At 64.2% G+C, this 57,671-nt stretch carries 48 protein-coding genes (2 of these 48 running past the window's edge); 17 read left to right on the top strand and 31 right to left on the bottom strand.

Annotation, left to right across the window (positions count from 1 at the left end; all coding sequences use genetic code 11):
- The 16 genes from AC1DB0_RS15655 to AC1DB0_RS15580 all read right to left on the bottom strand — a co-directional run.
- Nucleotides 1-189, bottom strand: the 5' portion of a protein-coding gene (locus AC1DB0_RS15655) for a DUF2968 domain-containing protein (protein WP_054426489.1). 522 nt of this gene lie to the left of the window's left edge; the window shows 189 of its 711 coding nt (coding positions 1-189); the start codon lies at nucleotides 187-189; its stop codon lies off the left edge, out of view.
- A gap of 116 nt (nucleotides 190-305) precedes the next feature.
- Nucleotides 306-1,706, bottom strand: coding sequence for a sigma 54-interacting transcriptional regulator (locus tag AC1DB0_RS15650; RefSeq protein WP_054426490.1), 1,401 nt, complete (start codon nucleotides 1,704-1,706; stop codon nucleotides 306-308).
- Entirely contained in the window at nucleotides 1,706-3,802 is a 2,097-nt protein-coding gene (locus AC1DB0_RS15645) for a TadG family pilus assembly protein (RefSeq protein ID WP_476757252.1), read from the bottom strand. The genes AC1DB0_RS15650 and AC1DB0_RS15645 overlap by 1 nt, the downstream gene beginning before the upstream one ends.
- A 51-nt stretch (nucleotides 3,803-3,853) precedes the next feature.
- Entirely contained in the window at nucleotides 3,854-4,420 is a 567-nt protein-coding gene (locus tag AC1DB0_RS15640) for a DUF3613 domain-containing protein (protein WP_476757251.1), read from the bottom strand.
- A gap of 22 nt (nucleotides 4,421-4,442) precedes the next feature.
- Nucleotides 4,443-5,339, bottom strand: coding sequence for a tetratricopeptide repeat protein (locus tag AC1DB0_RS15635; RefSeq protein WP_476757250.1), 897 nt, complete (start codon nucleotides 5,337-5,339; stop codon nucleotides 4,443-4,445).
- An 11-nt stretch (nucleotides 5,340-5,350) separates the two neighbouring features.
- Nucleotides 5,351-6,349, bottom strand: coding sequence for a type II secretion system F family protein (locus AC1DB0_RS15630; protein WP_054426494.1), 999 nt, complete (start codon nucleotides 6,347-6,349; stop codon nucleotides 5,351-5,353).
- 12 nt (nucleotides 6,350-6,361) lie between these two features.
- A complete protein-coding gene (locus AC1DB0_RS15625; protein WP_175171359.1) occupies nucleotides 6,362-7,291 on the bottom strand; it encodes a type II secretion system F family protein in 930 nt (309 codons plus the stop codon).
- A complete protein-coding gene (locus AC1DB0_RS15620) occupies nucleotides 7,291-8,655 on the bottom strand; it encodes a TadA family conjugal transfer-associated ATPase (protein WP_054426496.1) in 1,365 nt (454 codons plus the stop codon). Before AC1DB0_RS15620 ends, AC1DB0_RS15625 begins: the two co-directional genes overlap by 1 nt.
- A gap of 33 nt (nucleotides 8,656-8,688) precedes the next feature.
- Nucleotides 8,689-10,029 (bottom strand): MinD/ParA family protein, encoded by a 1,341-nt coding sequence (locus AC1DB0_RS15615; RefSeq protein WP_054426497.1) that lies wholly within the window; start codon nucleotides 10,027-10,029, stop codon nucleotides 8,689-8,691.
- Complete coding sequence (locus AC1DB0_RS15610) at nucleotides 10,026-11,396, bottom strand: type II and III secretion system protein family protein (RefSeq protein WP_082387193.1); 1,371 nt, start codon at nucleotides 11,394-11,396, stop codon at nucleotides 10,026-10,028. The genes AC1DB0_RS15615 and AC1DB0_RS15610 overlap by 4 nt, the downstream gene beginning before the upstream one ends.
- A 65-nt stretch (nucleotides 11,397-11,461) precedes the next feature.
- Nucleotides 11,462-12,418 carry a Flp pilus assembly protein CpaB gene (gene cpaB / locus AC1DB0_RS15605; protein WP_054426498.1) on the bottom strand — a complete coding sequence of 319 codons (957 nt, stop codon included), beginning with the start codon at nucleotides 12,416-12,418 and terminating at the stop codon, nucleotides 11,462-11,464.
- A complete protein-coding gene (locus AC1DB0_RS15600; protein WP_054426499.1) occupies nucleotides 12,415-12,915 on the bottom strand; it encodes a TadE/TadG family type IV pilus assembly protein in 501 nt (166 codons plus the stop codon). The genes cpaB and AC1DB0_RS15600 overlap by 4 nt, the downstream gene beginning before the upstream one ends.
- A gap of 1 nt (nucleotide 12,916) precedes the next feature.
- Nucleotides 12,917-13,342, bottom strand: a complete 426-nt coding sequence (locus AC1DB0_RS15595; RefSeq protein ID WP_420840155.1) for a TadE family protein — start codon at nucleotides 13,340-13,342, stop codon at nucleotides 12,917-12,919.
- Nucleotides 13,324-13,845, bottom strand: coding sequence for an A24 family peptidase (locus AC1DB0_RS15590; RefSeq protein ID WP_245636424.1), 522 nt, complete (start codon nucleotides 13,843-13,845; stop codon nucleotides 13,324-13,326). The genes AC1DB0_RS15595 and AC1DB0_RS15590 overlap by 19 nt, the downstream gene beginning before the upstream one ends.
- A gap of 136 nt (nucleotides 13,846-13,981) precedes the next feature.
- A complete protein-coding gene (locus AC1DB0_RS15585; protein WP_054426500.1) occupies nucleotides 13,982-14,158 on the bottom strand; it encodes a Flp family type IVb pilin in 177 nt (58 codons plus the stop codon).
- 117 nt (nucleotides 14,159-14,275) lie between these two features.
- The gene (locus AC1DB0_RS15580) at nucleotides 14,276-15,106 is read right to left on the bottom strand and encodes an MHYT domain-containing protein (protein ID WP_175171362.1); all 831 of its coding nucleotides are present in this window, start codon (nucleotides 15,104-15,106) and stop codon (nucleotides 14,276-14,278) included.
- A 489-nt stretch (nucleotides 15,107-15,595) separates the two neighbouring features.
- Between AC1DB0_RS15580 and AC1DB0_RS15575 the strand changes: the two genes are divergently transcribed.
- From AC1DB0_RS15575 to AC1DB0_RS15565, 3 genes are all read left to right on the top strand, one after another.
- A complete protein-coding gene (locus AC1DB0_RS15575; protein WP_175171363.1) occupies nucleotides 15,596-17,305 on the top strand; it encodes a ShlB/FhaC/HecB family hemolysin secretion/activation protein in 1,710 nt (569 codons plus the stop codon).
- A gap of 393 nt (nucleotides 17,306-17,698) precedes the next feature.
- Nucleotides 17,699-19,444 carry a collagen-like triple helix repeat-containing protein gene (locus tag AC1DB0_RS15570; protein ID WP_476757249.1) on the top strand — a complete coding sequence of 582 codons (1,746 nt, stop codon included), beginning with the start codon at nucleotides 17,699-17,701 and terminating at the stop codon, nucleotides 19,442-19,444.
- A gap of 70 nt (nucleotides 19,445-19,514) precedes the next feature.
- Entirely contained in the window at nucleotides 19,515-20,018 is a 504-nt protein-coding gene (locus tag AC1DB0_RS15565) for a MarR family winged helix-turn-helix transcriptional regulator (protein ID WP_245636434.1), read from the top strand.
- 70 nt (nucleotides 20,019-20,088) lie between these two features.
- Here the strand turns inward: AC1DB0_RS15565 and AC1DB0_RS15560 are convergent, their stop codons facing one another.
- From AC1DB0_RS15560 to AC1DB0_RS15530, 7 genes are all read right to left on the bottom strand, one after another.
- A complete protein-coding gene (locus AC1DB0_RS15560; RefSeq protein WP_476757248.1) occupies nucleotides 20,089-21,771 on the bottom strand; it encodes an ABC transporter ATP-binding protein in 1,683 nt (560 codons plus the stop codon).
- A complete protein-coding gene (locus tag AC1DB0_RS15555; protein ID WP_054426506.1) occupies nucleotides 21,768-23,291 on the bottom strand; it encodes an ABC transporter permease in 1,524 nt (507 codons plus the stop codon). The genes AC1DB0_RS15560 and AC1DB0_RS15555 overlap by 4 nt, the downstream gene beginning before the upstream one ends.
- Nucleotides 23,292-23,296: 5 nt before the next feature.
- A complete protein-coding gene (locus tag AC1DB0_RS15550; protein ID WP_054426507.1) occupies nucleotides 23,297-24,274 on the bottom strand; it encodes an ABC transporter permease in 978 nt (325 codons plus the stop codon).
- Nucleotides 24,271-26,505: an ABC transporter substrate-binding protein gene (locus AC1DB0_RS15545; protein ID WP_054426508.1), complete on the bottom strand. Its 2,235-nt coding sequence runs from the start codon at nucleotides 26,503-26,505 to the stop codon at nucleotides 24,271-24,273. The genes AC1DB0_RS15550 and AC1DB0_RS15545 overlap by 4 nt, the downstream gene beginning before the upstream one ends.
- An 85-nt stretch (nucleotides 26,506-26,590) precedes the next feature.
- Nucleotides 26,591-27,241 carry a thermonuclease family protein gene (locus AC1DB0_RS15540; protein ID WP_476757247.1) on the bottom strand — a complete coding sequence of 217 codons (651 nt, stop codon included), beginning with the start codon at nucleotides 27,239-27,241 and terminating at the stop codon, nucleotides 26,591-26,593.
- 126 nt (nucleotides 27,242-27,367) lie between these two features.
- Nucleotides 27,368-28,396 (bottom strand): magnesium and cobalt transport protein CorA, encoded by a 1,029-nt coding sequence (locus AC1DB0_RS15535; RefSeq protein WP_054426510.1) that lies wholly within the window; start codon nucleotides 28,394-28,396, stop codon nucleotides 27,368-27,370.
- Nucleotides 28,397-28,461: 65 nt separating this feature from the next.
- Nucleotides 28,462-30,567, bottom strand: coding sequence for an ATP-dependent helicase (locus AC1DB0_RS15530; protein WP_476757246.1), 2,106 nt, complete (start codon nucleotides 30,565-30,567; stop codon nucleotides 28,462-28,464).
- 151 nt (nucleotides 30,568-30,718) lie between these two features.
- Between AC1DB0_RS15530 and AC1DB0_RS15525 the strand changes: the two genes are divergently transcribed.
- Nucleotides 30,719-31,615: a DUF72 domain-containing protein gene (locus tag AC1DB0_RS15525; protein WP_441371511.1), complete on the top strand. Its 897-nt coding sequence runs from the start codon at nucleotides 30,719-30,721 to the stop codon at nucleotides 31,613-31,615.
- 69 nt (nucleotides 31,616-31,684) lie between these two features.
- Here AC1DB0_RS15525 and pdxR read toward each other — a convergent pair whose 3' ends face one another.
- Nucleotides 31,685-33,178: a MocR-like pyridoxine biosynthesis transcription factor PdxR gene (pdxR, locus tag AC1DB0_RS15520; RefSeq protein ID WP_441371510.1), complete on the bottom strand. Its 1,494-nt coding sequence runs from the start codon at nucleotides 33,176-33,178 to the stop codon at nucleotides 31,685-31,687.
- 96 nt (nucleotides 33,179-33,274) lie between these two features.
- Between pdxR and AC1DB0_RS15515 the strand changes: the two genes are divergently transcribed.
- From AC1DB0_RS15515 to AC1DB0_RS15505, 3 genes are all read left to right on the top strand, one after another.
- Nucleotides 33,275-34,537 carry a 4-aminobutyrate--2-oxoglutarate transaminase gene (locus AC1DB0_RS15515; RefSeq protein WP_054426514.1) on the top strand — a complete coding sequence of 421 codons (1,263 nt, stop codon included), beginning with the start codon at nucleotides 33,275-33,277 and terminating at the stop codon, nucleotides 34,535-34,537.
- A gap of 124 nt (nucleotides 34,538-34,661) precedes the next feature.
- Complete coding sequence (locus tag AC1DB0_RS15510) at nucleotides 34,662-36,131, top strand: NAD-dependent succinate-semialdehyde dehydrogenase (protein ID WP_054426515.1); 1,470 nt, start codon at nucleotides 34,662-34,664, stop codon at nucleotides 36,129-36,131.
- 207 nt (nucleotides 36,132-36,338) lie between these two features.
- Nucleotides 36,339-37,202, top strand: a complete 864-nt coding sequence (locus tag AC1DB0_RS15505; protein WP_054426516.1) for an inositol monophosphatase family protein — start codon at nucleotides 36,339-36,341, stop codon at nucleotides 37,200-37,202.
- 105 nt (nucleotides 37,203-37,307) lie between these two features.
- Here the strand turns inward: AC1DB0_RS15505 and AC1DB0_RS15500 are convergent, their stop codons facing one another.
- From AC1DB0_RS15500 to AC1DB0_RS15470, 7 genes are all read right to left on the bottom strand, one after another.
- A complete protein-coding gene (locus AC1DB0_RS15500) occupies nucleotides 37,308-38,126 on the bottom strand; it encodes an NAD-dependent protein deacetylase (RefSeq protein ID WP_054426517.1) in 819 nt (272 codons plus the stop codon).
- A 61-nt stretch (nucleotides 38,127-38,187) separates the two neighbouring features.
- A complete protein-coding gene (gene epsC, locus AC1DB0_RS15495; RefSeq protein ID WP_054426518.1) occupies nucleotides 38,188-39,135 on the bottom strand; it encodes a serine O-acetyltransferase EpsC in 948 nt (315 codons plus the stop codon).
- 194 nt (nucleotides 39,136-39,329) lie between these two features.
- Entirely contained in the window at nucleotides 39,330-40,430 is a 1,101-nt protein-coding gene (galE, locus tag AC1DB0_RS15490) for a UDP-glucose 4-epimerase GalE (RefSeq protein ID WP_476757245.1), read from the bottom strand.
- Between the two features lie 11 nt (nucleotides 40,431-40,441).
- On the bottom strand, nucleotides 40,442-42,109 hold the full coding sequence (pgi, locus tag AC1DB0_RS15485) for a glucose-6-phosphate isomerase (protein ID WP_054426520.1): 1,668 nt from the start codon (nucleotides 42,107-42,109) through the stop codon (nucleotides 40,442-40,444).
- Between the two features lie 13 nt (nucleotides 42,110-42,122).
- Nucleotides 42,123-43,526 carry a phosphomannomutase/phosphoglucomutase gene (locus tag AC1DB0_RS15480; RefSeq protein ID WP_054426521.1) on the bottom strand — a complete coding sequence of 468 codons (1,404 nt, stop codon included), beginning with the start codon at nucleotides 43,524-43,526 and terminating at the stop codon, nucleotides 42,123-42,125.
- Between the two features lie 20 nt (nucleotides 43,527-43,546).
- A complete protein-coding gene (locus AC1DB0_RS15475; RefSeq protein ID WP_054426522.1) occupies nucleotides 43,547-45,808 on the bottom strand; it encodes a GNVR domain-containing protein in 2,262 nt (753 codons plus the stop codon).
- 84 nt (nucleotides 45,809-45,892) lie between these two features.
- The gene (locus AC1DB0_RS15470) at nucleotides 45,893-47,029 is read right to left on the bottom strand and encodes a polysaccharide biosynthesis/export family protein (RefSeq protein WP_054426523.1); all 1,137 of its coding nucleotides are present in this window, start codon (nucleotides 47,027-47,029) and stop codon (nucleotides 45,893-45,895) included.
- 245 nt (nucleotides 47,030-47,274) lie between these two features.
- Here AC1DB0_RS15470 and AC1DB0_RS15465 point away from each other — a divergent pair, with 245 nt between their 5' ends.
- The 10 genes from AC1DB0_RS15465 to AC1DB0_RS15420 all read left to right on the top strand — a co-directional run.
- Complete coding sequence (locus AC1DB0_RS15465; protein ID WP_054426524.1) at nucleotides 47,275-48,684, top strand: undecaprenyl-phosphate glucose phosphotransferase; 1,410 nt, start codon at nucleotides 47,275-47,277, stop codon at nucleotides 48,682-48,684.
- An 88-nt stretch (nucleotides 48,685-48,772) separates the two neighbouring features.
- Nucleotides 48,773-49,189, top strand: coding sequence for a GDP-mannose mannosyl hydrolase (locus tag AC1DB0_RS15460; RefSeq protein WP_054426743.1), 417 nt, complete (start codon nucleotides 48,773-48,775; stop codon nucleotides 49,187-49,189).
- A gap of 5 nt (nucleotides 49,190-49,194) precedes the next feature.
- Entirely contained in the window at nucleotides 49,195-50,625 is a 1,431-nt protein-coding gene (locus tag AC1DB0_RS15455; protein ID WP_054426525.1) for a mannose-1-phosphate guanylyltransferase/mannose-6-phosphate isomerase, read from the top strand.
- 37 nt (nucleotides 50,626-50,662) lie between these two features.
- A complete protein-coding gene (locus tag AC1DB0_RS15450; protein ID WP_054426744.1) occupies nucleotides 50,663-51,025 on the top strand; it encodes a VanZ family protein in 363 nt (120 codons plus the stop codon).
- Nucleotides 51,026-51,035: 10 nt separating this feature from the next.
- Nucleotides 51,036-52,145 (top strand): GDP-mannose 4,6-dehydratase, encoded by a 1,110-nt coding sequence (gene gmd, locus AC1DB0_RS15445; protein WP_054426526.1) that lies wholly within the window; start codon nucleotides 51,036-51,038, stop codon nucleotides 52,143-52,145.
- Between the two features lie 6 nt (nucleotides 52,146-52,151).
- Nucleotides 52,152-53,114 (top strand): GDP-L-fucose synthase family protein, encoded by a 963-nt coding sequence (locus tag AC1DB0_RS15440; RefSeq protein ID WP_054426527.1) that lies wholly within the window; start codon nucleotides 52,152-52,154, stop codon nucleotides 53,112-53,114.
- A gap of 35 nt (nucleotides 53,115-53,149) precedes the next feature.
- Nucleotides 53,150-54,466 carry an oligosaccharide flippase family protein gene (locus AC1DB0_RS15435; RefSeq protein ID WP_054426528.1) on the top strand — a complete coding sequence of 439 codons (1,317 nt, stop codon included), beginning with the start codon at nucleotides 53,150-53,152 and terminating at the stop codon, nucleotides 54,464-54,466.
- Between the two features lie 22 nt (nucleotides 54,467-54,488).
- Nucleotides 54,489-55,391 carry a glycosyltransferase family 2 protein gene (locus tag AC1DB0_RS15430; protein ID WP_054426529.1) on the top strand — a complete coding sequence of 301 codons (903 nt, stop codon included), beginning with the start codon at nucleotides 54,489-54,491 and terminating at the stop codon, nucleotides 55,389-55,391.
- Nucleotides 55,392-55,403: 12 nt separating this feature from the next.
- Complete coding sequence (locus AC1DB0_RS15425) at nucleotides 55,404-56,708, top strand: O-antigen ligase family protein (RefSeq protein ID WP_476758697.1); 1,305 nt, start codon at nucleotides 55,404-55,406, stop codon at nucleotides 56,706-56,708.
- A protein-coding gene (locus AC1DB0_RS15420) for a glycosyltransferase (RefSeq protein WP_476757244.1) crosses the window boundary here: on the top strand, nucleotides 56,701-57,671 show its 5' portion. It continues 157 nt past the right edge of the window; 971 of the gene's 1,128 nt are visible here — the first part of the coding sequence; its start codon is at nucleotides 56,701-56,703; the stop codon falls past the right edge of the window. The genes AC1DB0_RS15425 and AC1DB0_RS15420 overlap by 8 nt, the downstream gene beginning before the upstream one ends.

Raw genomic sequence — 57,671 nt, 5'->3', positions numbered from 1 at the left:
CGGCCGTGCAGCAGCGGGTGCAGGCGCGGCGGGCGGGGTCACCGGCGTTGTGGCCGGCTGCTTGTCTTCGACCTGCTTAACCGTGGGCCGCGGCGCTTCGGATTGCGCGCTGGCGCAAGCCGCCAGGCCGGACAGAGCCGTGCCCAACAGCGCCATGCGAGTGGCGGCACGGATAAATTGGACGTTCATGCCTTCCCCAAAAAAATCGTTGCGGAACTATAGCAATTTATTTCGCTCGCGGCTGTTCCACTTACATTGCCAGCAAGCAATTTGTCGCCCGATACGGGCCTTTCCCTATTGCGTGATCAGGATGCCTCGACGATTCCTTCCGCCGTTTCGCCTTGGCCGCCGCCCAGATGCAGTTTGCGCATCTTCTCCCAGAGCACTTTGCGGCTGATGCCCAAGGTGTTGGCGGTGTCCTGCCGGCGCCATCCGTTGACGTCCAGCGCGGCCAGGATACGGGCGCGTTCCGCGCGCTCCGCATCGGTGAAGACGGGTGGTTCGCATAGCGTGCTGGCGCCGCCCAACGCACCTGCTGCGCGCAGCGGTTCGGCAATCTGATCAAAAATGCGTTCGATGCGGGGCTGGTCCCAGGTTTTGAACTGCTTCTGCATGATGGCCACGCGTTCGGCCACGTTGGACAGTTCACGCACATTGCCCGCATAGCGGGTACGCGCCACGCGCTCCAGCAGCCAGTCCGGCGGCTCCCCTTCCCCGCCCAGGCGCTCAAGCAGCGAACGGAAAATAGCGATCTTCTCTTCGCCGCCGCGCTGTTCCAGGTTGGGAATACGCAGCTCGATCACTGCCAGCCGGTAATACAGATCGGCGCGGAATTCGTCCTGCCCCACCAGCACACGCAGATCTTTATTGGTGGCGGCGACCAGCCGGAAGTCCACCGGCACCTCGGCGGTGGAACCCAGCCGGGTCACGGTGCTTTGCTCCAGCACGCGCAGCAGCTTCACCTGTTGGTACAGCGGCAGATCGCCGATTTCATCCAGGAACAGCGTGCCGCCATTTGCCTGTTCGAAATAGCCCTTGTGTGCGCCCACCGCGCCCGTAAAAGCGCCTTTGGCATGACCGAAGAAATGCGCTTCGAACAAGCCTTCGGGAATCGCCCCGCAATTCACGGCCACGAACGGGCCGTCGGACCAGGCCGCGCGGTCGTGCAGCAGACGGGCAATGCGCTCCTTGCCCACCCCCGTTTCGCCATGGATCAGCGCATTGCTGCGGCAGTCGGCAAACATCTCGGCTTCGGCCAGCAACGCCCGCATCGGCTCAGACACCGCGATCAGCGGCTGCTCGCGCTTGGGCGCGGTGCGATTGAACTGGTCCAGCGTGCCAAGCAGCTCGAACAGCAGCTTGCGCAGGTCTGCCGTGGTGAAAGACAGCGGCAAGGTGTACGAGTATTCGGGCGGGTAGTAGCGCGAATCGCGCCCGCGGGTTTCGGCCGACACCCAGATAACAGGCATTGCCTGCACCGATAGCCAGTCATAGCCGCTGAACCGGTTGTCGCCCATCACCGATACCGACACCAGCGCAACCGCCGGACGCGTCGGGTCGCGCGGTGGCGGAAACGCGGTGCCCGCATCCGCCCGCACCAGCGACACGTCCATGCCCGCCAGGCAGCGCTCGGCGCGGCTGGCAATATCGGAAGTGCCTTCCCAGACGTACACATCGAACTCGTCGCGCGCGAATTTTTGAGTCATCAGTACACCAAGCGCGGCTGGCCGCAATCCACGGACAGCAGCGAAACGTCAGTCTGGCCCACGCTCAGACCCAGCAGGTCTAGCAGTTGCTGCAACAAGGTAGACAGCGGCGCCAGCACGGGTTGCAACAGGTTCACCACAATCGACAGCACACCGCTTACCTGCGAGCTGCCGCTAAGCGCCAACGAGGCGACGGAATTGATACGGCATTGGCGGATGGCGCTGGGCGTCAAGCCTAACGCGCACACCACGTCGTTCACGGGCGCCAGCAACAACGAGCTCAGGACATTGCCGACCAGTTGCAACGTGCCGCCCAGCACGCCCGTCAGGCCGCCTGTGGTCAGACGCGCGCTGAGCTGGTTCAGCGCAGTCGTGGACCACTGCAAGTTATTGACGACCTGCGTGATGGAGTTGCCCGCGCTGCTGCCGCCACCGCCCACCAAGTCTGTGGCCAACGCCGTGCGCTCGGCCGCCGTCAGCGGCGTGCCGGTGTTGAAAAGATCGCCCAAGATGCCGCCGATCAAGGCGTCTGACAGGTTCGATGCCAGCGCGCCCAGGTTGACGGACGTGGCGGTCACCGTCTGCGTGGACGGCGTGCCGGGCGGTTCGGTCAGCGTCACGAACACGGGCGCCGTTGAATTGAATACCGGCAACGTCACCTTGGCCGTCAACGGCAAGATGCCCAGCACATTCAGCACCTGATAGCGCTGGATGGCGGAAAACGAACTGACCTGGCAACTGTTGGTCAGCGACACGAAGTTGGCGGCGGTTTGATCGGTGCTGGACGTCATGCCCGGGAACCGCCCCAGGCAAATATTCGCCACGGACGACGTCACCGCGATCGTGGCCTGCGACTGCGTCAATGGCGCCTGGCACAGATTCGTCAGCGTGCCCGTGGATTGCGCCACGTCCACGATGATGGGCAGGTCCACCTTCGTGCCCAGGGTGTTCGCCAAGAGCGGCCCCACCAGCGGAATGTTGCTGGTATTCACCCGGATGTACACGCGTATGCCTGCGCTGGTGGCTTGCGTGCCGATGCCGCCAATCGCCAAGGTGGGCGGCTCCACCACGCGCACGCGGGCGTCTACGCCCAGCAGCGGGACGCTCAGGCCCAGATTGATCAGGTTCTGGCCATTGGCCACGACCAGCGCGGTTTCAAGCAGGTTGAGCGCGTTGAGATTCGCCGACAATGCGCCCGTGGCATCGCCCCCCACCACCGACAAGTTCAACACGCCGCCATTGCCGAACAGCTTGACCGGCAAGTTCAACGGCATCACGGCCAGCACGGTATTGATGGCGTTGCTGACCAGCCCCACGTTCGCGCCGGCCGTGCCGCTTTGGTTGACGACCGTCAGCGTGGCTTGCAGCAACTGGCCCAGCGTCAGGTTGTTGACCGCGGCCAGCTCGGCGGGCGTACCCACGCCAGTTGCAACCGACAGCGGCAAGCCCAGCGCCTTGAGCAAGCCCGAAGGCGTGATGTTGACGCTGGCAAGCCCCGCGGCATCCAGCACGTCCAGCTGCGTGGGCGTTGCGCCCACGCTCGACAGCAATTGCGACAACAGGCCGCCGCGTTGCAAGCGCAGCAAGCGCGAACCCACCATGAACGCCGCAACGGGCTGGGTGTTGGTTGCCACCGCGTTCACCGACACCGTCGTCCCCAGGCCCAAGACGCCAAACAGGCTTCTCAGGTCCTTGCGGATGGTCAGGCGCACCGCATTGAGCGTCTGCGTGCCAGTGGGATCGAATACATGCATGCCCGTGGCGTCGGCGCGGGTGGAATCCCAGAGCTTGCATTCCACGGTGATGTCGCCCGCCGCGAAGGTGTCAAAAATATTGGGCACGTTCGCCAATGCCGACGTGCGCCCCGCCGTGACGGCGCGCGTGCAGTCAGCGGCCGAGCCCATGCCCAGCACCTGCACCGCAGACAGCGCGGCCAGATCCGCCGCCTTCTGCATTTCGCGCTTCATGTAATAGCCATAGCCCAGCTGCGCCACGCCCAGCAACAGGATGCCCACCAGCACCGCGAACACCACGGCGATGGCCATGCTGCCGCGCTGACGCAGCGGCGGAACACGACGAAGAGGAAGGGCTGGCATGACGTTAGCAACCTTGGAGGGGAATCGCGCGCGGGCGCCGCGGGCCCACGCTTAATTGGTGTTCTTCGTCTCGACCCGCTTCTGCAAATATTCCGGTATGGGATGCGAGAAGCTATCCAGATAGCGGTTCCAGGCTGCGGTGGATACGGGCCCCAGGACGGGTAATGCGCCGCCCGCCCGCCGGCCGTCCGCCTGCGCCGCGAGCAAGGCGCGCGTGACGTCGCCGAAGTTTTCTTCAACGGCGGGGGCCGATGATGCCGTTTGGGTGGCCGCAGCCGCCGGTGCGGCCTGGGCGGCCTGGGCGGACTGCGCCGCAGGCTGCGGCATCGGCGTCTGCACCTGCTGCACCACCGGCCGCTGAGGCAACTGCGCCTGGGGCAATGTAGAAACGGGAGCGGCGGCGGCAGGCGACCCTGCGGCCGGCGATCCGGCGGCAGGCGTCCCGGCAGCCGGCGATCCGGCGGCAGGCGTCCCGGCAGCCGGCGCGCCACTCGTCATGTTGCCGGTCAGTGGCGCGTTCGATTGCGCCAGGGATGCCAACGGCATCAACGTGGCCACCGCCACCGCCAATGTCAGGGGACCAGAAATGCGGAAATCGGGCATGCGAAAACGAGACATGGTTGGCTTCCTGAATTCGGAGTTAACGCACGATGGGGCCATTGCTCAGCCCTTCCATCAACGGACTCATCATCGGCATGACGATGCCGCCCCCGCTGGACACCCGCGTCGCGGGCGAATCCGCCGATGCCGCAGACACCGACGGCGCCGCAGACACCGACGGCGCCGAGGGCGACAGCGTGCGCTGGCTGCGGATATCCGAGGCCAAGCGCAGCACCTGGCTGCGCGCCTCATCACCCAGTTGAGCCTGATCCATCAAGCGCTGCGCGCGCACGGGTTCGCCTTCCACCAGCAACAGCACCGCCAGATTGGCCAACACCTTGCCGTTGTCGGGCGCCAGTTCGGCCGCCTGCCCCAACGGCACACGAGCCCCTGACGGATCACCGGCACGCAAGCGCGCGTAGCCCAGGTCGCCCAGAATGCGCGGGTCCATCGGCGACAGCTTTGCCGCGCGCGCGAAGTCGTCAGCCGCCTGATCGAACTGCCCGCGCGAACCCGCAATCAGGCCCAAGCCATGCCAGCCGTCGGCAGCCTGGTCAGTGCTGAGCAGCGCGCGATACGCCTGCTCGCTCATGGCCACCTGCCCGGTCTGCCGCAAAGCTTCCGCACGCAACACGGCCACGCGCGGATCGTTTCCGAATTTCTGCTGAAAAGCGTCGATGTAAGCCAGGGATGCAAAGTAGCGATCCTGGCGCTGCGCTTCCGAAATCAGCGACAGCATCATTTCGGGCTCTTTCGGACGGCGCTTGTTCTCGGCATCCTCCTCTTTCTGGCGTGCCAACGCCTGCTCCTGCTGTTGCTGCTGAATCAATTGCCAAGCGCTCTCCGCGCTATTGCTCTTGCATCCGGCCAGCCCGGCAACGGCCGCGATGGCTGCCGCCATCAAGGTCCAACGCAGGGCGCCCTCTTTTTTTCCCATGCCACCAGCCATCACAAGCCCCCCAAGCGCGACATACCGCGCAATACCGCAATGAACCCTGCGCCGCCCGTCACGATCAACAGCGCGGGCAACAGCGTCAAGATCATGACCCCCGTCATCTTCACGGTGGTCTTGCCCACTTTTTCCTTCAGCTCCAAGCGACGTTTGTCGCGCAGCCGCTCGCCGAACCGGTTCAACGGTTCCTGCACCGCGCCGCCATGCTGATCCACCTGCGCGATCAGGCGGCAGATGGCGGACAGGTCGTCGTTATCAAAGCCCGTCGCCAGGCGAGCCAGCGATTGTTCGCGCGTGCGGCCTCGCACATACAGTTCAGACGCCAGACGCAGCTCGGACGACAGCACCGGCAGCACCTGCGCGAATTCCTTGATCAGTACCTGCATGCTTTGGTCAATTGACAAGCCGACGCCTTGCAGCAGACGCAGCAAATCAATCAGCAGCGGCAGCTCGTCAGCAGCCATGCGCCGCCGCCGCGCCATGCGCCGCCGGACAATCCATTTGGGCAGCATGTAGCCAATCGCAAACCCGAAGAAGGCGGCGATAAGCACGCCCATCGATGAGTTGATCAGGTGCTTCTTCAGGTCCAGCACCACTGCCAGCACGGGGAACAAGATGGCCAAGCCGAAACGCGCCGCGACAAAGCGCGAGCGCGCGGTGCCGATGTCGGCGTAGCCGGCCATGTCGACCATCTTGCGGTCTTCGGCGGCCAGCAGCGCGTCGGCCAGACGGCCTTCGCTAAGACGTTTGCCGAACGCGTCCGCCGCACGCGTGGCCGAGGCGAATTTGCCCTTGCTTGCGTCGGCAGGCGCCACTGCCGCCGATGCCCCCGCATTCTTGCGCGTGGCCAGCGCCTGCTCAACCACCTGCCGGCTGCGGCCCTGGCCGCGCAGGCGCCGCGTCATGCTGACGCCCAGCACCAGCATCGCGCCAGCAACCAGCATCAGCGCCACCGCCAGCACCGTCGAGGCATTCAAGGATTGCAGGATATCCATCGTCGCCTCCTCTTAAATGGACTTGGCCATGCGGTACAGCCAATAGCAGCCGCCCAGTTGCAGACCCACCGCGGTCAGCAGCATCTTGAAGCCCACCGGGTCTTCCCACAGGCCCATGAACAACTTGTTGTTGGCCACGATGATGAAACCGGCAATGCCCACGGGCAGCAAGGCCAGAATCCATGCCGACAAGCGCACTTCGGCCGAGCTGGCGGTGAGCTCGTCGCGGGCCTGGGACACGTCGCGCATGAAGGCCGCCATACGCTCCAGCACCTGGTCGCTGCGCCCGCCGAACCGCATGGCCAGCGACACCACCGCAGCAATCATGTAGAGCTCTTTCAAGCCGTACATGCGCGACACCTGCACCAGCGCGGCATCCAATTCCTTGGCCGAGCGGCTCAGACTGGCCGCGGTTTCCACCACTTCCAGCAAGGGTTGGTCGGTGGTTGCGGCAGCCGTCTGGAACGCCGACCCCATGCTGTTGCCGATCGTGATCAGGCGCACGATGTTGTCCAGAAATGCGGGCAACTGCGAGATCATGCGCCGCTGGCGGCGGTCGGCGCGCAGCCACAACATGAAGTACATCAGCACGGCCAGCATGATGCTGGTCACCACGCCAGACAGCGGCCCCAGGAACAGCCAGGCGAGGACACCGCCCGCAATCACAGGCAACGTGATCCGCAGATAGAAACCCGGGGTTTGCCGTACGCCTGCCAGCAGCAGCATGCGGTCCCAGCCCGAAAAGCCGCTGCGCAACGCGCTGCCGCGCGCCGCTTCCGAAAACGTGCCTTCGGCCGGCGTCTCGCGTCCGCGCTTGAGCTGGTTGTCGAGAAAATCAGAGCTGGCCTTGCGACGCGCGCCGCTATTGGCGTGACGCCACAACAGCACCGCCCCGACGGCAAGCAGCAGCGCCATGCCTCCCAGGATCAGAGCGTCTTGCATCAGCGCCTCCGGCTCCAGAATCCGCCGCCGCCACCGCCATCGTTATCCCCTTGCGGGTTGTCGTTGGCGCGCGCTTCGTTGCGCATTTTGGCCAGCTTGGGCGTGTGCGGATGAATGCCCAGCCAGTTCCAGCGGTCTTTCTCTTCGCCTTCAGGCGTGGTGAAGGTTTCGTGGCGGTAAAGTTCCTGCGTGGAGATGACGTTGTCGCCCATGCCCGTGACTTCGGTCACCGACAGCACGCGCCGCTTGCCGTTGGACAAGCGGCCAATCTGCACAATGAAGTCCAGCGCGCTGGCAATCTGCCGGCGCAAGCTGTCTTCGCTGCCCTGAAAGCCCGCAAAGCCCGCCAGCATTTCGATCCGGTACAGACATTCGCGCGGCGAGTTCGCGTGGATGGTGGCCATGGAGCCTTCGTGGCCGGTGTTCATGGCTTGCAGCATGTCCATGACTTCCGCGCCGCGCACTTCGCCCACCACCACGCGGTCAGGCCGCATCCGCAAGCTGTTTCGGATCAGTTCGCGGATGCTGACTGCGCCACTGCCGTCGAACCCGCCCTGGCGTGATTCCAGCCGCACCACGTGCGGATGGTTGAGCGACAGTTCGGCGGTATCTTCCACCGTCACCACGCGTTCCGTTTCGGGGATGAAAAAGGCCAGCGCGTTCAGCAGCGACGTCTTGCCCGAGCTGGTGCCGCCTGACACCAGCACGTTGCAACGGTTCTTCACGGCTTCATGCAGCAAGCGGTAGATCTCTTCGTCGAACGTGCCCAGCGTCAGCAGATCAGCGGGCTTGAGCGGGTCTTGGCGAAACTTCCGGATCGACACCATCGGGCCATCAACGGCCAGCGGTTCAATCACCACATTCAAGCGGCCGCCATCGGGCAAGCGCGCATCCACCATGGGGCTGGATTCATCCAGCCGACGACCGATGGGCGCCAGGATGCGGCGCACGATGCGCAACACGTGCTGGTTATCGGTAAAGCGCAGCGTCTCGCGGGCCAGCACGCCGCGCCGCGACACAAACACGTTGTCGTAGCCGTTGATCAGGATGTCTTCCACCGCCGGATCGGCCAGCAGATCTTCCAGCGGCCCCAGGCCCGCCAGTTCCTTGGTCAGCGCTTCGGCAATCTGCCGCATCTCGCCTTCGTTGATGGGCACGCGGCGCAATCGGACAAAGCTGGCGACTTCGATATCAACGAATTCCTGTATCGCCGAACGCGCCCAGCGTCCGAACTCCGCCCCCAGTTCCTCGATACGGGACAGCAGGTGCTCGTACGCCGCGGTTTTCACTTCCTGGAAGCGGTTTGACGACGAGAACCCTTTGTCGCCATCGCCGCCGAACTCTATGGTCGCTGTCATGATCATGTCGGATTCCGCCGCCGTCCCTGAATCTTGCCGTTAACCAACGATCATGCGGCGGTGCACGCCGGGCAGCCAGGTGGCCAGCCAGCTTGCCCGCCCGCCGGGGGTGTTCTCTTCCGCGCTGAGCTTTTCCGCCAGCGTCTGCACAGCGCGCACGTACACATCGCGCTCGGCCTCCTCGTGCAGCAAATGGCCCTGGTTCGTGCACACCATCAGCGCCAGCGTGCGGTCGGGCAAGGTGCCAATCAGATCCAGCTGGAACCGGTCGGCAATCTGTTGCGCCGTCATGCCATAGCGTTCGTCGTAACGGTTGACGATCAAGCCCAGGCTGCGGCGGTCGACATGCAGTTGCTCAAGCTCTTGCAGCAAGCCGGCCAGCGACACCAGCGCACCCACACTCTGGTCGGTCACGATCCAGTTCTGTTGAGACGACCGCGCAAGACCCGCCACGAATTCCGGATTCGTGAAGCCGCCTGCATCGGCCACGACCACGCCAAAATGCTGGCGCATGCGTTCAAACACCAAGAGCGAATCGGATTGCGAGACATCTCGCATCTGGTTCAGGTCGCGCGGCAAGGCCAGCACGCTGAGGCCGTTGGGGGTGTGCGCCATGGCCGATCCCAACAAGGTGGAATCCAGGCGGCGCAAGTTGCGGGCGGCTTCGGCGAAATCGAAGTCGCTGCCGATATTCAGATACAGCTGGCAATCGCCAACGGGCCAGCCCAGGTCCATCAGCGCCACGCGGCTGGACAGAGGCAGCATCGCGCCCGCCTGCTCCGGCGGTTTGGCGGGCTTGGCGCCCGCCGCCGTGGCGCGCGCCGCATGCATGTGTTTGAGGCGGTCTTGAACCATGCCTGCCAGATGCACGGCCAGCGTGCTGGTGCCGACACCGGGCCGCGCGCCCAGCAACAGGACGCTGCGGCGCGAGCCGTCCATGCGCCCGCCGCCCGCCGGCACATCCAGCAAGCGCAACACCACTTCCTTGACTTCCTCGGGCGCCACGGAAGGGTCGACGAAATCGCTGACGCCTGCACGCAATGCCGCGATCGCGCCTTCGGGCTGACTCAAGAGGCCCACCGCCACACGCGGAACAGTCGGCGCAATGCGCGCCAGCAACCGCGCCAACTCCGCGGACTTGAACAGCTTGCCCGGTTCGTCTTCGCTCAGGGTGAAATCCAGAAACACCACCTGGGGGGCAATTTCGGTCAAGCGCCGCGCCAACTCTTCCACGCCAGGAGTCTCCTGGGTCAACATGCCCATATCACCCAGGGCATGTCCAAGCTGCGCGGCAACACCATCGCCTTTAGAGCAAAACAGGAACCGCTTCCCATTTTGCAGGCCCACCCACTCGCTGGCATGTGTCTTCATATTGCTCACCGTGAGAATCCCGGCATTTGTTCGCCGCCGACGGGGCCCATCAAGTAATAGCCCCAGGCATTGAATGTGGAATCGGCACGCTCCTGGCGGCCCCCGGGTAGTGGCAGCGTCACCCCGCGCGCAATCGGGCGCACGAGACGCGGCGTCACCACAATGACCAGCTCGGTATCCTCCTGGGAGTAATCGACGCTGCGGAAAAACGCGCCGATGATGGGCAGGTCGCCCAGCATCGGAACCTTGTTGACCAACGCTTTGGTCTGGCGCGACACCAGGCCGCTGATGACGAAGCTTTCCCCGTCGCCCAGTTCAACCGTCGTATCTGCCCGGCGCGTACGCAGCGCGGGGATCATCGTAGGGGCTTCGGAGCCGTTGGGAATGGAGATGCCGTTGTTGTAGTCCAGCTCGCTGGCTTCCGGCGCGACCTTGAGCGCAATGCGTTCCCGCGACAGCACCGTCGGCGTCACCGTCAGGCCGATACCGAAGGGCTTGAAGGTGATGGTGGTGGTGCCCAGGCCGCCGGCTTCCGGAATCGGCAGCTCGCCCCCGGCCAGGAAGCTCGCGCTTTGGCCCGTCAACGCCACCAGCGTCGGTTCCGCCAACACGCGCGCCATGCCGTTGGTTTGCAACAGGCGCAGACGCGCCGCGAAGTCGTTTGAGTCGTAGAACAGTGAAAAGCCCGAGGCGATGGCGTCGCCCCGTACGAACCCCAAGGCCCCCGCCAAGGTGCCGCTGGTGCTGGCCCAAGGCCCGTTGCGGGCGGCGAAGTTGATGCCCGCCTGCTTCAACACGGACCGCGACACTTCCACGACCTTGACCTCAACCTGCACGACACCGCCCGTGCCCGCGGTGGACACGTCGACGACATTCTTGTCGCCTACCGCTGCGGCAGCCGCCTTGGCGGACGCGAGCTGGCCCAGCGGCGTTTCGGCATGCCCCGACACCACCGCCCGGTCGCCCGCGATATCCACGTTGGCGCCGCTTTCCAGGCCACGGCTGGCCAAGGCCGCCTGCACGCTGCCCGCCACGCGCACGTTCCAAATCTGAGGCGCGGCGTTGTTGCCGGTCCAGATTTGCAGCTGAGTGCTGCCGGCCTTCTTGCCGTAGAGCAATATCGACCCCGCCCGCTTGCCTGACGCCGGCAAGACCTTCACGTCCGCCACTTCCGGGTCGCCGATGGCGATGCGGCTGGGCGCCCCGCCATCCAGCATGAGCGACTGCTGGCCGCGCACGGCCACCGCGATGTCACGGACAGGCGCATTCGCACCTGCCGCAGGCGTGGCGGTTTGCGCCAGACTGGCGACACCGTAGGTCATCGCCGCTGCGGCCGACAGGACGCATATCAAGGTGGTGCGCTGATATTTCTTCATTGTGCTGGATCTACTTGTTTTGAAAGGTCCAGCCGCGGGCGGCACCTGGCCACGCGCAGCCTCGGTCAATAACGCACGCGCTCGGATTTATCTCCCCGCACGATTTCGACGGTTCTGCCGCCACCCCCGCCGCTGGAACCCGCCACGCGGTTGGGCGTCGTGCGGGCGGCGGGCGTCGTGCCATCAAGCTGCACCAGGCTGTCGCCGGCGAACGCGCGGTTCGGGCCGGTCAGCAAGGCCTCGCGTTGCGCGGGCGTCAGGTCGGCGCGCGTGGACAACACCGCGCCACGTTTGGCGAACAGCGTCACGTCGGGAACGGCGTCATCGCCAACGGGGCGCAGCGCCAATTGCAGGCGGCCCGCGCGGCTGGCCAATATCAAGTCATTGATCTGATCCACCGGCACGGCCAGCACGGCGGTCTTGGCAGGCTGGCCCGGACCTTGTTGCAGCACGGATTTTTCTTCCGGCCCGTCCACGGATTGCCGGCCATAGGCCAGCACGCGGACTTGCGACTGAAGCAGACGCGCCTGGCCGCCCGGTACTTCGGGGCTTTTCTCGACCATGAAGAACACGTCGACCAGATCGCCCGGCGCAATACGGTTGCCGCCGCCAATGACCTCATCAACCGCCACCGCCACCGCGCGTTCGCCCGGCTTGAGCTGCTTGGCTAGCCCTTGCGCCAACAGGCTGGGAACGATGGGATCGCCCACGGCGATATCCACCCGCGTGACGGCGCCTTCCAGCGGCGTCACGGAATCAAAGCTGTTGGACAAGGCGACTTGCCACTGCGCCACCATCAGCATTTTTGAGGAATCGATGCGGGTGCCGGCCGGTATCGCTTCCCTGGCCACCACGACCGGATGAAAGGTGACTGGCGGCGCGGCCGGTTCCTGCGCAGCCGCCACCGGCGCGGGCGGCGCCGGCGGCGCGCTGGAATGCGACGCCAAGCGCCACGCCAGGAAGGCCAGCAGGATGCCCGCCACCAACAAAACGCCCGCGATGATCTTGCTAAGACTGCTCATGGTGTCCCTTGCGATATCTGCACGATGGCTTTCGATGACAACCGGGTGGGCACCCAGTTCTTGTTCGTGCCGGGCAGCATGACGATGAACGTCTGCAGCGTCGCCAGCAACGGCCAGGACTGGGTGTTGTAAGTCATCGCGACCGTGGCGCAGTTGGCCGTCTGCCCGCCCGAACCGGCCCATGCGCAGGGCGCGCGCGTTGTCGCGCACGCCACTGCAGAACCGGTAGAGAACACGCTCATGGCGGCGACGCAGGCATCGCCCTGCACGTTGTTGCTGCCACTGATCTGCGCATACACGGCGGCGCGAGCGCCTTCCGTCGCAGCCGATGCCAGCTGCTGCTGCATCCAGAACAGCACGCCATAGCCGACCACGGCGCAGACGAACATCAGCAGCATGGTCAGGGTCAGCGAAAGTTCGAGGGCGGCGATGCCACGCTGCCGCATCAAGCGGGCTGACAGCGCAAGAGACCGGCGGGGCGATGTCGGCAGCGGCATATCAGCCCCCTACGCCCAAGGTATTGCCCAGGTGCACGGTAGCGCGCGCGCTCAGCACACTGGAGGCGGGCACCAACACCGCCTGCAACAACGGAACATTGGGAATCAGCGGATTCGCGCCGTAGGCGTAAGACACCGTCACTTCAATTTGATCGGGGGCCAGCGTCTGGCCACTGCACGTGCCGCCCGCGCTGCTGCTCAAGGTGCCGCCGTTGCCGCACACCGCCACCTTGATTGGCGCGGACGACATCGATGAGACCCACTGCGCGATGTCCAGCGCGGTGTCGCGTCCGGCATTGGCACGTGCGGTGAGCGAGGTGGTTCCGGCCTGCCATTGGAGCACCTTGCGGGCCCCATCCTGGGCGGCGAGCGTCAGTGAATTCTGCGCAAGAAACGCGAGCCCGAACGTCAGGATCCCGTAGAGCACCAGGAAGAACACCAGGAATACCAAACCGAATTCAAGGGCGTAAGCGCCACGCTGAACGCGGCGAGCCCCAGGTACATGCCGTAGGGAATCTTGCGCGTCCGGTCGGACAGCGCCCAGTATTGCGACACCAACACGTAAACCAGCGCGTGCAGCCCCGCGAGCAGGCTCGCTCCCACCAGCACCAGAATCAGAGGAGCCAGCCCCAGCAGCAGTCCCAGTATGGCGATCGCCTTGACGTCGCCCGCGCCCATCACGCGTCGGCCCCAAAGCGGCAAGAAGAGAAATGCGCTCAGAAAGCCTGCCAGTGTCATGGGCCACCCCGTCCAGCGAGGGGGATACAGCCATCCAGGCAACAGGGCGGCGGCAACCAGCCAAAGCAGCTGCGCCGCAAACCCAGCCACGATCAACGTGTTGGGTACTCGGCGATAGCGCAGATCGTTGTAGATCAGCGCCAGATTCCAGCTTGCGAACAGCAGCCACCACAGCACTTCCCCTGGATACAAGGCAGGACCTTCTGATCAATCAGATTCAACGGCAAGCATGTCCATCCAGATGAACATGCCACTCAGTCAAGCGGTGCTACGGCAAATCAGGCACGTACCGCAACGGCGTCAGCCATCGCGGTACGCGTCCTGGGGGTTACGTTCTTGCCGCGTCGAGCTTGGCGCCGAGATCCGTGAACATGGTGCTGAGCGCGTCGCTAAATGTGCCCACGGCAGCAATCAGGGCAACAGCAACCAACCCAGCGATCAGCCCGTATTCCAGGGCGGTGATGCCATCTTCGTCGTTCCAGAACTGCGCAAGTTTCGCTTTCATGTCGAGCTCCTAGTCTCGATTGATAATTGAGCTGCGCCGCAACGCGGTACCAGCCCCCTAAGCCCGGGACTGCTTGCTGACGGGTGTATTCCCCACCCGCGGCAAACCGGGGTCCTGCTAACCCGGCCCCAGTGTCGAACCCGGCAACTTGCCCGGCTCGGCCACCGGCGCCGATTCAATGAAAGAGTCAATCCGTTGCGCCATGCGCGCACGGAAACGGCGGGACGCCCGCTGTAATTGCCAACGCATGATCAGCAGCGTGACGGCGGACAGCACGAAAGCGATGTAAGGCAGCATGAGCCCGCCAATTTGCAGGCTGGAATAGTCACGCGGGGTGCTGCAGATAACGGTGCCGGCGGCCGCGCCGGTGTAATGCATGCCGCACACGGCCACCGCCATCAAAATGGCGGCTCCGGCGCGCTGAAACTCATTCTGCGTATTGAAAGCAAGCCACAGCGCGGCTGACGCCGCAACAACTGCGATAAGCACTGATAAAACAACGATCGGAAAATTCCAAAGCAGCACTGCCGGCATGCGCATGGCGCCCATGCCCAGATAATGCATGGCGGCAACGCCCAGGCCTGCGGCCGTGCCACCGATGACGCAACGGGAAAATGTGAAGCGATCGCGCCCGACAAACCAGAATGCCCAGCCAGAGAAGCCGGCTGCGACGAAAAAGCTGAGTACCGTCAGGCCCACTTGATAGCCCACTTCAAACGGCAGGTTCTGCGCCTGCATGCCGATGAAATGCATGCTCCAGATACCGACGCCGCCCATCGCGACGGCGCCGATGATGATGTAACCAATACGGATTTCGCCGTCCTGCGTTTCGGTGCGGATACCGGCGGCGGCAAGCAAAGCAACGTACGAGCCCAGCACCGCCGTCAGGAACGACAACGCGACCAGGCCGCTGTTGAAAGAAAGGGGAACGATGTCACCCGGGTTCATGAATGGCCCCGGCGAAATAATCTGCCATTGCAGTGCGCGGCCGCTGCGCCGTCGCAAGAAGTATTACGGTCTAGCTCGTCCATTTGGTGGACCCCCGGTAGTCCGAATAGCCGATAGTATTGATACGTTTATATAGTCTTATCTATTAACATTTAATACACATCAGGGTTTATACCAATCTTATTGAGACTGCGACAACAGACATGTAACGAATACAGCAAAAATAGTAGGAATCCTATTAAAAACCGCTAGTTAACCCTCACTTGTCTTATATGTTTCCATTGCCGCTAGTTTCGCAATGTTGTTATCCTGCCGTTTCCACTTGGTCACAATGAAATAAATTGTCATTATCCCTAGCCGCTGGCACCATACCGCCAGCGGCGCAGGTAAATTTTTTCTTCTAACGTTATGTCCCTTTATATATTCAATATCTAGAGAATATTGAATACACAAGGGATAGCGCCTGCGGAAACGAGAGAAACACAAGGCATGAGACGTACCGTACCGGCAAGTCCGCTTACCCTCGCCCTGATTTGCCTGCTTGGCTTTAGCGCTGCGGCGCAAGCGGATGGCCCACTTCGCGGCAATCCCGTTGATGCCCTGCCCCAGCTGGAACGGCCGCCGGGCGCGACGCAGCCGCCCCCGGTCGTACAAACGGCCACCCCCGAACAATTGGCGTTGCAGGCGCGTCTGGCGCAGCGCATCGTGCCGCTGAATTTCGACGTCAGCGGTGTGCACGCGATCCCGTTTGAAGAAGTCTCGGCAATACTCAGCCCGCTGTCAGGAAAAGAAATCAGCTTGGGCGAACTGGTGCAGCAGGTCGATAAGATTACCCAGCTGTATCGCGATAAGGGCTATCCCCTGTCCTTTGCCTTGGTGCAAAACCAGACGTTCGCCAATGGACTGGTCGTCGTGACAGTGGTTGAGGGGTATATCGGAACGGTTCGAATCGAAGGCGATATCGGCAATGCGCAAGACCGCTTGGAAACCCTTGCGGGTCCGCTGAAAGCAGACCGCCCTCTGAAACAAGCCACGCTCGAACGGCAGCTGAATCTGATGCGCACCGTGCCCGGCGTGAAATTCACCCCCGCGCTGGACTTGCCGCGCCGCGCCGATGGCGAAACTGAATTGGTGTTGACCGCGACCCGCCATCCCGTCAGCCTGACCGGCGGCATTGCGGACCTGGGCACGGGCATGCAGCCCATCGTCAATATGGCGGCCAACAGCCTGACGCCTTTGGGTGAACAGGTAAAACTGACAACGGCCATCCCTTTCAATAGCGACGACGTGAAATACGTCATGGGCGAAATTAGCGTGCCCATCGGCGCCGATGGCCTGGCGATCAAAGTCGACGGCTACCATTACGACGCCAAACCCAAGGATGACGCCGTCGAATACCTGGGTTTTGAACGCCGCGTGAAAAACGACCGTATCGGTATTGGCGTCAGTTACCCGTTCTTGCTGAACAACACGCGATCGCTGACGGGCACGCTGGGCATGTACGCCGCCAACTCCAAAGACCGTTACGACTCGCGCACCACCGACCTCTGGCTGCAACAAGACGCCCGCGTGCGCGCCGCCAATGCGGAACTGCGCTATGTGCAGGTAGGGGAAGCCGCTTCCACGGACGTGACAGTCAGCGTTTCCAAAGGGTTCGATGCGGCCGGCGCAAAGAAAGATATCTCGACCAACTACGGGTACTCGGCAACCCCGATCCTGGACCTGGACTTCACCCGCTATAACCTGAGCGCCAAGCAGATCTTTGCGCTGCCGGGACAGTTTGGCCTGACATTGTCGGGCGCTGGCCAGTACTCCAGCAATATCCTGCCATCGTCGGAGCAAGTGTCTTATGGCAGCTGGCGTTATGCCATGGGGTATCCGCAAGGCGACCAAAGTGGCGACAAAGGCATTGGCGTATCCGCTGAAATCAACCGCCGTTTTGCCACGGGTTGGGAATACGTCGCGGGGGTTCAGCCTTACGTGTTAGTGGACTATGCACGCACTTGGTACAACAACAAGGGCCTGCAAGCGTTGAACAATCGGCACTTGTCTTCCGTGGCGCTGGGCCTGCGTTTCACAGACGACAAATACTATCTATTCGATTTCAACGTGGCGAAGCCTGTGGGTTCGGCCACCGTGAACGATGGCCGCGACGTTCGATTCAACGCCAACTATTCACTCTTCTACGACGCATTTTGATCTGACGCCACGCCGAGCCGAATAAAAACGCCTGCTTAAGCAGGCGTTTTTTATTGATGCATCAATTAATAAAGGCCACGGCGCTTGCCGCGTTACGACAGTTCCGCACCCCGTTTTCCACATCGCGTTACGTAACGTTCCCCGTAACGTAACGGGCAATCCCCCGTCATTCGTAACATTCGCAGCGTTTTCGTGGTCGCAAAAATGGGAATTTCCCATGCCTAGTGCAAACCCTTTATTTTTCCGTATCACCTTGATATATAAGGGTTTTTTTAAAACAAAACTGTCAAATTCATTCCTAAAAACGCACTTCTGAAAAAAATTGGCACGGTTTATGCATGGAGAGACGTATCGGGCAGTTTCAGCGCCTGCTTATCCCACTAGGAGCTCGCCATGTATTCCAAAGTCGAAGCAAACCGTATTCAACGCGTTCTGACCTCCACCCTGTTGGCTGCAGCTCTGATGAGCGCATTGGCTGCCTGCGGCGGTGGCGGCAGCGGTAAGAAGTCAGCCAGCCTGCCCGGCATCGATATCCCGACCAATCCGGGCGGCACCAATCCGACCAACCCCGGTGGCACCGATCCCACCAATCCCACGAATCCTACCAACCCGACTAACCCGACTAACCCCACGAACCCCACCAATCCCACGAACCCGGTATCCGCCGGCTTGTTGGAAACCACGCTGGGCAATACCGGTACCGCGTTGGACAACACCCTGCCCTTGAATCTGGGCACGACGCTGAGTGGTGTGGGTAAAGCGCTGGACCCCACTGTGGAACCCATCGCCAACACCGTCGTCGGCCTGACCCAGCAAGTGGGCGCCACGACCGGCCTGGGTCAGCCCGTGGATGGCGTGACGAAACAAGTGGGCGGCCTGGTCAGCGACCTGGGCGGCTCGGTGAAAAGCTCGGGTCTGCCCGGCGGTTTGGACAGTGGCGTCGGCGGCTTGGTCGATGGCTTGGGCAAAACGGTATCTGGCGTGGGCGGTCTGCTGAATGCAGACCCGAACAATCCGGCGCCGCTGAAGAACGTCCTGGGTAACGCGACGAACGCCGTAGGCGCTCTGACCGCGGGCCTGTCGGGCGAAGGTGGTTTGCTGAACCCGATTATGCAGGTCGCGGGCGGCGTGACGGGCGGCCTCGTATCTGGCCCGTCGACCCCGTTGCTGGAGCCTGCCCTGGGCAATGCCGGCAAGACCGTAGACAACGTCTTGCCGCTGGGGCTGCAAACGACCCTGACGGGTGTGGGCGCCGCGCTTGACCCCACCGCCAGCCCGCTGGCCGGCAAAGTGGTCGGCCTGACGCAACAAGTGGGTGATACGACCAAATTGGGCGCGCCAGTCGCCGGCCTGCTCACGAGCTTGGGTGGCACCGTTGCCAACGCCGGCAGCACGCTGCCGGGCAACACTGCCGGCTTGAACGGGGTCTTGCAAGGCCTGGGCGGCGCAGTGGCCAGTGCCGGCGGCCTGCTCACCGCCACGCCGGGCAACACGAATCCGTTGGGCGCGACGCTGGCCAACGCCACAGGTGCTGTCGCCTCGCTGACGGGTGGACTGGGCTTGAACAACGTCACCGGTGGCGTCACCGGAGGCGGCACGGGCGGCTTGCTCAGCCCCATCACCGGCATTCTCGGTGGCGTGGGCGGTTTGGGCGGTGCGGGCGGCACCCCGGCGAACGGTGGCGTAGCCGGCCTGCTGGCGCCGGTGACGGGCCTGCTGAGCGGCGTGACCGGCGCCGTGGGCGGCGCGACGGGCGGCGCCACCGGGGGCACCGCTGGCGGCACGGCCAACGGCGGCTTGCTTGGCGGCCTGCTGGGCGGTGTGACAGGCGGTGCTGCGGGCGGCACGACAGGCGGCGCCTCGGGCGGTACGGCCAGTGGCGGCTTGCTGGGCGGGGTGGTCGGTGGCTTGGTCGGCGGTGTGTCCGTCGGGGCAACCACCGGGACGGGCGCCAGTGCTGGGGTGAGCGCAGGCGGCGCGGCGGGCGCCGGTGCGGGCGGTGCGGCGGGTGCGGGCGCTGCCAACAACGGCGGCTTGTTGGGCGGCGTGCTGGGCGGCGTCACCGGCACCACCACGAATGGAACCACCAACGGCGGACTGTTGGGTGGCTTGCTGGGCGGCCTCTCGGCCAAGAAGTAATCGACTACCAACGCTTGGGAGTAACACCATGCTTCAAGAAAACCTCATACACCATGAGCATGTGACCGTGATGCCAGAATCTCGCACGAGTGAACTGCGCCCGGGAATGCTTGACGACATCGCCTTGATGCTGGGCCGTCAATTCTCGGTTTACAACGCCGCATGCCAGTCCGCGCTGGCGGAAAAGCTGGGTATCCCCCTGGCCGACCTGAAAGCGCTGGAACTGGTGATGGAGTTCGATGCCCTGCCCACCGGGCAGCTTGCCCAACTGATGGGCATCAGCTCAGGCGGCGCCACGGCCTTGATCAACCGGCTGGAGGCGGCGGGTTATGTGCAACGCGGCCGCCACCCGCTGGATCGCCGGATGATCGTGATCCGGCCGGTTGAGGAACGTTGCCAGCACCTGTCGCAGGAACGCCAGTGGGTTGCCGATGCGGTCATGTTGATGGCGCGCCGCTACGACACCGCCGAGATGGAAACGGTTCATGCCTTCCTGGCGCAATGCGTGCGCACCTTGCGGCATGACACGCTGGTCTGGCTGGAGACGCGCAGCGCGCATCACGACGATCTCTGAGCCAGCCCCGCGCAAGTTTTACCCCAAAGCGTTTTACGCGCCCTGATCCCACCGGATCAGGGCGCGTTTTTCATGAGCCAAACTGCAAGCGCGGCACCGCATCAAGCAAGCGCCGCGTGACCGCATGGCGCGGCGCGTGCAGCACCGTGTCCGCCGGGCCCAGGTCGACGATCTGCCCGCCATCCATGACCGCGATGCGGTCGGCCAGGTATTCCACCACGCCAAAGTTGTGGGTGATGAACAGGTAGGCAATGCCCAGTTCGTCTTGCAGCTCGCGCAGCAGATCCAGAATCTGCGCCTGGACGGAAACGTCGAGCGCGGACGTGGGTTCATCGCAAATCAGCACGCGCGGTTCAACCGCCAGCGCCCGCGCAATGGCGATGCGCTGGCGCTGTCCACCCGAGAATTCATGCGGATAGCGTGTCAGCGTATTGGCGGGCAAGCCGACGCGTTCGATCAACTGCGCGGCATGCGCGGCGCGCGCTTTCTGGCTCATGCCGCGGCGCAGAGACTCCAGGCCTTCGTCAAGAATATCGCCCACGCGCATGCGGGGATCGAGCGAGGCATAGGGGTCCTGAAAGACGATCTGAATGTCTTGGCGCAGGTCGCGCAAGGTGCGGCGGTCAGCCGTCAGCACATCCTTGCCTTGCAGCATGGCCCGGCCCGAAATCCGCGCGCCGTCGATCAAGCGCAGCAAGGCCTTGCCAGTGGTCGTCTTGCCGCAACCGGATTCACCCAGCAGCGCCAGGGTTTCACCGGCACGCAGCGAAAACGTGACGCCATCCACGGCCTTGACCCACGACACAATCCGCCGCAGCGGACCTTTGCGTATGGGGTAATGCACTTTCAGATCTTGCACGTCCAGCACCACCTCGCCCGCCTCGCGCGGCTTCGTGCGACGGCGGTCGTCACGCGCAATGGCTTGACGCCCGTGTTCGGTGAGCGGCACGCCGCGCTTTTCGAAGGTGGGAATGGCTTCGAACAATTGGCGCGCGTAGGGGTGTTTGGGCGCGCGGAAAAATTCCTCGGCGCTGGCGCTTTCAACGATTTCGCCGCCGCGCATCAGCGCCACATGGTGCGCCACATTTTTCACCACGGCCAGGTCGTGCGTGATGAGCAGCACGGCCATGCCCATTTCCCGCTGGATGTCAGCCAGCAAATCCAGCACCTGCGCCTGCACGGTGACGTCCAGCGCGGTGGTGGGTTCGTCCGCGATCAGCAGCAAGGGCTCCGCCGCCAGCGCAATGGCGATCATGACGCGCTGCTTTTGTCCGCCCGAGAACTGGAACGGGTAATCATCCACGCGCCGCTCGGGCTCCGGAATGCCCACGCGCCGCAGCCAGTCGATGGCGCGTGCGCGTGCGGCGGCGCCGCGTAACGGCGTGTGCGCCGTCAGCGTTTCGATGATCTGGTCGCCCACCCGCATAACCGGGTTCAAGCTGGTGGACGGCTCTTGGAAGATGATGCCGATGCGACCGCCGCGCACGCCACGCATGGCGCTTTCGGGCAACCGGTTCAGGTCTTCGCCGTCCAGATCGATCTGCCCGCCGACAATGCGGCCGGCATCGGGCAGCAAGCGCAGCAGCGCCAGCGCGGTAATGCTTTTGCCGCAGCCGGATTCGCCGACCAGCGCAAAGGTCTCGCGCTGTGAAATAGCGAGTTCCAGGCGTTTGACGGCATGCGTCATGCCGCTTTCGCCGACAATGTCCACTTCCAGGCCGCGGACTTCAAGCAACGGAGTCGGGGCGTTCATGGTGCGTCTCCGGACTTCGAGGCGCGCGGTTCGGCGCCAAGCGCCGGCGCCGAACGACGGCCGATCAGGCCGCCCCACCCGCCCAACCGCGCCATCCGGCTGGGCTTGTAGCGGCGGGTGCGCGGATCAAAGGCGTCGCGCACGGCGTCCGCGAACAGGTTGGCCGCCAGCACCAGCGCCAGCATGAAAATGAAAGCCGTCATCAGGCTCCACCAGATCATCGGGTCGCGCGACATCTCAAGCCGGGCGCCATTGATCATCGAACCGAACGAATTCATGCTGGGGTCGACGCCAATGCCCAGGTACGACAGCACGGCTTCGTACAGCACCAGCCCCGAGAATTCCAGCACCACGGTAATCAGCACCAGGTGCGCCACGTTGGGCAACAGGTGGCGCGTCATGATGCGCCAGTGCGACACGCCAAATGCGCGCGCCGCCTGCACGTATTCCAGTTCACGCAGCTTGAGCGTTTCAGCGCGCAGCAAGCGGCACAACCCCGCCCACCCTGTGAACCCCAGGATCATGCACAGCAGAAACAGGCGCAAATCCGCGCGCGCCACCGAGGTGTCGAAAAGATCCGCGTGGTTGTCGATGTACACCTGCATCATCAGCGCGCAGGCGGCCACCAGCAGCACACCGGGAATCGACGTAATGGTCGTGTATAGATATTGAATGGCGTCGTCGACCTTACCCTTGAAGTAGCCCGCCGCGATGCCGAAGATGATGGCGGGCGGCAGCATGGCGATGGTGGTCAGGCTGCCGATGACCAGCGCCGTGCGGATGCTTTTGAGCGCCTGCCACAAGACGTCGTTGCCAATGCGGTCAGTGCCCAGCGCGTGATAGCCGCTGGACAAGCCCGCCAGCGCGCCTGCGAACAGGCACAGCCCGGTGAAGGTGATCACCATGGCGCGCCATGGGATGTCGGACTGGCCAAGCAGCAAGGCATCGGCCGCGGCCGCTGCCGATTTCTCGCGCCGCGCCAAGCCTGCGAACAGGATGGCCGCCCCCGCCACCGCCACGGCCAAGCCGCCCGCCAGCCCGAAGCCCAACCGCGTGAGCACATCGCTTGTGCGTTCCTGCTTGGGATCGGTCAGGTGCGTGGCGGCGCCGCGCAAGCGCGGGAAGTCGCGCACCGGCTGGTCATTGACCAGCATGGTTTCCTTCAGGAACAGATAGGCCGCCAGCGGCTGTGAATAGTTCTTTTCAGGTTGGGTCAGCACGGTGCCGGTCAACAGCCCGTCCAGCGCCGACTTGACGGCGGGCGCATAGACGGGCGGCGCGTCAGCGGCGGCGCCCGGCGCGGGCGGCAACAGCGGCCGGTAGTGCACCGAGTCCAGCAGCCCCACCACCGAAAAGGCAACGAGGATGACAGCGGAACACATCGCGGGCGTGTCGCGCGCCACGCGCGCCCAGGTGGCGCGCAGGTTGGGGCTGCGGCGCACATGCCACAGGTAGGCCAGCGCGCTCAGCACCATCAGCCACAGCGCGACATCGGTCCACAGGAAGACGATCTTGGGCATGGCGGCTACTCGAATCGGACGCGGGGGTCAGCCAGCGTGTAGGAAATATCGGCCAGGATCAAGCCCACGATATAGAGCGCCGCGCCCAGGAATACCATGGCGCGCACCACCGAAAAGTCCTGCGCGTTGATGGCGTCAATCGTGTAGCTGCCCAGCCCGGGTATGCCGAAGAAGGATTCCGCGATCAGGCTGCCCATGAACAGCAGCGGCAAGGCGGCAACCGTGCTGGTCAGGATGGGCAGCATGGCGTTACGCAGCACGTGGCGGAACAGCACCACGCGTTCGGCCAGGCCCTTGGCGCGCGCAGTGCGCACGTAGTCCTTGCCAATTTCCTCCAGGAACAGCGTGCGGTAAAAGCGCGCTTCAGGCCCCAGCCGCGACACAATCGCCACCAGCACCGGCAGCGCCAGGAACTTGACGACGTCCAACCCGCCCGAAAACCCCGAGAACGGCACCAGCCGCATCAGCTTGGCGAAGACCCACTGGCCCGCGATGATGTAGAACAGGCCGGAGATCGATAGCAGCAGCACGCACACGACCACGCCCCAGAAGTCCAGCCGCGTCGCCCGGAAAAACACCAGCGTCAGCGAAAACACAATGCTGACGAACAGGCCCAGGATGAAGGTGGGCACCGCCAGCGCCAGGCTGGGGCCCATGCGCGTCTTGATCTCGCGGCTGATGTCGCGCCCGTTGTCGGACGCCCCGAATTTCATGGCCAAGAGCGGCACCGAGCGCTGATAGAAGACGGTATCGGTCAGTTGCGACGCGCCCTCGGCTTTGGCATTGAAGAACAGCGGTTTGTCGTAGCCCCGTTCGGCCTTCCATTTTTCAACCGCGTCCTGGCTGGCGCGCTGGCCGCCAATGGCCAGCCGCGCCATGTCGTCCGGCGTGTTGACGGCGAAGAACAGGATGAAGGTGAAGAGGTTCACGCCGATCAGAATCAGCACGCCATACAGCAGCCGGCGGATCACATAGCCGATCATGATTGATGCTCCTTACGGACGGCGGGGCCAAACGCCGTCTGGCGTTCACGGCGCTTGAGCGCGATGTATGACGGCCAGATCGCCAGCGCCAACAGCAGTATCAGTACGCCGATCGGCCACCAGATCGGCGAGTTCCATTCGTCAATCTTCCGCTCGCGCAGCGCGGGGTCCAGCTTCATGTACTGAAGCGTGTTGCGCACCATCTGCGTGGGCTTGGCATTGCCCACCCACTGCTGATACGCGCCCGCCGACATCGGGTAGTAGCCGAACATCCAGGGCGCGTCGCGCTGCACCACGGCCACCATCTTGGCGATCAGCTGTTCTTTTTCGGGGCCGTCGTCCAGGAATTTCATCTGCTCGAACAGCTTGTCGAATTCCGGGCTGGCGTAGTTGGCGGCATTTTCGCCGCCCGTCTTGGCCTTGGCGTTGGGGCCATAGAGCAGGAACAGGAAATTCTCGGCATCGGGGTAATCGGCCACCCAACCCCACAGGAAAATCTGCGCCGCGCCGCGCCGCATCTTGTCCTGGAAGCGGTTGTAGTCGGTAGAGCGCAAATCCAGTTGCACGCCCAGCTTGTTCAGTTGCCGGCGCATCCAGTCGAACTGCGGGTTGGAGCCGCCGCCTTGCATGGCGTCGTAGTACAGCACCAGCGGCGCGCCGGTCTTGGCGTTGCGGCCGTCGGGGTAGCCCGCTTCGGCCAGCAGGCGCTTGGCCACGTCCAGGGATTTACGTACGGGCTTGCCATCGACCAGGTCGTAGACAACGGGGTTCACGCCTTCTGGCGGTTCGCGGTAGCCCAGCACGCCGGGCGGCACCGGCCCTTGCGCTACGGACGCCTGGCTGTTCTCAAACACGGCAACGTACTCTTCCCAGTCGAACACGATGCTGATGGCCTGACGCAGCTTGCGGTTCTTTTCTTCCTGCTCGGGCGTGTCGCCCTTGCCCACCACCGGGTCCTGCCAGTTGAAACCCATGTACCAGATCGAGGTTTCGACGGTGGTTGGCAGCCGGATGCCACGGTCGCGGTACAGGCGCGCCTTGTCCTCGCTGTCGCCCGCCGCCACCAGCATGGCCACGCCGTACTCGCCGCGTTCAATCTGCGGCACGTCGTAATAGCCCTGCATGAATTTGCCGCTGAGCGGGATGGCTTCCTTTTCCAGGCTGAACACCGCGCGGTCAATGAAGGGCGTGGGCTTGCCGCAGTCTTCCAACAGGCCAGCCGCCTTGTCGCCGGGTTCGCCTTCGCAGGGATAGGGTTCGCCGCGGAAGTTGGGGTTGCGGACCAGCACGTGGCGGCGGTTCGTCAACGACTCCGCCATCATGTACGGCCCCGTGCCCACCGGCCACGTGTTCAAGGACAAATCATGTTCGGCCATGCCCGGCTGGTTGTAGAAGCGGTCGGCTTCCCACGGCACGGGCGCGGTGAAGGTCATGGCCAGCCAGTATTTGAACTGCGGGTACTTGCCCTTGACGCGCACGCGCAGCGTGTGGGGGTCCAGCGCCTGTACGCCGGTGAAGCCATCGGGTTCGCGCAAGTCGAGCCAGGGCGGCGTGCTGCCGCCGGGCATGTCACGCCGCAGGGCCTGGTCGCGCTTGCGCAGGCGGTCGCCGTATTCCTGCATGCCTTCGACGTGGTCAGCCATGACGGAATAAATGGGCGAAGCCACGCGCGGGCTGGCCAGGCGGCGGAAGGCGTAGACGTAATCGTCTGCGGTCAGTTCGCGCGTGCCGGTGCGCGGGAAATCGGGAATGTAGAACTTGTCGTCCAGCTCGCCGCTTGCCAGCGGGTAGTAGTCGTAGCTGCCGTCCGTCTTGCGGGCAAAGGCCGGATGCGGCTGAAAGCGCACGCCGGGCCGGATCTTGATGTCGTAAACGCTTTCGGCGATCTGGTCGCCCGGCGCATCAGCGGGCAGTTCCTTGCCCTGCGCATCCAGATAGACCGGGGGATCAATGGACTGGGCCGCGCGCGGCACCAATTCGTACGGCCGCTTCAGATAGTGATAGCCGTACAGCGGTTCATAGATGTTGTAGGTATAAGGCGTTTCGTCGCCGGAATAAGAGTTGGCCGGGTCCAGGTACTTGGGCGAGCGCGACGCGAACGCTGAGAAAAACGTGTTCTGGCTTTCCGCGCCGGACGGATACGGGCTGTTGATGGGGCTTTCTTGCGAGCAGCCCGTCGTCGCCAGCAACAGCAGCATGGCTGTCGCCCAGAGCCGCTTCAGTGCACGCATGGAAACCTTCCCTTCAAATCGTTGCGACAGAGGATAGCAAACGCGGGACAGAGCCAGTACCCAGGCATCCCCCTACCGGCCGGGCTCATCCGCACTGGCGTTGGCGCCAGCAGTCGTAGCGCCATTTCCAGGGCTGCATGGCGTGTTGATCGACCCATAATCCGCGCTTGGCGTCCTTGGCCTGGCGTTGCAGGTCGGGCATGGCCTTGTCGCGCAGATAGTCGCCTTTTCTGGCCGTGTAGGCCCAGGCGTAGCCGGATTCCACTTGCAGGCGGTTGGCCGAACGGCCGTCGTCCAGGATCAGCGCGCACACGTCGCGGCCGTACTGGTCTTGTTCGTAGCATTGGGCGGTGAGCGTCTTGCCCGCCACCAGACTCGCCAGATTCTTGCGGGACGCCTCGGCATAGGGCTGGCCGGGCTGGTCAGCGCCATGGCCTTCTTCAGGGGCGTCGATGCTGTCCATGCGGATGCGGCGCTGGCCGTCGGGCGCGCGCAGCGTGACCGTGTCGCCATCGGACACGTTCACGATGGGGCCGGTCAGCGTATAGCTGCCTTGCGGAATGCCGCCCGCCAAGGCAGGGCCGGGGCGGGAGGGGGACGAGGTTGACGACGGGCGTTGTTGATCCCGCCCGTCGGGTTGCAGCCAATTGACGATGGCGCCCGCCGCCGCAAGGATCACGGCGACGATCAGGGCGGTCAGCTTGCTGCCGCCGCGAAAAGGGGGTTTGCCACGCACCGGCCACACTCCACGTTAGAAACGCAGGAAGTTTGCCACAGCCAGCCCCGTTTCCACCGGCGTAATGAGAGGAAAATGTCCCGCTTGGCGGGGTGCTCCCGCTCTCACCCTTTCCCGAGCCCGCGCCTACAGCCAGCCCGACTTGCGGAAGCGCCAATACAGCACCGAACAGATCGATGCGATGACGCCCAGCGTAATCGGATAGCCCCAGGGCGATTCCAGTTCGGGCATGAATTTGAAGTTCATGCCGTAGATGCCGGCAATAGCCGTTGGCACCGCCAGAATGGCGGCCCAGGACGCGAGCTTGCGGGTGGTGTCGTTCTGCGCCGCCTGCCCGATCATCAGGCTGGCTTCAAACGCGAAGGCCAGCGATTCCCGCAAGGCATTGAACAGTTCGTCCACGCGCAGCACCCGGTCGGCCACTTCGCCGAAGTACGGGCGTGCATGTTCGTCCACCGCCGACATCTCGACGCGCGCCAGCCGGCGGCAGATCTCGGCCATCGGCGACACCACGGTATGTATGCGCAGCAGGTCGCGGCGCTGCCGGTACAGCCTGCGGATATCGGTGTCTTTGGCGCCGCGGATCAGGAGCTTTTGTTCGGCGCCTTCGACCACGCTTTCGATCTTGCCGGCCGCGGCCACATAGCGGTCAACCAGCCAGTCCAGCACTTCAGATGCCACGTAATCGCTGCCGCGCTTGAGCAAATCGGGCGAGGCTTCCAGCCGTTCACGCAAGGGGCTGTGCGCCGCCGTCGCACCCCGGCGCACGGTGACGAGAAAGCCGTCGCCAATCAGCAGCTGGGTCTCGCCAAAGATGGGCCGTTCGGCTTCGACCTCGACCGTGATGGTCACGATCAGGACCATGTTGCCGTAGTCGATGATCTTCGGCCGCCGGTGCGGCTCCAGCATTTCTTCCTGGTTCTTGCCGCAGGCGCCCAGTTCGCCGGTGATCCGGGCCAGCAATTCCGGCGTGGGGTTGCGCAGACCTATCCACAACATGCCGGGCGGTTGGCCCTGGGGCTGGCTGTTGTACCGGGTGATGTGCTGCCCCACCTCGTCGATGGGAACTTCGCGGTCGCGGCGCCCGTTCACGTAGGCAATCGACGCGACCACCTCGCCCTTGTGGGCGTCGGCAAAACTATCTTCGGCGGACATGGACTTCCTTTGGCAACGCGAACCCTACCGGACAACTTATAAACATCGGCCGATGATAGCCCAGGCTAGGAGAACAGGCTGCGCACCCGCTTGGTGACGTCGATGCTGGGCGCCTGGGGTTCCTTGGGCTGGCCGCCGCCGGGTAAATCAGACAGTGCGGGCGGCTTGGGCAGATGGTCAAACAGCGGCAGCATCGCATTCGTGATGTAGCGCGTGCGCGAGCCGTACACATGGCGGTCGCCCATGCCCGTTTGCTGATGCACATAAAAGCGTTGCGGCACGATGAGCTGCAAGCGTTCTTTCGCGCGCGTCATGGCCACGTACAGCAGGCGGCGTTCTTCCTCGATTTCCTCGGCGGTGCCCGTGCTCATGTCGGACGGAATGCAGCCGTCGACCACGTTCAGCACGTACACGGCCTTCCATTCCTGGCCCTTGGCCGAATGGATGGTGGACAGGATCATGTAGTCCTCGTCGCGGGACGGCGCGCCGGACTCATCGCTGGTGGCATCGGGCGGGTCCAGCGTCAGTTCGGTCAAGAAGCGTTCGCGCGACGGATAGCCCGCGGCCAGGCGCACCAGCTGGTCAAGATCGGTCTTGCGCACGCGGGCATCGTCATACAGGCGTTCGAGCTGGCCGGCATACCAGCGCAGGGCAAGATCGACATCTGCGGGCCAGCGCAGGCCGGGGTCGCACAAGGCCGCGTAGGTGTCGGCAAACGCGCCCCACTCTTCTTGGGCGGCTGCGCCCGGCTTGAATTCGCGCAGGGCTTGCAGCGGTTCGGCGGACGCAGACATGGCGTCCATCAGTTTGCCGGCGGTGGCGGGGCCAATGCCCGGCATCAGCTGCGCCACGCGAAAGCCCGCCATGCGGCCACGCGGGTTCTCGGCCCAGCGCAACAGCGACAGCAAGTCCTTCACGTGCGCGGCTTCCAGAAAGCGCAGACCGCCAAATTTCACGAAGGGGATGTTGCGGCGGGTCAGCTCAAGTTCCAGCGCGGCGCTGTGGCTGGCCGTGCGGAACAGCGCCGCCTGCGATTTCAGCGTGGCGCCGCCCTCGCGCTGCGCCAACACCTGATCGGCCACCCAACGCGCCTGACCGGCTTCATCGCTGACAGTCACCAGTTCAGGCAATTGCGACGACGCGCGATCCGTCCAGAGGTCTTTGGCGAAGCGCTCCGTCGCCAGCCCGATCACCGCATTCGATGCGTTCAGGATGGGCTGCGTGGAACGGTAGTTGCGGTCCAGCGTGATGACGCGCGCGGGCTTGGGGAATTGCGTCGGGAAGTCCAGGATGTTGCGCACCGTGGCCGCGCGGAAGGAATAGATGGATTGGGCGTCGTCGCCCACCACCGTCAGCCCGCGCCCATCGGGCTTCATCGCCAGCAGAATGGCCGATTGCAAGCGGTTGGTGTCCTGGTATTCGTCCACCAGCACGTGGTCGAACCGCGCCCCCACGTCGGCCGCGATGCCGGGGTCGGACATCATCTCGGCCCAGTAGAGCAGCAGGTCGTCGTAGTCCAGCACCTGCTGATCCTGCTTGGCGGCCACATAGCCGCGAAACAGATTCTTCAGTTCGTCTTCCCATTGGGCGCACCAAGGGAATGACGTTTTCAGCACGTCGGCCACCGGCGTCTGGCTGTTGACCACGCGCGAATAAATGGCCAGGCATGTGCCTTTCAAGGGAAAACGGGATTTGGTGGACGACAGGCCCTGCTCGTGCCGCACCATCCCCATCAGGTCTTCGGCGTCGCCGCGGTCATGGATGGTGAAGGCTTCCGACAGGCCGATGCGCAGCGCGCAGTCGTGCAGCAGGCGCGCGCCGATGGCGTGGAACGTGCCGGCCCACGGCAGCGACGGCGCCTGTTGCGAGCCGCGCAGGTTCATCACTCGCTGCAATACCGAACCCACGCGGCGATCCATTTCCTGCGCGGCGCGGCGTGAAAAGGTCAGCAGCAACATGCGTTGGGGATCGGCGCCGTTCAGGATCAGGTGCGCGACACGATGCGCCAGCGTGTTGGTCTTGCCTGAACCCGCCCCGGCAATCACCAGCAAGGGGCCGTCATCGCCGGCAGCGCCCGCCACGCCGAATTCGGCAGCTTCGCGCTGCGCGGGATTCAAGTCGGCCAGAGGGTCGGGACGGGCGGGAGTAGAAGCGGGATTCTGATCGGGCATGACGCGTTGTGACGGCGCTGGGCACGGCTGGGCGGCAAAACCTGACCGGCGGGCTGGGCTGAATTGGCGGCCAATGACTGGCTATTTATCCAGCTATCATAGCAGCGTAGCCGGCCCCGCCGCCGGCACGATACGAACCCGATTCCCCCCCATGCGCCTTCTGACCGGCACCGCCTCCTGGACCGATCCCACCCTGCTTGCCTGCGGCCGCTTCTACCCGCCCGAGGCCCGCAGCGCCGAATCGCGGCTGCGCTTTTACGCCTCGCGCTACCGGCTGGCCGAGGTCGATTCCAGCTACTACGCCCTGCCCTCGGCCGACAACGCCTATCTTTGGGACCAACGCACGCCGGACGATTTTGTCTTCAACATCAAGGCCTTCCGGCTATTCACCGGCCACCAGACGCCGCTTGCCGCCCTGCCCCGCGACATCCAGCGCGAACTGGACGATTGGCCGGAGCCCATCATCTATCACGGCCAGATGCCGGAAGACTTGCGCGATGCGCTGTGGCGCCGCTATCAGCTGGCGCTGGAACCGCTGCGCATGCCGGGCAAACTGGGCGCGGTGCATTTCCAGTTTCCGCCCTGGGTCCGGCGCGATGCGCGGGGCCGCGCGCATGTGGCCGATTGCGCGCGGCGCATGGAAGAGCATCTGATTTCCGTGGAGTTCCGGCATCGCAGCTGGTTTGACAGCCCAGCCGCCATCGCGGACACGCTAGCGTTTGAACGCGACCTGGGCGTGGTGCACACGGTGGTCGACGCGCCGCAAGGCTTTGAGAACACGGTGCCCGCCATATGGGAATGCACACATCCCGATCTGACCTTGCTGCGCCTGCACGGCCGCAACACCGACGCGTGGAATGTGTCGGGCACGGCCTCGTCGGGGCGCTTTCAATACGAGTACACCGAACAGGAACTGGCAGAGCTGGCGGAACGCTTTTCGCGGCTGGCCACGCAAAGCGCGCAGGCGCACGCCGTGTTCAATACCAACTTTGAAGACCAAGGCATGCGCAACGCCGCCGCCTTCGCGTCGGCGCTGTTGCCGTTTTAGTTCCGTTCTGACGCCGTGCGGATGCTTGTGATGCCGCCTTGGTACCGTTTTAACCCTGACGGGCACCGCTCAAGCCGCGGCCGGCTTGCGCGCCACTTCCGCCAGGCTTTCCAGCAACACCTCGAACTTGCGGGCAATGTCGTGCTCGGGCACACAGGCGTACCCCAACAGCAGCCCCGGCCGCCGCCCTGCTTCATTCACGTAATAACGCGACAGCGCACGCGTCAGCACGCCCTTGCTGCGCGCCACGTCCACCACGCGCAGGTCATCCATGTCCGGCGGCAGCGTCAGCACCAGATGCAAGCCCGCCATGCTGGCGTCGCGATGCAGCCAATCCGGCCCCAGGCGGCGTTCGATCAGGTTGACGAGCATTGCGCGCCGCCGGCCATACAGCATGCGCATGCGGCGGATGTGGGCGGCGTAATGGCCTTCTGAAATAAAGGTCGCCAGCGCCGCGTGCGTCATCAAGTGGCCTTCGCGGTACAGCTCGGCGTGCGCCGCCTGGAACGCCGCCGTCAGCGGCTTGGGCAGCACCAGATAGCCCACGCGCAGCCCCGGGTACAGCGTCTTGCTGAACGTACCCATATAGATGACGGGCGCGTCCGGCTCCAGCCCCAGCAGCGATGCAATGGGCCGGCCCGAGAAGCGGAACTCGCTGTCGTAATCGTCTTCGATGATCCAGCTGCCACACTGCCGCGCCACGGCCAGCAACTGGCGGCGCCGGGTCAACGACATCACAGGGCCAAGCGGATATTGATGCGACGGCGTGACGAAGATGAAGCGCGGCGGCGTGCCCACTGTTTCAGGCAGGCGCATGCCTTCTTCGTCGACAGGCAGGTGCACGGTGTGCAGGCCATTGGCTTGCAGGATGGTGCGGGCGCCCCAGTAGCCTGGGTCTTCGACCCACGCCGTTTCGCCGGCTTCGCCCAGGATGCGGGTGGTAAGGTCGATGGCTTGGTGCGAGCCTTCGGTGATGATGATTTGTTCCGGGTCGCAATCGATGGAACGCGTCAGCGCCAGATGCTGGGCCAGGGCCTCGCGCAGCGCAGGCAGGCCGCCGCCGTAGGCGTAAGTCAGCAAGTCGGGCGATGGGTTGCGCCACAGCGCGCTGAAAATGCGGCCAAACTTCTTGTGCGGGAATTCGGTCAGGTCGGGCACGCCCGGCATGAACGCCCCCCATTGATAAGGCGAGGCCGACACGCCATCGACGATGGCCGCGCCACGCGGCGACAGCGCCGGCCCCGGCTGGGCTTGCGGCGGCTGGCGCAGGCGGCGGCCGCTGGCCAGATACGAGTCCGGCACCGACGCGTTGACGAAGGTGCCGTTGCCCTGGCGGCTGCGCGTATAGCCTTCGGCCAGCAGCTGGCTGTAAACGTGAACGACGGTGTTGCGGGCGATGCCGAGCTCGGCGGCCAGGTCACGTGAGGCGGGCAGCCGCGAGTCCGCCGCGATGGCGCCATCGAGGATCGCTTCACGGATTCCGCGATACAGGCGCTTGTTCATCGGCTCAGTAGAGCCATCTGCCAAGCGCAGCAGAAGCAAGTCACCAACAATGGACCGCAATTGGTTCTACCTGTTTTATCAAAGTGGTTCCCACAAATGGGGCCATCGTAGCATTAAATAAGGTTTTTCCCGCCCATCACGTTCCCCGAGGCAGAGATGAAGAATCAGGACCTGAATACCCGCCGTTCCCTGGCCACGCCGCGCGGCGTTGGCGTCATGTGCGACTTCTACGCCGTGCGCGCTGAAAACGCCACGCTGTGGGACGCCAACGGCAAGGAATACATCGATTTCGCAGGCGGCATCGCCGTGCTGAACACCGGCCACTTGCACCCCAAGGTCAAGGCCGCCGTGTCCGCCCAGCTGGACAACTTCACGCACACCGCCTACCAGATCGTGCCGTATGAAGGCTACATCTCGCTGGCAGAGCGCATCAACCGCCTGGCCCCCATCGACGGCCTGAAAAAGACCGCCTTCTTCACGACCGGCGTCGAAGCCGTAGAAAACGCCATCAAGATTGCGCGTTCGTCGACGGGCCGCTCGGGCGTCATCGCCTTCTCGGGTTCGTTCCACGGCCGCACCATGCTGGGCATGGCGCTGACCGGCAAGGTCGCCCCGTACAAGCTGTCGTTCGGCCCGATGCCCGGCGACATCTATCACGTGCCGTTCCCCAACGCCACGCAAGCCATCAGCGTGGCTGACTCGCTCAAGGCGCTGGACTTGCTGTTCAAGTGCGACATCGATCCGAAGCGCGTGGCCGCCATCATCATCGAACCGGTGCAAGGCGAAGGCGGCTTCAACATCACCCCGCCTGAACTGATGACCGCGCTGCGCAAGCTCTGCGACGAGCACGGCATCCTGCTGATCGCTGACGAAGTGCAAACGGGCTTTGGCCGCACCGGCAAGCTCTACGCGATGGAACACCACTCGGTGCAAGCCGACCTGATCACCATGGCCAAGAGCCTGGGCGGCGGCTTCCCGATTTCGGGCGTCGTCGGCCGCGCCGATGTCATGGACGGCCCGGCCGCTGGCGGCCTGGGTGGCACGTACGCCGGCAACCCGCTGGCAGTTGCCGCCGCGCACGCCGTGCTGGACGTCATCGCTGAAGAAAAGCTGTGCGACCGCGCCAACGTGCTGGGCGAGAAGCTGCGCGCCCATCTGGAAGGCCTGCGCGCCAAGGTCCCGGGTATCGCCGATGTGCGCGGCCTGGGTTCGATGGTGGCGCTGGAACTGAACGACGCCAATGGCAAGCCGGACGCCGAAGCCGTCAAGCGTGTGCAAGCGCGCGCGCTGGAACAAGGCCTGATCCTGCTGAGCTGCGGCGTGTACGGCAACGTGCTGCGCTTCCTGTACCCGCTGACGATTCCCGACGCGCAATTCGACCGCGCGCTGGTTATCCTGTCGGAAGCGCTGGCCGCTTGACGTTCAGGGCCTGAACCCCGATAGCCGGTGGGCAGGCATGGCAATTGCGGGCGTGCAGCGGTTTACCGCCACGCCCGCAGCCGTTTCCTGACCCCGCTGCATTTCATTCAAGGAGACTCCGATAATGACCGCTTTGACTCACCCCCTGTCGCGCCCTGAACTGCTGCGCGACGCCTGCTACATCGACGGCAAGTGGGTTGGCGCCGGCAATGGCGCGTCGATTCCGGTGGACAACCCCTCCACCGGCAAGACCATCGTGTCCGTGCCGAAGCTGGGCCGCAAGGAAACCGAACAGGCCATCGCCAGCGCCCAAGCCGCGCTGCCGGCCTGGAGCGCCAAGACCGGCAAGGAACGCGCCGCGATCCTGCTGAAGTGGGCGCAACTGATGATGCAGAACCAGCAAGATCTGGCCGCCATCATGACGTCCGAACAGGGCAAGCCCGTGACCGAAGCCGCCGGCGAAATCGCCTACGCCGCGTCGTTCCTGGAATGGTTTGCCGAAGAAGCCAAGCGCATCGACGGCGACGTGCTGCAAAGCCCCAAGGCTGGCCAGCGCCTGCTGGCGTTGAAGCAGCCCATCGGCGTAACCGCCGCCATCACGCCGTGGAACTTCCCGGCCGCCATGATCACCCGCAAGGTCGGCCCCGCGCTGGCTGCCGGTTGCACCATGGTCGTCAAGCCCGCTCAGCAAACCCCGCTGACCGCGCTGGCGCTGGCCGTGCTGGCCGAAGAAGCCGGCGTGCCGGCTGGCGTGTTCCACGTCATCACCGGCAGCTCGCGCGACATCGGCGCCGCCCTGTGCGAAAGCGACGTGGTGCGCAAGCTGAGCTTCACGGGTTCCACCGAAGTCGGCCGCACGCTGATGGAGCAATGCGCCCCGACCATCAAGAAGCTGTCGCTGGAACTTGGCGGCAACGCGCCCTTCATCGTGTTCGACGACGCCGATCTGGACCGCGCGGTCGACGGCATCCTGGCCTCCAAGTACCGCAACGCAGGCCAGACGTGCGTATGCGCGAACCGCATCTACGTGCAGGCCGGCGTGTACGAAGAAATCGCCAAGCGCCTGGTCGCCAAGGTCAACGCCATGAAGGTGGGCGACGGCTTTGGTGATGGCGTGACGCAAGGTCCGCTGATCGACGCCAACGCCGTTGAAAAGGTGCAGGAACACATCGCTGACGCGACGTCCCACGGCGCCAAGGTCATCGCTGGCGGCAAGCCGCATGCACTGGGCGGCACGTTCTTCGAACCCACCGTCGTGCGCGACGTGACGCAGTCGATGCGCTTTGCCACCGAAGAAACCTTCGGCCCGGTCGCACCGCTGTTCCGCTTCGAAACGGAAGAAGAAGTCATTGGCATGGCCAACGACACCATCTTCGGTCTGGCCGCTTATTTCTTCACGCGCGACTACGCCCGCATCTGGCGCGTGTCCGAAGCGCTGGAATACGGCATCGTCGGCATCAACACGGGTTTGATCTCGAACGAAGTCGGCCCGTTTGGCGGCGTGAAGCAATCCGGCCTGGGCCGTGAAGGCTCGAAGTACGGCATCGAGGAATACCTCGAAATCAAGTACCTCTGCGTGGATCTGGGCGCCTGACGCCCAACCGGTGCGCGGCGCCCTGCCGCGCACCGGGGATAAGCCGGCATGTCACCAGACACGCCGCGCTTATCCCCAGCAACTGTGGACAACCCGGCAGATAACTCCTGCATAGCCGGAAAATGTCCTTTCAATCCAGTGACTTATAAATCACGATCAATTGCCGCTCAGGCGTGATAGATTTGCGCGTTCCCTGGATGACACCGAATGAGCAGAACTTTTACCCTTGAGGACACCCGCAAGCTTGCCGCCGTGCTGGCTGAAACCGCCCTGACGGAAGTCATGCCGCGCTTTCGCAACCTGCCGGAAGGGTCGGTGCGGGGCAAGAGTTCGCCGCGCGATCTGGTCACCGACGCAGACGAAGCCGCCGAACGCATGATCGGCGCGCGGCTGGCCAAGCTGCACCCGGGTGCCGTGCTCATTGGTGAAGAAGCGTCCGCGCGCAACCCGGCCTTGCTGAACATGCTGGTCGACGCTGACCTGGCCTTTCTGATTGACCCCATCGACGGCACTCGCAACTACGTCGCGGGCCTGCCGCTGTTCGGCATGATGATCGCGGCCTGCCATCGCGGCGACGTCATCGCGGGCGTCATCTACGACCCGGTCAACCGCGACAGCGCGCTGGCCGTGCGCGGCGAAGGCGCCTGGATGGAATACGAGAACGGCCGGCGCGTGCCGCTGACCGTGGCCCCGCCTGCGCCCCTGGAGGACATGGATGGCCTGATCGCCACGGGCGCCCTGCCCGAGCCGCTGCGCACCACCGTCAACAGCCATCTGTCGCGTTTGGCCAGTACCGCGTCGCTGCGTTGCGCCGCGCATGAATACCGCATGCTGGCCGCCGGCCATTGCCACATTGCGCTGTACAACCAGCTGACGGCGTGGGACCACGCGGCGGGCTGGCTGCTGCACCGCGAGGCCGGCGGCTATGCCGCGCGCTTTGACGGATCGCCCTACAAGCCTACGCACCGCACAGGCGGGCTCCTGTACGCACCCGACGCCGGCAGCTGGCACGCCGCCCGCAAGGCCCTGCTGGGCGAGGCGGTAGAGATGGCAGACGCGGGTAATCCCTAGGAATTATCCACAGTTCCTGTGGACAACCCTTTGGAAAGGTCTGTAACAGCGGGAAAAATCCCTTACGGGGCAAGCACTTGCTTAAACCGGTCAAAAACCGGCCGGTTACAAGGCGTCCAGCGCCACCGCGCAAGGCTGTTCCACCTTCAGGGTCAACAGGCTGTCGGCGCGGGTGCGGCCCAGGTTGATGGCGGCAATCGGCACGCCGTTACGCGCCGCCGCCGTCACGAAGCGGTAGCCCGAATACACCATCAATGATGAGCCCACGACCAGCACCGCGTCGGCGCTCATCAAGCCCGCGTTGGCGCGGTCCACACGGTCGCGCGGAACAGTTTCGCCGAAGAACACCACATCCGGTTTGACGATGCCGCCACAGCGCGGACACGGCGGCACGGTGAATTGCGAGAAATCTTCGCCGTCCAGATCGGCGTCGCCGTCGGGCGCATCGGTGGCGTCCAGCGACGTCCAATACGGGTTGCCCTGCTGCAAGGCCTCTTGCCAGGGCTGGCGGCCACCGCGCCAATCGCAGTTCATGCAGCGCACTTCATCCAACCGGCCGTGCAGGTCCACGACCTCGCGGCTGCCTGCGGCTTCATGCAGGCCGTCTACGTTTTGCGTGACCAGCACGCTGATGTGGCCTTGCGACTCCAGCCGCGCCAGCGCCCGGTGCGAATCGTTGGGTTTGACGTGGCCAAAGCGGCGCCAGCCAACCATGCTGCGCGCCCAGTAGCGGGCGCGCGCCAGGTCGTCGCCCATGAACGTCTGCAACGTCATGGGCGGCTTGCGCTTCCATTCGCCTTCGGTGTCGCGGTAGTCGGGAATGCCGGAGTCAGTGCTGACGCCCGCCCCCGTCAGCACGAACAGCCGCGGGTGGCGGTCGATGAAGCCGCGCAAGGCGGCCAGGTCCGAGACTCGTGTGTCCATCCTGACTCCTGTGTGCCGGTCTGGGCGCCGCCCGCAGGGGCAGCGCCCGCGTGGACGGCGCTTAGCCGCCCAGCCCGCAGTCGGGCATGTCGCTGACCAGGCTGGCCTGCGTGACGTTGCTGCCCGGCGGCACGCTGCGCGTGAGCCAGACGTTACCGCCAATGGTCGAGCCCTTGCCGATCGTGACGCGGCCCAGGATGGTGGCGCCCGCGTAGATCACGACGTCGTCTTCGATAAGCGGGTGACGCGGCAGGCCCTTCTTGAGCTCGCCGTTTTCACCGGGCGGGAAGCGCTTGGCGCCAAGCGTCACCATCTGATAGAGCCGCACGCGGTCGCCGATGATGGCGGTTTCACCAATGACGACACCCGTGCCGTGATCAATGAAGAAGCTGCGGCCGATGGTGGCGCCCGGGTGGATGTCGATGCCGGTATCGGCGTGTGCGATCTCGGCCACGATACGGGCCAGCATCGGCACATTCAGCCGATACAGCACGTTGGCCAGGCGGTGATGAATCATCGCCGCCACGCCGGGATAGCAGAGCAGCACTTCGTCAACGCTGTGCGCGGCCGGGTCGCCTTGATAGGCGGCGGTGACGTCCAGGTCGAGGGCGGCGCGCACGCGCGGAAGCTCGGCGCCGAACTGGCGCACGATTTCGATGGCGCGTTGCTGGGTTTGGGCAGGGTCCGCGTGTTCGTGACGGCCCACGTATTGCAGTTCAAGACAGACCTGATGCAACAGCGCGTCCAAGGCCGCGCCGATGGTGTGCCCCACATAGAAGTCTTCGACCTCTTCGCGCAGGTCGATGGGGCCCAGGCGCATCGGGAACAAGGCGCCACAGAGGTCTTTGATGATCTGACGCAGGCTTTCCTGCGACGGGAATTCACGCAGGCCCGAGTCTTCACGCAGGCGGCCACGCGGGCCGCGCCACGCCACGCGCGCGTCGCGCAGCCCGGACACGATGCTGTCCAGGTTCCAGTGGGCGGGCGGGATGTAGGTGGGGCCGCTCATTGCGACTGCCCCTGGCGGGCGCGGTGTTGTCCGCGGCGTCCGGCATACGGATGGAATTCAAACATGGGAGAGCCTCACTGACGGGTGCATGGCGTGGGCGGATGCGCCGCCTGCGCCATGCTGCTACGCAATAATGCCGTCAACTGTAACCGCAGGCGCCCCGTTTCCGGAATCCCTCCGACACGCCATTGGGGTTATGCCGCGGCCCGACCCGCCGGATCGCGCACGGCCTGCCCCGCAGATTCGTCCGTATGGGCCTCGGCGTCATACCCCTGCGGATTCCCCTGCTGCCAGCGCCAGCCGTCCGCGCACATCGCCGCCACGTCATGCGTGCTGCGCCAGCCCAGCAGCGATGCCGCCAGCGCCGGGTCGGCCCAGGTCCGCGCCACGTCTCCCGCGCGCCGTCCCTGCCGGTTCAGCGGAATCCGGCAGCCGCTGGCCGCCTCGAACGCGCGCACCAGCTGCAAGACGCTGGTGCCCTGCCCCGTGCCCAGGTTCACCGCAGCAAAGCCCGTGTGCGTCATGGCGTGCGCCAACCCCAGCACATGCCCGCGCGCCAGATCCATCACGTGCAGATAGTCGCGCTCGCCCGTGCCATCGGCGGTGTCGTAGTCGTCGCCGAACACGCGCAGATACGGCTGCCGGCCCACCGCCACCTGGGTAATGAAGGGGAACAGATTATTGGGCAGGTCGCGCGGGCTTTCGCCGATGCGGCCGCTCGCGTGCGCGCCGATGGGATTGAAGTAGCGCAAAGTCAGCGCGCTGAAGGCCGGGTCCGCCACGCAGACGTCGCGCAGCATCTCTTCCACCATCAGCTTGGTGCGCCCGTAAGGATTGGTGGGCGCCAAAGGATGCGACTCATCGAACGGCAGATACTGCGGTTCGCCATAGACCGTGGCCGACGAACTGAACACCAGCCGCGTGACCCCCGTGTCACGCATGGCGCGCAAGAGCACCATCGACCCTGTGACGTTGTTGTCGTAATACTTGAGCGGGTCCGCCACCGATTCGCCCACCGCCTTGCAGCCGGCCAGATGCAGCACTGCGTCTACCGGCGTACCGCTGGCCGCCGCGCCGGCCAGCACGGATTCAATCAACCCGGGCGTGCGGATATCGCCTTCGACAAGCGGTATCGGCACGCCGCACAGTTGTTCGACCCGGCGCACGGCCTCGCGGCTGCCGTTGCTGAAGTTATCCAGCACCAGCGGCCGCTGGCCCGCCGCCACCATCGCCACCAGCGTGTGCGTGCCGATGTAGCCCGCCCCGCCCGTCACCAGCACATGCAGGTCCGGCATGCCCGTCTCCGTCAAAGGTGTGCGGCCATGCCGGGCACCCATGCATGGCGCGGGCGCGGCGCCTGTGCGTGGCCGCGATAACGGTCGATCCAGTACGAGGTGGACGCGTCATGGCCCCAATCCACCACGCCGGCCGACACCGGCACGGCCAGTTCACGTTCGATACCCGTGGCCAGCCTTTTGCCCAGTTCCACACCCCATTGGTCAAACGGGTTGATGCCCCAGACCACGCTTTGCACAAACACTTTGTGTTCGTACAACGCCAGCAGCGCACCCAGACCGCGCGGGTCCAGTTGACGCAGCACGATCAGCGTTGACGGCCGTCCGCCCGGATGCACCATGTGCTGCGCGAGGCTCAGCGCGCGCTCCTGGTCGTCGATATGCGCCACGTCTTGCAGCGCTTGCTCCAGGCACTTGCCGCGCAACAGCGCTTGCCGCTGCGCCAGGCAATTGGCCAGCAACAGGCGATGCGCGTCCGGGCTGTCGGTATGCCCTTGCAGGCTGGCGATGAAGTCCACCGGCGCGCCGTCTTCGCTTTGATGCAGCCATTGGAAGAAGGTGTGCTGGCCATCGGTGCCCGGCATGCCCCAGATGATGGGCGCCGTGGGCACCCCCACCGCCGTGCCATCGCCCGCTACGCGCTTGCCCAGCGATTCCATTTCCAACTGCTGAAGATAGGTCACCAGGTGCAGCAGACGCGCGCTATACGCGGCGATGTTCAACGAGTTGTGGCCCAACACGCTGCAATTGACCAGCCCGGCCAGCGCCAGCTGAATCGGCGCATTGGCCGCGAATGGTGCTTGTTGGAAGTGCTGGTCCATCGCTTCGGCGCCCGCGCGCATGCCAATCAGCACATCGGCGCCCACGGTCAACGCAATCGACAGGCCCGCCACCGACCACACGGAATAGCGTCCACCCACCCAGTCGCACATCTTGAACACCTGGCTGGCCGGCACGCCCAGCGCGCGCGCCGCCGGCGCATTGGCGGTCACCGCCGCCAGATGTTCAGACACGTCGGCTACACCGCCTTGCTTGAGCCAGGCAATGGCCGCGCGGGCGTTGTGCAGGGTTTCAGACGTGGTGAAAGATTTGGACGACACCACCACCAGGCAACGCCGCGGGTCCAGGCCGGCGATAGCGTCGTGAAACGCATGGCCGTCGATGTTGGACACGAAGCGGATCTGGCGGCGTTGCGACGGGCCGCCGAACGCCTGGATGGCCAGGCGCGGGCCCCAGTCGCTGCCGCCGATACCAATATGCAGCACGGTGGAAAAATCTGCCGTCTGATCCACGCGGCGCACGAAGTCCGTCATGCGCGAATATTCGCAAACGGAATCAGCGTCCTGGCCGTCAGGTTGCTCGCGCGTGCGGCCGGCTCGCAGCGCCGTATGCCACGCCGGCTTGCCTTCCGTCCAGTTGACCGGATCGCCGGCGAACAGCGCGTGGCGGGCATCCGCCAGCCCGCGCGCCTGCAACAGATTCAGCGCCGCGGCCTCCAGCGCCGGAGACTGGCGCTGCATGGTCAGGTCCACGCACAACCCGGCCGCTTCGATCACTTTCAGCGTGCTGGCATCCAATTCGGCAGTTTGCGCCGCCTGCGCAAACGCCTGCCACTCGGGGCTCTGCGCCAGGCCGGAATTCGCCCTTAACGCCTCAATCGCATAATTGGCCTTACCCATCGCGTGATGCTCCTTAGAACGGTAAACGAACATGAGGTGCAATGCGCCGGAACGCGTTGCGGAAGTCCTCCTCAATACGGGCCAACGCGGCCACGGTGTCTCCTTCAAAACGCAAAACCACCGTCGGCGTCGTGTTGGATGGACGCGCCAGGCCGAAGCCGTCGGCATAGTCCACCCGCACGCCGTCCAGATCGTTGATGGACACGGCGCCCGGGAATTCCCCTTGTGCGCGCAATGTCTCCACCAGTTCGAACTGCTCGCCTTCGGCGGTGTCCAGCTTGATTTCGGGGGTCGCGCAAGACTGAGGCAGGCTTTCGAGCAAGCCTGACGGGTCCGGCGCAGACGACAGAATTTCCAGCAGCCGTGCAGCGGCGTAAATGCCATCGTCAAAGCCGTACCAGCGCTCTTTGAAAAACATGTGGCCGCTCATCTCTCCAGCAAGTAGCGCTCCCGTCTCGCGCATCTTGGCCTTGATCAGGGAATGCCCTGATTTCCACATGGTGGCCCGGCCCCCCGCTTCGACGACGGCGCGCGCCACATGGCGGCTGCACTTGACGTCGTAGATGATCTCGGCGCCCGGGTTGCGCGCCAGCACGTCGCGCGCAAACAGAATCAGTTGCCGGTCTGGCCAGATGATCTGTCCCGATTTGGTGACAACGCCCAGCCGGTCGCCATCGCCGTCAAACGCCAGGCCGACTTCGCAATCGGAATAGCGCAGGCAATAGATCAGGTCTTGCAGGTTTTGGGGGTCGGCAGGATCAGGGTGATGGCCGGGGAACGAGCCATCCACCTCGCAGAACAGTTCCGTCACTTCGCACCCCAAGGCGCGAAACAAGGCGGGCGCCACCGCGCCTGCCACGCCGCTGCCGCAGTCGATGGCGATCTTCATCGGGCGCGCCATGCGGATGTCGCCCACCAGCCGCGCCGCGTAGCAGGGCTGAAGCTGCATCTGCGTGCGCCCGCCCGGCACGTCGGCGGATTCAATCGGCAAGCGCATCGCATCGCGCAGCGCGGTGATGCCCTCGCCGTACAGCGATGCGCCGTCCAGCACAATCTTGAAGCCGTTGTGCGCGGGCGGGTTGTGGCTGCCCGTCACCGCAATGCCCGCGCCCGTGTCCATCAGGCGCGTGGCGAAGTACACCATCGGCGTGGTCGCCATGCCCAGGTCGATGACGTGCATGCCCGCCGAACGCAAACCGGCTTGCAGCGCCGCCGCCAGTTCCACGCTGCTCAGCCGGCCATCGCGTCCCACCACAATCGAACGCGCGCCCAGGTCCCGTGCCTTGCTGCCCACCGCCATGCCCAGGCTGTGCGCGAAGCGCGCATCGATTTCGTCCGGCACCGTGCCGCGTATGTCATAAGCCTTGAAAACCGCATCCAGAATTTGCGGGGTATCCCAGCCAAAAGTTCCGTGCATGCCAGTTTCTCCGGGTGGCGTTATTTGGGGCCGTTCTGTTTGAAATCGCCGTAATACGCCGCACGGGAGTATCGATAGCTCCCATACTTGGACCGGAAGCCAAAGCGTTCCGGCATGAGTTTCAAGCCGTTGAACAACACGCCGTCCACGGGCGCACCTGCCTGGATGAGCCGCTTGGCAGTCTCGCGGATTTCACCCACGGTGTTTTGGCCGGAGCGCACCACCACCATGACTGCCGCGGCATGCGTGCCCACCACCGCCGCATCGGGCGACGACAGCACGGGCGCGGTGTCCAGAATCACCATGTCGTACTGGGAAGACAGTTCGCGCAGCGTGGCGCCAAACACCGGCGAGGCCAGCAGTTCAGACGGGTCGAACGTCACCGCACCCGTGGCGATGAAGTCCACGCCTTCAGACACGCTGTGCTTTTTGACGCGTGCCAGCGGGATCGTGCCCGACAGCACTTCGAACAAACCGTCTTCCTTCGGCACGCCGAAATAACGGTTCAATTGGCCCTTGCGGAAGTCGGCGTCGATCAGCAGCACGCGCTTGCCCACGCCGCCCTGGATGAACGCGAAGTTGGCCGACAGGAACGACTTGCCTACGCCCGCCACCGGGCCGGTGAACATGACCATGTTGTTGGCCGATTGGCGCAGCGACGCTTGCAGCACATTGCGGAACGATCGCAGGCTTTCGATGGGTGGCGAGTTGCCCTGGCTTTGCGCCAACAGCGCAGGCACCGTCGCGTTCTTGCGGCGGCTGCGGCGCCACAGCTTGTCCTGCATGTCGCTGTAGGGAATGGCGGCCAGCACCGGCAGGCCCGTGTAGCGTTCGACGTCTTCGGGTTCGGACAGGCCGCCGAACAACGCGTTGCGGACAAAGGCGCACAGCATGCCGAAGATCAGGCCGATGGCGGTGGCCACGCCCAGAATGATCGCGGCCTTGGGACGCACGGGGCGGTCAGGCTGCACGGCGGCATCCAGGATGCGCACGTTGCCCACCTTGCCGGCGCGGATCAAACGCAGTTGCTGCGCGTTGTTCAACAGCCCCGTGTAGAGCTCGGTGTTCACGCGCACATCACGCACCAGGCGCACCACGTCTTGCTCCAGATCCGGCAGCTGCTTGATGTTGTTGCCAATGCGGCTGACGTCCCCCGACAGCGATGCAATCTGGCGGTCGATGGCGACGATGCTCGGGTGCGTGGGCGCAAAGCGCGTGATCAGTTCCTGACGCTTCGAACGCAGCTCCATCACCTTCGTTTGCGCATCCACCGATTGCGCCAGGATCAGCTTGGCTTCTTCGCTCAGGTCGATCGTGCCGCGCTTGTTGCGCAAGGCGTTGTACTTGGTTTCGGCCGCGTCCAGCTCGCCCTTCAGGATAGGCAGCTGCTGTTCCAGGAAGCCCAGCGATTTTTCCGCTTGCGCCGACTTCCGGTTCACGTTCTGCTGCACGTATTCCTGGCCGATCTGGTTCAGCACGGCGGTGGTCAACGCCGGGTCGTTGCCTTCCAGCGTGACGCCGATCACGCCCGATGTGCGGCCACGCTCGAAGATGCCCAGGTGCGATTGCACGTCTTCAATGGCCGCCAGACGCGAGCTGCGCGACACGGTGAATTCGGTGCCGGGCCGGCCTGCCAACGCGTCGATGTGCACGTCCATCGCGCCACCGCCAGGCAACAGGAAATGCTCGGCCTTGCCCACCGTGCCGTTGAACGTGGCGCCGGTGAATTTGTCGGTCAGCGTGTAGCGGCCTTCGCCAAGCGTGGTCACGCGAAACGGCTTGCCCAGCCATTCATTGGGCACATCCAGCTGCGAGATCGCAATGGATTCTCCGCCCCATGCATAACCGCCACGCGGCAGGCTGGACGGATACGGCAGCGCTTCATAACGCTGTGCAAGCCATTCGCCCACCACCGGGAAGTAGCGAGGCTTGGCGTGGATGTAGAGCAGGAATTTATCGACGGCGGGTCCCACCACCATGCGCGAACGCAGCACTTCCATTTCGCCGGAGGTTTCGGCCTTGGTGTCGAACATGGCGGACACATCGCCCAACAGGCTGCGCGCCTGGCCGTTCGGCATTTCCTCTTCAACCTGCACGATGATGTCGGCCGAATAGACCGATGGGGTCACCATCACGTAGGCCAAGGCGCCCAGGAAGGCGAGCAAGGTGATCGCGAAGATCATCCACCGGTTCGACACGATTGCATCCACATGGGACGACAACGGGGTTTCCTGCTGGCGAGCCGGGACGTTCGGCTCGAATGATTCGATGGGCAACGACATGCAGCTCTCCAGACGTGGGCGCCGCCGCGGACGCGGCGCCCCCAAAGGCGTGGTTTTGGAGCCTTGCGGCCCCGAAAGGCGGACTTAGTTGATCGACTTCACGGTCTGTACCGTTTGCGCGCTCGGGAACAGGTTGCTGATGAAGCGGTTCCACCGCACCAGCGCAGCCGTATCCACGAACACGACGTCTTTGGGCTCCAGCTCAAACTTCGCTCCTACCGCCAAGGCCTGCGGCGACTTGGAGTTCAGATGGAACACCAGCGGCATCGCTTCCTCGGTACTGCGGACTACAAAAATTTGCGACGCGTCAGCCGTGAGCTGGTTAGGTCCTCCCGCCATGCCCAGCGCCTCGGTCAACGACATCCGTCCGTCGCGCATCACCACCGTGGTGGGCAGGAACACCTCGCCCATCACGAACACTTTGCTGTCGTCTCGCGGCGTGACACGCACGATGTCGCCCGACTTCAGCATCACTTGATTCAAGTCTTGGCCACGCTCGATCAGCGCAGGCAGATTCACGCGAGTCCGGCGTCCATCACGAATCACATAGACGGCGCTGCGATCAGCGGTAGGCAACAAACCTCCCGCGCGGTTGACCGCTTCAAGCAGAGTCATCGGAATGTCGTTGATGGCAACCGTGCCCGGCAACTTCACTTCGCCTTCGACGTAGACACGCTTGCTTCGATAGCCCAGCACGCGTACCGTGATCTGCGGATCCTGGATGTACTTGCCGGAACTATTCACTATGAGATTGCGCGCCTGAAGTTCCGTCAACCCCGCCACTTTCAGCAATCCTGCATACGGAAATTGGATGTATCCAGTGGATGAGACCGTATAGCCCGGAATGCCCGAGGCGGTATCTCCCATGATTAGTTCGGTCACCCCAGTTCCGATGGCGTAGGTTTGCGTCGGAAGGACGAGCTCGGGGTGATCCCACACGACAATGGAGAGGATGTCTCCGGGTCCAATGCGGTAGGGTTCAACGGTACCAACCAGGCGTTCGACGCCGTCGTTATTGATCAATGCCTGGCGGGCGCGCAAGTCGTCCACCACGAGCGAAGGCGTAATTTCCTTGATCGGCGCCACGGAGTTCGGGTCCAGCGGATCAACGAGATGGCCGGCGCTGAAGGTCATACCGGGTGACAGGGCGCAAGCGCCTAGCGAGGACACGAGCGCGATAGCGGCGATGGCCCGGCTCAACGTTCCGAAAAATGTCGTCATGGCAAATCCACTGTGAATGACTTCGTTGCTTGGAAAGGAGCCCGATGCGTAACGGGTTGCGACATTCCACTCTCTTTTTGAAGCCCCGCACATTCGACGGATGCCCTAAGCCTTCTCCTACATCGTTTGGAGGTTTCGGGTACGCCTTGCACTCAATAAGATTTCGTCGGTAGCCACAAGTTTTGCGGCACTGCACCGTTGTTGTTGTCGCCGCAAGAAAGACTCCCCCCGAACAGGAGTGCGCGATGGACCCGTCCCAATCGGACACGTCGGCAAGATTCAGTGGAGCAAGCTATCTATACCGCCTGCTCGACGCCGCGATCGTCATCACCTGCGGCCTGACTGCCACCGGCTTGAAATTCTCGGACGATGCATTGGCGGAACCGCCGCAAATTCATCTGTTCCTGGTGTATTTGTGCGGGCTGGGCGTGATTGCCCTGTTCCCCGCCTTCCGCCTGTATGTGTCTTGGCGGGGCCGGCTGCTGACGGATCTCGTCGTGCGCAGCCTGGCGGCGTGGGCGACCGTGTTCGCACTTGGCATTCTTGTCAGTTTTCTCATGCATCAGACCGCCGCGATATCGCGCATATGGGCGGCTACCTGGTTTGGCATGGCGGCGCTGACGCTGGCCGGCGTGCGCATCGCCGTCTACGCCGCGTTGGGCGCGGCGCGTGATCGCGGGCTGAATAAAAAGCACGTGCTGCTGGTGGGCTTTGGCGCGCTGGGCCACGACCTGTGGCGCCGCGTTGAACAGTACCGGGGCGCGGGCTATGAAGTGGCGGGCATCTACGCCGAGCCGCATGAAAGCCTGCCGCCGCAAGTCCGCCGCCTGCATGATCTGGACAACCTGCACAGCTTCGTCCATGAAAACAATGTGCGTGAGATCTGGATCGTGCTTCCGATGGAGGCGGGCCAGGAGCTGCGCGAAGTGCTCTATCACTTGCGTAACGACTTGGTGGATATCCGCTGGATTCCGGATGTGATGTCGATTCAGCTGCTGGGCCATCGCATCGGCGAATTCCTGGGGCTGCCCGCCATTCAACTCAATAGCCTGCCGGCGGCTGGCGTGCGTGGTTGGGCCAAGGAAGTGTTTGATCGCAGCTTCGCTTTTTGCGCGCTGATCGGGTTGTCGCCCGTGATGTTGTCCATCGCGCTGATGGTGAAGCTGACTTCCCGCGGGCCGGTGTTCTTTACCCAGCCGCGCCTGGGCGTGGATGGCAAGGTCTTTCACGTCTACAAATTCCGCACGATGACGGTGCATGAGGAGCATGGCACCGTCACCCAGGCCACGCGTAACGACACGCGCATCACCCGTATCGGCGGCTTCCTGCGCCGTACCAGCCTGGATGAGCTGCCGCAGTTTTTGAACGTGCTGATGGGCGATATGTCCGTCGTGGGGCCGCGCCCGCACGCGCTGGAACATAACGAGATGTACAAGGACCTGGTGCAGCGCTACATGATGCGCCACCGCGTCAAACCGGGCATCACGGGCTGGGCGCAGGTGAATGGTTTTCGGGGTCAGACGGACACGCTGCGCAAGATGAGCGACCGCGTCGAGCACGACATCTATTACATCCAGCACTGGACGTTCAGGATGGACCTGCTGATCATCGCCCGCACGGCCGTGTCGGGATGGACGGGCCGCAATGTCTACTAAACCTTTGGGATGGCCCGCCCACAGCACTGGGCCGCACAACACGTGCGCCGGCGTCCTGCCGCAGGCGGACTTCCGCCAGGCGGTGGAGATGCTGCCGCTGGTGTCCATTGACCTGCTGCTGCGCGACGCCGACGGCCGCTACCTGACCGGCTTGCGCACCAACCCGCCCGCGCGCGGCGCCTGGTTTGTGCCGGGCGGACGCATCCGCAAAAACGAATCCTTGCGCGACGCGCTCGCCCGCATCGCCCGCGAAGAACTCGGCCTGCCCATCGAGGCAGACGCGTGGACGCCGCGCGGCGTGTACGAACACTTCTATGGCACCAATTTCGCGGGTGAAGCCGGACGCTCCACCCATTACGTCGTCCTCGCCTATGAGGCCGAGCTGTCGCTGGACACCGCAAGCCTTCCCCAACGCCAGCACCAGGGCTACCGCTGGCTGCCCGCACAAGAGATCGCCGCCGACCCCGGCGTGCATCCGTACACCCAGGCCTACTTCAAGGAGTGAGCGCCATGACGAATCCCCCTCCCCCCTACCGGGCAGTCATTCTTTGCGGCGGTTCCGGCTCGCGCCTGTGGCCGCTGTCGCGCGAACTGCTGCCGAAGCAGTTCATCCGTTTGACCGATGCCCGCAGCCTGTTGCAGAACACGCTGTTGCGGTTGGGGTCGGCGGGCGCCGAGGCCAAGCCGATGCTGGTGTGCAATGACGCCCACCAATACATTGCGGCCGAGCAGGCGCTGGAGCTGGGCATCAAGGACGCCGAGGTGATTCTTGAACCCTTTGCCCGCAACACCGCGCCCGCCATTGCGGCCGCCACGCTGCGCGCCATGCGTGATGGCGAAGACCCCATCATGCTGATCATGCCGTCGGACCACGTGCTGGAAGACGGCGAGGTGCTCAGCGCCGCGTTCGCCCAGGCCTATGAGGCCGCGCGCCAGGGCGCCTTGGTCACGTTCGGCATCACGCCGACCGCGCCGCTCAGCGGCTATGGCTACATCCAGTCGGAAGAGCCGGGCGTGATGGCGCCCGCGCGCCGCGTGCGCCGCTTTGTGGAAAAGCCGTCGCCAGAAGTGGCGCAGCGTTTCATCGAGGATGGCGGCTACTACTGGAACAGCGGCATGTTCGCGTTCCAGGCGTCTGTCTTCCTGTCTGAAATGGCCCGGCTGGCCCCGAAGATGCTTGAACAGGTGCAGGCAGCGGTTGCCACCGGCCACGGAGACAACGGGCTGTTCCACCTGGACGGGCCGTCGTTCGAAGCCTGCCCCAGCGACTCGATGGACTACGCCATCATGGAACGCACGGACAGCGCCGTCGTCATCCCGCTGGCCGCCTCGTGGAGCGACGTGGGCGCCTGGGACGCCGTCTGGGGCATCGCCCAGAAGACGGTGGAAGGCAACTCCACCACCGGCGACGTCATGGTGGAGGATTCGCGCAATTGTTTGATCCACTCCACCAGCCGTCTCGTCGCATCGGTGGGCCTGGACGACATTGTGGTGATCGAAACGGCCGACGCCGTGCTGGTGGCGCATAAATCGCGTTCGCAGGACGTCAAACGCCTGGTCGAGATCTTCAAGACGCAGCATCGCTCCGAGCTGAACCATCACCGCGAAGTGCAGCGGCCGTGGGGGTCGTATGACTCGGTGGGCCAAGGCCCGCGCTACCAGGTCAAGCGCATCACGGTGAAGCCGGGCGCACGCCTGTCGTCGCAGATGCATCACCACCGGGCGGAACACTGGATCGTGGTGTCAGGCACGGCGCGCATCTACAACGGCGACAAGCAGTACCTGCTGACGGAGAACCAATCGACCTACATCCCGCTGGGGGAAACCCACAGCCTGGAAAACCCGGGAAAGATTCCGCTGGAAATCATCGAAGTCCAATCGGGCGCGTACCTGGGCGAGGACGACATCGTCAGATTCCAGGACATGTATGGCCGCGTCTGAAAGGCAGGCGCCTCACGAACCGTTCTGGCGTCCCGGCATGGCTCGCATCTGCCTGCCTCTGGCGGGGGTGTTCTTCGTGGTGCTGATCACCGTGGGGAACCTGCCTGGCCTGGCGGCCGACATGTCAGACGCGTTTGGCGACAAGCGCCTGCATCTTCTGGCTTACGCCTTCCTGACCGGTTTGATTTACCTGTCGGTCAACCGGCGCCCGGCGCTGGTGGCCATGCTGACCATCACGGCTTTGGGTGCATTGGATGAATCAATCCAATCCTTTTTTCCCTATCGACAGGCTGAACTCTTAGACCTTTTGGCCGATATCTTGGCGGCTGGTGCAACAGTAATCTCATTGCACATTGGTACCGCAGCCTTCGGCTCCTTTCGTGCAGTTACTAAGTCTTAAGGATACAACCATGCCAAAACGGGCACTGATTACCGGCGTTACCGGACAAGACGGCGCCTATCTGGCGGAGTTCCTGCTGGCCAAGGGCTATGAAGTCCATGGCATCAAGCGGCGCGCTTCGCTGTTCAATACCGCGCGTATCGACCATCTGTACCAAGATCCGCACGATAAGCCCCGCAATTTCGTGCTGCATCACGGCGACATGACTGACTCGTGCAGCCTGATCCGGATCGTGCAGTCGGTGCAGCCCGACGAGATCTATAACCTGGCCGCCCAAAGCCATGTGGGGGTCTCGTTCGAAGAGCCGGAGTACACCGCCAACGCCGATGGGCTAGGCACGCTGCGTTTGCTGGAAGCCATCCGCATCCTCAAGCTGGAGGAGAAGGCGCGCTTCTATCAGGCGTCTACGTCCGAACTGTACGGCCTGGTGCAGGAAACGCCTCAGAAGGAAACCACCCCCTTCTATCCGCGCAGCCCCTACGCCGCCGCCAAGCTCTACGCCTACTGGATCAGCGTGAACTACCGCGAAGCGTATGGCATGTACGCCTGCAACGGCATCTTGTTCAACCACGAATCGCCCAAGCGCGGCGAAACCTTCGTGACGCGCAAGATCACCCGCGGCCTGGCGCGCATTGTGCTCGGCCTGCAGGAATGCCTGTACCTGGGCAACCTGTCTGCGCTGCGTGACTGGGGCCATGCCCGCGACTACGTCGAAATGCAGTGGTTGATGCTGCAACAGGACACGCCGGAGGACTACGTCATCGCCACCGGCATGCAATACAGCGTGCGCGAATTCATCAATACGGCGGCGCGCGAGCTGGGCATTCTGCTGGCGTGGGAAGGCGAAGGCCTGGAAGAAACGGCCACCGTGCTGTTCTCGCCGGTGCACGACGTCAAGCCGGGCCAGGTCATCGTGCGCGTCGATCCGCGCTATTTCCGTCCGACCGAAGTGGAAACCCTGTTGGGCGACCCCACCAAGGCGCGCGAAAAGCTGGGCTGGTCGCCGCGCACCACCTTCCAGGAGCTGGTCAAGGAAATGGTGGAAAGCGACCTGAAGGATGCGCGCCGCGACGCGCTGGTCGAGCAGAACGGCTACGAAATCTACGCCTACAAGGAGTAGCGCGCCATGACGAACCTGGACCAACGCGTGTTTGTCGCCGGCCACCGTGGCATGGTGGGCGCCGCGATCACGCGCGAACTGCGCCGCCGCGGGTACGAGCAGGTGCTGACCCGCAGCCACGCCGAGCTGGACCTGGAAAACCAGAACCAGGTGCACCGCTTCTTTTCGACCACGCCGGTCGATGTGGTGTACCTGGCCGCCGCCAAGGTGGGCGGCATTCTGGCCAACCAGAATCATCCGGTGGACTTTCTGTACAAGAACCTGATGATCCAGTGCAACGTGATCCGCGCCGCCTATGCGGCCGGCGTGCGCAAGCTGCTGTTTCTGGGTTCGTCATGCATCTACCCCCGCGAAGCCCCGCAGCCGATTCACGAAGACGCCTTGCTGACCGGCCCGCTGGAAGCCACCAACGAGCCCTACGCCATCGCCAAGATCGCGGGCTTGAAGTTGTGCGAGGCCTACCAGCGCGAGTATGGCGCGCGCTTCATCTGCGCCATGCCCACGAACCTGTATGGGCCGCACGACAACTACGACCTGCATAGCAGCCATGTGCTGCCCGCGCTGATCCGCAAGTTCCATGAAGGCCGCGAAGCCGGTCAGGAGAGCGTGACGATCTGGGGCACGGGCACGCCGCTGCGCGAATTCCTGTACGTGGACGATCTGGCCCAAGCCTGCGTGATGCTGATGGAACATCCGGATGCTACCGGCATGTACAACATCGGCGCCGGCAAAGACATCTCGATTGCGGATCTGGCGGCGCTGGTGGCGCGCGTGGTGGGCTATCAAGGCCGCATCGTCTACGACACCAGCAAGCCCGACGGCACGCCGCGCAAGCTGATGGATTCGTCGCGCGTGCAGGCGCTGGGGTGGCAACCCGGCATCTCGCTGGTAGACGGCATCACGCTGGCCTACGGACATTTTCTGCGTGAACGCGCAGACCAATCCCAACAGGCGCTGCCCGTGGCCTGAGGGCCGCGCCAGCAGCTTCAACCACAGGCTTCCCGATGCTTGGATTCGTCAGAAAACACATCGCCGGCAATGCTTCCTTCTGGGGGCTGGTGGAGTACGGCATCGGCCCCGTTGCGGCGCTGGTGGCCTTGCCCATTCTGTTCCGCCAGTTGGGTACGGTGGGCTTTGGCCAGTACTCGATGATCATCGCGCTGGCCGGGTTCGGCAACGCCGCCAACTTGGGCGCGGCGGTCACCGCGACCAAGCTTGTGTCCGAACGCCTGCACGAACCTGGCGGCGCTTACCGTGCCGCCGGGGTCAGCATGTCGTTGATTGGCTGCGCGCTGGGCGTGGTGACGCTGGCCGCGGTGTTGCTGTGGGCGGTGGTGGGCCTGGGTTGGCCCGCCGCGACCTTTGGCGGCGTGGCCGTGACGCTGCTGGCCATGCCCGCACTGGCCATCTACCTGACTCAACAATATGACCAGCTTTTCTCCGGCTGCCTGAAAGGCCGGGAAGATTTTCGTGCGACCGCCTTGTGCGAACTGTTCAGCCGCACAGGCACGATGGCGCTGGCCTGCGCCACGGCCGCGCTGACGGCATCGCCCACGTGGACCGGGGTCGCACAAGCGTTCGGGCTGCTGGTGGCCGGCACGGTGAAGATGCGCGTGTTCTCGCGCGCCTACGGCCGGGTGCTGGTGCGCCCGGTGCGCGACCGCGCGGCCATGTCTGACGCATTCAAGTTTTCGCGCTGGTCGTGGCTGAACAGTTTGAGCGCGCTGGCCTTCGGCTCGGTGGACCGCGTGCTGGTTGGCAGCATGATGGGCCCGGCGGCGCTAGCCATCTACACGGTGGGCGTGCAAGTGGGCCAGATCATCCACACGGCATCCGTCGCCATCTTCCAGAAAGCGATGCCGCGCGTCAGCCGCCTGACGGTGTCGCCGCCTTATGTGGGCGCGGCCGAACGCGAGATCCGCCGCATGATGATGTGGAACCTGGTGCTGTCAGCCAGCGCCACGCTGGCCGTGCTGGCGGTGAGCCATCCGCTTTTGAATCTGCTGTTGGGCGACAACGTGGCCACCGGCCACCTGGGCACCTTTCAGTTGCTGATCGTGGCGTCGGGCTTGTTGTCGCTCAACGCTGCCGCACACTTCTCGCTGCTTGGCCTGGGGAATTCCCGCGCCGTCGCCATTCTGAATGGTCTTGGCGGGCTGGCGATGCTGTGCGTCATGGCTGGACTCGTACACGCGGCCGGTGAACACGCCGCGGCTTGGGGCCGCATGGCCTACGCGGCGATCACGCTGGCCGGCGTGGCCCTCGCCATCCGTCAATCCCGCCCCGACTTCCCGGGCGCATTGCCTGCGGCCACCCGATAACACCCACATGCTGAGGTCTTACATGCGCAAGCGTCATAACGAGTATTCACGTCAGCTCATCGACTTCGTTCGCGAGCTTCGCCCGCCCGCGCCGATCGCCGGCGGCCTGTTGCCCAAAGTGACCATCGTGACCCCCTCGTTCAACCAGGCGAAGTTCCTGGAACGCACCATTCTGTCGGTGTTGAACCAGGGCTATCCGCGTCTGGAATACATCATCATCGACGGCGGCTCCACCGATGGCAGCGTGGACATCATCCGCAAGTACGAGCGCTACCTGACCTATTGGGAAAGCACCCCCGACCGCGGCCAGTCGCACGCCATCAACAAGGGATTCGAACGCGCCACGGGCGATTACGTGGGCTGGCAGAATTCCGACGACCTGTACTTCCCGGGCGCGTTGCGCAAGCTGGGCGCGGCCGCGGCAAAGGGCCGCGCGCCAATCGTCAGCGGCAACCTGTTCGTGGCGGATGCCGACAACAAGATCTTCCGCAAGATCCACTACACGCCCGTCAACCGCGGCACGTTGACGGTGGTGAAGGCGTCGATTCCCAACCAATCGGCCATCTTCCGCCGCGACCTGCTGCGCAAGTACGGGCTGCTTCAGGAAAGCATGCGCTACTGCATGGACCTGGAGCTATGGAGCCGGCTGCTGCGCGAAGGCAAGAACCTGATCGTGCCTGATGCGCTGGGCGTCTACACCGCGCATGACGAAACCAAGACGGCGCTGATGCAGGACGTGCTGCTGGAAGAGCGCGAACAGATCGTCACCCGCATCCGGCGCACGGAGCCGGGGCTGGGCCGGCTGTTCGAACTGTCTTGCCGCGCGTCCAAGGTGGCGGCGCACGCCCGTCAGGGCGACCTGTCGTACCTGTTCGAAAAGCTGACCACGAAAATTTTCGGACGCGACGACTGGGCCGCGCACTAGGACGACACCGACATGAGCCCGCATCGCCGCTTTACCACCCTGCATCTGCTGGGCCTGTTCGCGTTCACCGCGCTGGCCCTGAACGATGACCGCTTCATCCTGGGCGTGGGCAGCTTCAAGCTTTCGCCCTTTGATGTGCTGTTCGTCGCCATGCTGGCCGTCAAGGCGCTGCGGCTGGCGGAACCCAGCGCCTACGCCTTGCCGCGCGGGCTGCTGGGCGCCCTGCTGGGCCTGCAGGCCATGTCGGTGATTTATCTGCTGCTGGTGTCCATGCATCACCCCGGCATTGAAACGGGCGACGTGGCGCGCGACCTGCGCATCGTCTWCTATTTTCTGTGCACGCCGTTCCTTTGCTACAAGGACATCGACAGCCCCGCCGCCTATGCCGTGCTGCAAAAGTACATTGTGGCGGCCTGCCTGGCGGTGGCCACGCTGATGCTGCTGGAACAGTTGCAGGGGTTCAGCGTGTCCAACCCGCTGCGCAATGTGCGGCTGGGGGTGTGGGCGATTCCGTTTGGCGTGGTGTCGCTGCTGTACTTTCGGCGCACGTTGAACGTGTCCGGGCCCAAGGCTTACGCGTTGACGGTGTATATGCTGCTGGCGCTGGTCTTCTCGCTGAACCGCAGCCAATACTTGCAGCTGGCCGTGTCCGTGCTGATTGCGGTGCTGCTGGGTTCCAGCGCCGAAATCCGGCGGCGCGCCATCATCATCTTTGCGCCGGCGGCGCTGGCGGGCGTGCTGGTGTTTGCCAGCATCGGCTACCTGGATGTGCTGACCAACCGCATTTTCAGCGTGGAAAAGCTGGACGAAGATTCCAGCTACGGCGCGCGCATTCAAGAAATGCAGGGGCAGATGGACTTCTTCGCCGAAAGCCCCGTGTTCGGCAAGGGCGCGGGCTTTCGCAGCTGGGTGATGGGCGAGAACGGATTCGAACTCAGCACCTTCGCGCACAATTCCTGGGCCTTCTATCTGATGAAGTTCGGCGTGGTCGGCACCATCATGATCATGCTGCCGCCCTTGCTGATCCTGCTGCTGACGCTGCTCAGGCGCTACGCGCATCCCGGGCTGGAGATGCACCGGCGCTACCTGCTCGCCACCGCCCCGATCTACATCTTCATCGATTCGTTATCCGGCGGGCTGGCCTATGCGCCCAAGACCGCATTCACCGGATTCCTGCTTTGCTACTGCCTGTCGCTGATGCGCAATGCGCAGATCATGCCCGTGCCCCAGGCAAAGGCCGCCGCTACGCCGCTTACCCCCAGCCACCGTCCGAGCGCTGCGCGCCGGGCGCCACCGCGAGTAATCCCCCATGCCTGATGTCCTGTTTGTCGCGCCGGACCTGCACGGCGGCGTCGGAAGATGCGTCGCCTTCATCGTGGATGCCTTGCCGGAACAGGGAGTCGACTCGGCCCTGTTCCTGCTGCGTTCGCGCAACCGTGAGTACCCCGTCGCCAACCCGAAGGTGACGCGCGCCTTGCCCATTATTGAATCGCCCACAAAGCTGCGGCTCATGCTGCCCGTGGCATTTTTCCGGCTGATTGCGCAGATCCGCCGCGAGAAGCCGGCCATCGTGTGTTCGCATGGCTTGTTGTGCAACATGCTGGTGGTGCTGGCCAGAAAACTTCTGGGCGGCAGCTTCAAGACCGTGGCGTTCGAACACAGCAGCCCGGCCATCCACTACGGTGCATCGCGGATGCGGCGCCTGAAGTGCTGGCTGGTCAGCCAGACGTATCGGCGGCACGACGCCGTGGTGGGCGTGTCGCGCGGCGTGAAGGAAGACCTGGTCAGCATGTTCCCGCCGCTGCGCGGCAAAGTGCAAACCATCTACAACGGCGTGCCGCTGGACAAGGTGCGCCGGCAAGGCGCTCAGCGCCCCAATGACGATGGCAATGCGCCGTACCAGGTGGTGGCGGTGGGCCGGCTGGAAGCGGTGAAGGACTACGCCACCCTGATCGACGCGGCGGCGATCCTGGACGACCCCGGCATCGCCTTCACGATTCTGGGCGAAGGTTCGGAACACGACGCCTTGCAGAAACGCATCGACGAGCGCGCCTCGCGCACGCCCGTCACGCTGGCCGGCCATATCGACAACCCCTTCCCCGTCATTGCCGGCGCCGGTGCGTTTGCGCTGACGTCCATCCGCGAGAGCTTTGGCAACGTGCTGGTGGAGGCGCTGTGCCTGGGCGTGCCGGTGATCTCCACCGACTGTCCGCATGGCCCCGCCGAAATTCTGGACGCCGGCCGCTACGGCCTGCTGGTGCCCGTGGGCGACGCCCATGC

This window comes from Achromobacter sp. 10T422, from assembly GCF_056394065.1.
This window is presented reverse-complemented; position numbering and strand designations above follow the sequence as displayed.

Coding starts and splice junctions, on each gene's coding strand:
- AC1DB0_RS15650 (WP_054426490.1), bottom strand. CDS start 1,706: ATGACTCAAAAATTCGCGCGCGACGAGTTCGATGTGTACGTCTGGGAA.
- AC1DB0_RS15645 (WP_476757252.1), bottom strand. CDS start 3,802: ATGCCAGCCCTTCCTCTTCGTCGTGTTCCGCCGCTGCGTCAGCGCGGC.
- AC1DB0_RS15640 (WP_476757251.1), bottom strand. CDS start 4,420: ATGTCTCGTTTTCGCATGCCCGATTTCCGCATTTCTGGTCCCCTGACA.
- AC1DB0_RS15635 (WP_476757250.1), bottom strand. CDS start 5,339: ATGGGAAAAAAAGAGGGCGCCCTGCGTTGGACCTTGATGGCGGCAGCC.
- AC1DB0_RS15630 (WP_054426494.1), bottom strand. CDS start 6,349: ATGGATATCCTGCAATCCTTGAATGCCTCGACGGTGCTGGCGGTGGCG.
- AC1DB0_RS15625 (WP_175171359.1), bottom strand. CDS start 7,291: ATGCAAGACGCTCTGATCCTGGGAGGCATGGCGCTGCTGCTTGCCGTC.
- AC1DB0_RS15620 (WP_054426496.1), bottom strand. CDS start 8,655: ATGATCATGACAGCGACCATAGAGTTCGGCGGCGATGGCGACAAAGGG.
- AC1DB0_RS15610 (WP_082387193.1), bottom strand. CDS start 11,396: ATGAAGAAATATCAGCGCACCACCTTGATATGCGTCCTGTCGGCCGCA.
- cpaB (WP_054426498.1), bottom strand. CDS start 12,418: ATGAGCAGTCTTAGCAAGATCATCGCGGGCGTTTTGTTGGTGGCGGGC.
- AC1DB0_RS15600 (WP_054426499.1), bottom strand. CDS start 12,915: ATGCCGCTGCCGACATCGCCCCGCCGGTCTCTTGCGCTGTCAGCCCGC.
- AC1DB0_RS15585 (WP_054426500.1), bottom strand. CDS start 14,158: ATGAAAGCGAAACTTGCGCAGTTCTGGAACGACGAAGATGGCATCACC.
- AC1DB0_RS15580 (WP_175171362.1), bottom strand. CDS start 15,106: ATGAACCCGGGTGACATCGTTCCCCTTTCTTTCAACAGCGGCCTGGTC.
- AC1DB0_RS15575 (WP_175171363.1), top strand. CDS start 15,596: ATGAGACGTACCGTACCGGCAAGTCCGCTTACCCTCGCCCTGATTTGC.
- AC1DB0_RS15570 (WP_476757249.1), top strand. CDS start 17,699: ATGTATTCCAAAGTCGAAGCAAACCGTATTCAACGCGTTCTGACCTCC.
- AC1DB0_RS15565 (WP_245636434.1), top strand. CDS start 19,515: ATGCCAGAATCTCGCACGAGTGAACTGCGCCCGGGAATGCTTGACGAC.
- AC1DB0_RS15560 (WP_476757248.1), bottom strand. CDS start 21,771: ATGAACGCCCCGACTCCGTTGCTTGAAGTCCGCGGCCTGGAAGTGGAC.
- AC1DB0_RS15555 (WP_054426506.1), bottom strand. CDS start 23,291: ATGCCCAAGATCGTCTTCCTGTGGACCGATGTCGCGCTGTGGCTGATG.
- AC1DB0_RS15550 (WP_054426507.1), bottom strand. CDS start 24,274: ATGATCGGCTATGTGATCCGCCGGCTGCTGTATGGCGTGCTGATTCTG.
- AC1DB0_RS15545 (WP_054426508.1), bottom strand. CDS start 26,505: ATGCGTGCACTGAAGCGGCTCTGGGCGACAGCCATGCTGCTGTTGCTG.
- AC1DB0_RS15535 (WP_054426510.1), bottom strand. CDS start 28,396: ATGTCCGCCGAAGATAGTTTTGCCGACGCCCACAAGGGCGAGGTGGTC.
- AC1DB0_RS15530 (WP_476757246.1), bottom strand. CDS start 30,567: ATGCCCGATCAGAATCCCGCTTCTACTCCCGCCCGTCCCGACCCTCTG.
- AC1DB0_RS15525 (WP_441371511.1), top strand. CDS start 30,719: ATGCGCCTTCTGACCGGCACCGCCTCCTGGACCGATCCCACCCTGCTT.
- AC1DB0_RS15515 (WP_054426514.1), top strand. CDS start 33,275: ATGAAGAATCAGGACCTGAATACCCGCCGTTCCCTGGCCACGCCGCGC.
- AC1DB0_RS15510 (WP_054426515.1), top strand. CDS start 34,662: ATGACCGCTTTGACTCACCCCCTGTCGCGCCCTGAACTGCTGCGCGAC.
- AC1DB0_RS15505 (WP_054426516.1), top strand. CDS start 36,339: ATGAGCAGAACTTTTACCCTTGAGGACACCCGCAAGCTTGCCGCCGTG.
- AC1DB0_RS15500 (WP_054426517.1), bottom strand. CDS start 38,126: ATGGACACACGAGTCTCGGACCTGGCCGCCTTGCGCGGCTTCATCGAC.
- epsC (WP_054426518.1), bottom strand. CDS start 39,135: ATGAGCGGCCCCACCTACATCCCGCCCGCCCACTGGAACCTGGACAGC.
- galE (WP_476757245.1), bottom strand. CDS start 40,430: ATGCCGGACCTGCATGTGCTGGTGACGGGCGGGGCGGGCTACATCGGC.
- pgi (WP_054426520.1), bottom strand. CDS start 42,109: ATGGGTAAGGCCAATTATGCGATTGAGGCGTTAAGGGCGAATTCCGGC.
- AC1DB0_RS15480 (WP_054426521.1), bottom strand. CDS start 43,526: ATGCACGGAACTTTTGGCTGGGATACCCCGCAAATTCTGGATGCGGTT.
- AC1DB0_RS15475 (WP_054426522.1), bottom strand. CDS start 45,808: ATGTCGTTGCCCATCGAATCATTCGAGCCGAACGTCCCGGCTCGCCAG.
- AC1DB0_RS15470 (WP_054426523.1), bottom strand. CDS start 47,029: ATGACGACATTTTTCGGAACGTTGAGCCGGGCCATCGCCGCTATCGCG.
- AC1DB0_RS15465 (WP_054426524.1), top strand. CDS start 47,275: ATGGACCCGTCCCAATCGGACACGTCGGCAAGATTCAGTGGAGCAAGC.
- AC1DB0_RS15460 (WP_054426743.1), top strand. CDS start 48,773: ATGCTGCCGCTGGTGTCCATTGACCTGCTGCTGCGCGACGCCGACGGC.
- AC1DB0_RS15455 (WP_054426525.1), top strand. CDS start 49,195: ATGACGAATCCCCCTCCCCCCTACCGGGCAGTCATTCTTTGCGGCGGT.
- AC1DB0_RS15450 (WP_054426744.1), top strand. CDS start 50,663: ATGGCTCGCATCTGCCTGCCTCTGGCGGGGGTGTTCTTCGTGGTGCTG.
- gmd (WP_054426526.1), top strand. CDS start 51,036: ATGCCAAAACGGGCACTGATTACCGGCGTTACCGGACAAGACGGCGCC.
- AC1DB0_RS15440 (WP_054426527.1), top strand. CDS start 52,152: ATGACGAACCTGGACCAACGCGTGTTTGTCGCCGGCCACCGTGGCATG.
- AC1DB0_RS15435 (WP_054426528.1), top strand. CDS start 53,150: ATGCTTGGATTCGTCAGAAAACACATCGCCGGCAATGCTTCCTTCTGG.
- AC1DB0_RS15430 (WP_054426529.1), top strand. CDS start 54,489: ATGCGCAAGCGTCATAACGAGTATTCACGTCAGCTCATCGACTTCGTT.